Origin of the sequence: Acinetobacter legionensis (genome assembly GCF_048551735.1) — a bacterium.
Lineage (GTDB): Bacteria > Pseudomonadota > Gammaproteobacteria > Pseudomonadales > Moraxellaceae > Acinetobacter.
Map to the genome: position 1 here is coordinate 57,672 of NZ_JBIMBV010000010.1, position 57,671 is coordinate 115,342.

57 protein-coding genes, 1 other RNA gene and 2 pseudogenes (2 of these 60 cut by a window edge) are annotated in these 57,671 nt (G+C 36.3%); 30 read left to right on the forward strand and 30 right to left on the reverse strand.

Annotated elements, in window-relative coordinates; all coding sequences use genetic code 11:
* From ACG9ZL_RS10735 to ACG9ZL_RS10770, 8 genes are all read right to left on the reverse strand, one after another.
* Positions 1 to 253, reverse strand: the 5' portion of a protein-coding gene (locus tag ACG9ZL_RS10735; protein ID WP_336950768.1) for a cyd operon YbgE family protein. 44 nt of this gene lie to the left of the window's left edge; only the first 253 of its 297 coding nucleotides appear in the window; its start codon is at positions 251 to 253; its stop codon lies beyond the left edge, outside the window.
* 3 nt (positions 254 to 256) lie between these two features.
* On the reverse strand, positions 257 to 358 hold the full coding sequence (cydX, locus tag ACG9ZL_RS10740; RefSeq protein WP_002120988.1) for a cytochrome bd-I oxidase subunit CydX: 102 nt from the start codon (positions 356 to 358) through the stop codon (positions 257 to 259).
* A gap of 30 nt (positions 359 to 388) precedes the next feature.
* A complete protein-coding gene (gene cydB, locus ACG9ZL_RS10745) occupies positions 389 to 1,534 on the reverse strand; it encodes a cytochrome d ubiquinol oxidase subunit II (protein WP_004719675.1) in 1,146 nt (381 codons plus the stop codon).
* On the reverse strand, positions 1,531 to 3,117 hold the full coding sequence (locus ACG9ZL_RS10750) for a cytochrome ubiquinol oxidase subunit I (protein ID WP_004719676.1): 1,587 nt from the start codon (positions 3,115 to 3,117) through the stop codon (positions 1,531 to 1,533). The genes cydB and ACG9ZL_RS10750 overlap by 4 nt, the downstream gene beginning before the upstream one ends.
* Positions 3,117 to 3,308, reverse strand: coding sequence for a cytochrome oxidase putative small subunit CydP (gene cydP / locus ACG9ZL_RS10755; RefSeq protein WP_004719678.1), 192 nt, complete (start codon positions 3,306 to 3,308; stop codon positions 3,117 to 3,119). The genes ACG9ZL_RS10750 and cydP overlap by 1 nt, the downstream gene beginning before the upstream one ends.
* A gap of 796 nt (positions 3,309 to 4,104) precedes the next feature.
* Positions 4,105 to 4,719 (reverse strand): OB-fold-containig protein, encoded by a 615-nt coding sequence (locus ACG9ZL_RS10760; RefSeq protein ID WP_336950769.1) that lies wholly within the window; start codon positions 4,717 to 4,719, stop codon positions 4,105 to 4,107.
* A gap of 14 nt (positions 4,720 to 4,733) precedes the next feature.
* The gene (locus ACG9ZL_RS10765) at positions 4,734 to 5,045 is read right to left on the reverse strand and encodes a Rieske (2Fe-2S) protein (RefSeq protein WP_162242519.1); all 312 of its coding nucleotides are present in this window, start codon (positions 5,043 to 5,045) and stop codon (positions 4,734 to 4,736) included.
* Positions 5,046 to 5,063: 18 nt separating this feature from the next.
* Positions 5,064 to 6,068 carry an adenosine kinase gene (locus ACG9ZL_RS10770; RefSeq protein WP_336950770.1) on the reverse strand — a complete coding sequence of 335 codons (1,005 nt, stop codon included), beginning with the start codon at positions 6,066 to 6,068 and terminating at the stop codon, positions 5,064 to 5,066.
* 288 nt (positions 6,069 to 6,356) lie between these two features.
* Between ACG9ZL_RS10770 and ACG9ZL_RS10775 the strand changes: the two genes are divergently transcribed.
* The 4 genes from ACG9ZL_RS10775 (at position 6,357) to ACG9ZL_RS10790 (ending at position 12,287) form a co-directional block, all read left to right on the forward strand.
* Complete coding sequence (locus ACG9ZL_RS10775) at positions 6,357 to 6,824, forward strand: GNAT family N-acetyltransferase (protein ID WP_336950771.1); 468 nt, start codon at positions 6,357 to 6,359, stop codon at positions 6,822 to 6,824.
* A 360-nt stretch (positions 6,825 to 7,184) separates the two neighbouring features.
* Entirely contained in the window at positions 7,185 to 7,940 is a 756-nt protein-coding gene (locus ACG9ZL_RS10780) for a COG4705 family protein (protein WP_419359982.1), read from the forward strand.
* 231 nt (positions 7,941 to 8,171) lie between these two features.
* Positions 8,172 to 11,111, forward strand: a complete 2,940-nt coding sequence (locus tag ACG9ZL_RS10785; protein ID WP_419327337.1) for an insulinase family protein — start codon at positions 8,172 to 8,174, stop codon at positions 11,109 to 11,111.
* 27 nt (positions 11,112 to 11,138) lie between these two features.
* Positions 11,139 to 12,287, forward strand: coding sequence for a phospholipase A (locus ACG9ZL_RS10790; RefSeq protein WP_419359983.1), 1,149 nt, complete (start codon positions 11,139 to 11,141; stop codon positions 12,285 to 12,287).
* Positions 12,288 to 12,693: 406 nt separating this feature from the next.
* On the opposite strand, the gene ACG9ZL_RS10795 is transcribed toward ACG9ZL_RS10790, so the two are convergent.
* On the reverse strand, positions 12,694 to 14,565 hold the full coding sequence (locus ACG9ZL_RS10795; RefSeq protein ID WP_419327336.1) for an ABC transporter ATP-binding protein: 1,872 nt from the start codon (positions 14,563 to 14,565) through the stop codon (positions 12,694 to 12,696).
* Between the two features lie 182 nt (positions 14,566 to 14,747).
* On the opposite strand from ACG9ZL_RS10795, the gene ACG9ZL_RS10800 reads away from it, so the two are divergent.
* Positions 14,748 to 15,056, forward strand: a complete 309-nt coding sequence (locus ACG9ZL_RS10800) for a hypothetical protein (RefSeq protein WP_336950779.1) — start codon at positions 14,748 to 14,750, stop codon at positions 15,054 to 15,056.
* Positions 15,057 to 15,295: 239 nt separating this feature from the next.
* On the opposite strand, the gene ACG9ZL_RS10805 is transcribed toward ACG9ZL_RS10800, so the two are convergent.
* Entirely contained in the window at positions 15,296 to 15,535 is a 240-nt protein-coding gene (locus ACG9ZL_RS10805; RefSeq protein WP_336950780.1) for a DUF2171 domain-containing protein, read from the reverse strand.
* Between the two features lie 592 nt (positions 15,536 to 16,127).
* Here ACG9ZL_RS10805 and ACG9ZL_RS10810 point away from each other — a divergent pair.
* Positions 16,128 to 16,658, forward strand: a complete 531-nt coding sequence (locus tag ACG9ZL_RS10810; protein WP_336950781.1) for a hypothetical protein — start codon at positions 16,128 to 16,130, stop codon at positions 16,656 to 16,658.
* Positions 16,659 to 16,735: 77 nt separating this feature from the next.
* On the opposite strand, the pseudogene ACG9ZL_RS10815 reads toward ACG9ZL_RS10810, so the two are convergent.
* The 3 genes and pseudogenes from ACG9ZL_RS10815 to ACG9ZL_RS10825 all read right to left on the reverse strand — a co-directional run.
* Positions 16,736 to 17,314 (reverse strand): annotated as a pseudogene (locus tag ACG9ZL_RS10815) (Y-family DNA polymerase); the annotation flags it as partial.
* Positions 17,311 to 17,928, reverse strand: a complete 618-nt coding sequence (locus ACG9ZL_RS10820) for a LexA family protein (RefSeq protein WP_419359985.1) — start codon at positions 17,926 to 17,928, stop codon at positions 17,311 to 17,313. The pseudogene ACG9ZL_RS10815 and the gene ACG9ZL_RS10820, both read right to left, overlap by 4 nt.
* A gap of 93 nt (positions 17,929 to 18,021) precedes the next feature.
* A pseudogene (locus tag ACG9ZL_RS10825) lies at positions 18,022 to 18,656 on the reverse strand (SOS response-associated peptidase family protein).
* A 249-nt stretch (positions 18,657 to 18,905) separates the two neighbouring features.
* On the opposite strand from ACG9ZL_RS10825, the gene ACG9ZL_RS10830 reads away from it, so the two are divergent.
* Positions 18,906 to 19,166 (forward strand): hypothetical protein, encoded by a 261-nt coding sequence (locus ACG9ZL_RS10830; protein ID WP_336950783.1) that lies wholly within the window; start codon positions 18,906 to 18,908, stop codon positions 19,164 to 19,166.
* A gap of 175 nt (positions 19,167 to 19,341) precedes the next feature.
* The gene (locus tag ACG9ZL_RS10835; RefSeq protein WP_419359986.1) at positions 19,342 to 19,548 is read left to right on the forward strand and encodes a pyridoxamine 5'-phosphate oxidase family protein; all 207 of its coding nucleotides are present in this window, start codon (positions 19,342 to 19,344) and stop codon (positions 19,546 to 19,548) included.
* Positions 19,549 to 19,588: 40 nt separating this feature from the next.
* Here the strand turns inward: ACG9ZL_RS10835 and ACG9ZL_RS10840 are convergent, their stop codons facing one another.
* Positions 19,589 to 20,056 carry a BLUF domain-containing protein gene (locus tag ACG9ZL_RS10840; protein WP_419360036.1) on the reverse strand — a complete coding sequence of 156 codons (468 nt, stop codon included), beginning with the start codon at positions 20,054 to 20,056 and terminating at the stop codon, positions 19,589 to 19,591.
* A 39-nt stretch (positions 20,057 to 20,095) separates the two neighbouring features.
* Entirely contained in the window at positions 20,096 to 20,545 is a 450-nt protein-coding gene (locus tag ACG9ZL_RS10845; protein ID WP_419359988.1) for a BLUF domain-containing protein, read from the reverse strand.
* Between the two features lie 987 nt (positions 20,546 to 21,532).
* On the opposite strand from ACG9ZL_RS10845, the gene ACG9ZL_RS10850 reads away from it, so the two are divergent.
* Both ACG9ZL_RS10850 and ACG9ZL_RS10855 read left to right on the forward strand, forming a co-directional pair.
* A complete protein-coding gene (locus ACG9ZL_RS10850; RefSeq protein WP_336950787.1) occupies positions 21,533 to 21,691 on the forward strand; it encodes a DUF1328 domain-containing protein in 159 nt (52 codons plus the stop codon).
* Between the two features lie 96 nt (positions 21,692 to 21,787).
* Positions 21,788 to 22,057, forward strand: a complete 270-nt coding sequence (locus tag ACG9ZL_RS10855) for a hypothetical protein (RefSeq protein ID WP_336950788.1) — start codon at positions 21,788 to 21,790, stop codon at positions 22,055 to 22,057.
* Between the two features lie 790 nt (positions 22,058 to 22,847).
* Here the strand turns inward: ACG9ZL_RS10855 and ACG9ZL_RS10860 are convergent.
* From ACG9ZL_RS10860 to ACG9ZL_RS10875, 4 genes are all read right to left on the reverse strand, one after another.
* On the reverse strand, positions 22,848 to 23,135 hold the full coding sequence (locus ACG9ZL_RS10860) for a hypothetical protein (RefSeq protein WP_336950790.1): 288 nt from the start codon (positions 23,133 to 23,135) through the stop codon (positions 22,848 to 22,850).
* Positions 23,132 to 24,694 carry a PepSY-associated TM helix domain-containing protein gene (locus ACG9ZL_RS10865; protein WP_419359990.1) on the reverse strand — a complete coding sequence of 521 codons (1,563 nt, stop codon included), beginning with the start codon at positions 24,692 to 24,694 and terminating at the stop codon, positions 23,132 to 23,134. The genes ACG9ZL_RS10860 and ACG9ZL_RS10865 overlap by 4 nt, the downstream gene beginning before the upstream one ends.
* Before the next feature lie 3 nt (positions 24,695 to 24,697).
* A complete protein-coding gene (locus ACG9ZL_RS10870) occupies positions 24,698 to 24,976 on the reverse strand; it encodes a hypothetical protein (RefSeq protein WP_419327333.1) in 279 nt (92 codons plus the stop codon).
* A 61-nt stretch (positions 24,977 to 25,037) separates the two neighbouring features.
* Positions 25,038 to 27,173: a TonB-dependent siderophore receptor gene (locus ACG9ZL_RS10875; RefSeq protein WP_419359992.1), complete on the reverse strand. Its 2,136-nt coding sequence runs from the start codon at positions 27,171 to 27,173 to the stop codon at positions 25,038 to 25,040.
* A 228-nt stretch (positions 27,174 to 27,401) separates the two neighbouring features.
* On the opposite strand from ACG9ZL_RS10875, the gene lpxB reads away from it, so the two are divergent.
* Positions 27,402 to 28,577 (forward strand): lipid-A-disaccharide synthase, encoded by a 1,176-nt coding sequence (gene lpxB / locus ACG9ZL_RS10880; RefSeq protein WP_336950794.1) that lies wholly within the window; start codon positions 27,402 to 27,404, stop codon positions 28,575 to 28,577.
* A 373-nt stretch (positions 28,578 to 28,950) separates the two neighbouring features.
* Here the strand turns inward: lpxB and ACG9ZL_RS10885 are convergent, their stop codons facing one another.
* Complete coding sequence (locus ACG9ZL_RS10885; protein WP_336950795.1) at positions 28,951 to 29,823, reverse strand: DUF2797 domain-containing protein; 873 nt, start codon at positions 29,821 to 29,823, stop codon at positions 28,951 to 28,953.
* Positions 29,824 to 29,855: 32 nt separating this feature from the next.
* Between ACG9ZL_RS10885 and ACG9ZL_RS10890 the strand changes: the two genes are divergently transcribed.
* Complete coding sequence (locus ACG9ZL_RS10890; protein ID WP_336950796.1) at positions 29,856 to 30,326, forward strand: DUF6231 family protein; 471 nt, start codon at positions 29,856 to 29,858, stop codon at positions 30,324 to 30,326.
* A 124-nt stretch (positions 30,327 to 30,450) separates the two neighbouring features.
* Positions 30,451 to 31,050, forward strand: coding sequence for a YidB family protein (locus ACG9ZL_RS10895; protein ID WP_096734314.1), 600 nt, complete (start codon positions 30,451 to 30,453; stop codon positions 31,048 to 31,050).
* 56 nt (positions 31,051 to 31,106) lie between these two features.
* Here the strand turns inward: ACG9ZL_RS10895 and ACG9ZL_RS10900 are convergent, their stop codons facing one another.
* From ACG9ZL_RS10900 to glnL, 3 genes are all read right to left on the reverse strand, one after another.
* A complete protein-coding gene (locus tag ACG9ZL_RS10900; protein WP_419359994.1) occupies positions 31,107 to 31,823 on the reverse strand; it encodes a hypothetical protein in 717 nt (238 codons plus the stop codon).
* A gap of 120 nt (positions 31,824 to 31,943) precedes the next feature.
* Complete coding sequence (glnG, locus tag ACG9ZL_RS10905; protein ID WP_004822147.1) at positions 31,944 to 33,428, reverse strand: nitrogen regulation protein NR(I); 1,485 nt, start codon at positions 33,426 to 33,428, stop codon at positions 31,944 to 31,946.
* Positions 33,418 to 34,524, reverse strand: coding sequence for a nitrogen regulation protein NR(II) (gene glnL / locus ACG9ZL_RS10910; protein ID WP_336951463.1), 1,107 nt, complete (start codon positions 34,522 to 34,524; stop codon positions 33,418 to 33,420). The genes glnG and glnL overlap by 11 nt, the downstream gene beginning before the upstream one ends.
* Before the next feature lie 363 nt (positions 34,525 to 34,887).
* Here glnL and rimO point away from each other — a divergent pair, with 363 nt between their 5' ends.
* From rimO to lpxA, 12 genes are all read left to right on the forward strand, one after another.
* On the forward strand, positions 34,888 to 36,231 hold the full coding sequence (gene rimO / locus ACG9ZL_RS10915; protein WP_336950798.1) for a 30S ribosomal protein S12 methylthiotransferase RimO: 1,344 nt from the start codon (positions 34,888 to 34,890) through the stop codon (positions 36,229 to 36,231).
* Positions 36,232 to 36,296: 65 nt separating this feature from the next.
* Positions 36,297 to 37,025, forward strand: coding sequence for a UMP kinase (gene pyrH, locus ACG9ZL_RS10920; protein WP_004719725.1), 729 nt, complete (start codon positions 36,297 to 36,299; stop codon positions 37,023 to 37,025).
* Positions 37,026 to 37,150: 125 nt separating this feature from the next.
* Complete coding sequence (gene frr, locus ACG9ZL_RS10925; protein ID WP_004719727.1) at positions 37,151 to 37,705, forward strand: ribosome recycling factor; 555 nt, start codon at positions 37,151 to 37,153, stop codon at positions 37,703 to 37,705.
* Positions 37,706 to 37,712: 7 nt separating this feature from the next.
* Positions 37,713 to 38,465 carry a polyprenyl diphosphate synthase gene (uppS, locus tag ACG9ZL_RS10930; protein ID WP_336950799.1) on the forward strand — a complete coding sequence of 251 codons (753 nt, stop codon included), beginning with the start codon at positions 37,713 to 37,715 and terminating at the stop codon, positions 38,463 to 38,465.
* On the forward strand, positions 38,465 to 39,289 hold the full coding sequence (locus ACG9ZL_RS10935) for a phosphatidate cytidylyltransferase (protein ID WP_419327330.1): 825 nt from the start codon (positions 38,465 to 38,467) through the stop codon (positions 39,287 to 39,289). Before uppS ends, ACG9ZL_RS10935 begins: the two co-directional genes overlap by 1 nt.
* Positions 39,290 to 40,486 (forward strand): 1-deoxy-D-xylulose-5-phosphate reductoisomerase, encoded by a 1,197-nt coding sequence (gene ispC, locus ACG9ZL_RS10940; RefSeq protein ID WP_419359996.1) that lies wholly within the window; start codon positions 39,290 to 39,292, stop codon positions 40,484 to 40,486. It abuts the gene before it with no gap.
* A 2-nt stretch (positions 40,487 to 40,488) separates the two neighbouring features.
* Positions 40,489 to 41,844 carry an RIP metalloprotease RseP gene (rseP, locus tag ACG9ZL_RS10945; RefSeq protein ID WP_336950802.1) on the forward strand — a complete coding sequence of 452 codons (1,356 nt, stop codon included), beginning with the start codon at positions 40,489 to 40,491 and terminating at the stop codon, positions 41,842 to 41,844.
* A 36-nt stretch (positions 41,845 to 41,880) separates the two neighbouring features.
* A complete protein-coding gene (gene bamA / locus ACG9ZL_RS10950) occupies positions 41,881 to 44,418 on the forward strand; it encodes an outer membrane protein assembly factor BamA (RefSeq protein ID WP_419359998.1) in 2,538 nt (845 codons plus the stop codon).
* A 43-nt stretch (positions 44,419 to 44,461) separates the two neighbouring features.
* Complete coding sequence (locus tag ACG9ZL_RS10955) at positions 44,462 to 44,947, forward strand: OmpH/Skp family outer membrane protein (RefSeq protein ID WP_336950804.1); 486 nt, start codon at positions 44,462 to 44,464, stop codon at positions 44,945 to 44,947.
* A 3-nt stretch (positions 44,948 to 44,950) separates the two neighbouring features.
* Positions 44,951 to 46,021, forward strand: coding sequence for a UDP-3-O-(3-hydroxymyristoyl)glucosamine N-acyltransferase (lpxD, locus tag ACG9ZL_RS10960; RefSeq protein ID WP_419327327.1), 1,071 nt, complete (start codon positions 44,951 to 44,953; stop codon positions 46,019 to 46,021).
* 2 nt (positions 46,022 to 46,023) lie between these two features.
* Positions 46,024 to 46,509, forward strand: coding sequence for a 3-hydroxyacyl-ACP dehydratase FabZ (fabZ, locus tag ACG9ZL_RS10965; RefSeq protein WP_004719745.1), 486 nt, complete (start codon positions 46,024 to 46,026; stop codon positions 46,507 to 46,509).
* Positions 46,506 to 47,294 carry an acyl-ACP--UDP-N-acetylglucosamine O-acyltransferase gene (lpxA, locus tag ACG9ZL_RS10970; RefSeq protein ID WP_336950806.1) on the forward strand — a complete coding sequence of 263 codons (789 nt, stop codon included), beginning with the start codon at positions 46,506 to 46,508 and terminating at the stop codon, positions 47,292 to 47,294. The genes fabZ and lpxA overlap by 4 nt, the downstream gene beginning before the upstream one ends.
* Positions 47,295 to 47,362: 68 nt before the next feature.
* Here the strand turns inward: lpxA and ACG9ZL_RS10975 are convergent, their stop codons facing one another.
* Positions 47,363 to 48,220 carry a YbgF trimerization domain-containing protein gene (locus ACG9ZL_RS10975; protein ID WP_336950807.1) on the reverse strand — a complete coding sequence of 286 codons (858 nt, stop codon included), beginning with the start codon at positions 48,218 to 48,220 and terminating at the stop codon, positions 47,363 to 47,365.
* Positions 48,221 to 48,602: 382 nt separating this feature from the next.
* On the opposite strand from ACG9ZL_RS10975, the gene ffs reads away from it, so the two are divergent.
* Positions 48,603 to 48,699, forward strand: an RNA gene (ffs, locus tag ACG9ZL_RS10980) — signal recognition particle sRNA small type.
* 383 nt (positions 48,700 to 49,082) lie between these two features.
* On the opposite strand, the gene ACG9ZL_RS10985 is transcribed toward ffs, so the two are convergent.
* From ACG9ZL_RS10985 to ACG9ZL_RS11010, 6 genes are all read right to left on the reverse strand, one after another.
* Positions 49,083 to 49,709 (reverse strand): regulatory protein RecX, encoded by a 627-nt coding sequence (locus ACG9ZL_RS10985; protein ID WP_336950808.1) that lies wholly within the window; start codon positions 49,707 to 49,709, stop codon positions 49,083 to 49,085.
* Between the two features lie 203 nt (positions 49,710 to 49,912).
* Positions 49,913 to 51,343: a class I adenylate-forming enzyme family protein gene (locus tag ACG9ZL_RS10990; protein WP_419359999.1), complete on the reverse strand. Its 1,431-nt coding sequence runs from the start codon at positions 51,341 to 51,343 to the stop codon at positions 49,913 to 49,915.
* Position 51,344: 1 nt separating this feature from the next.
* On the reverse strand, positions 51,345 to 52,193 hold the full coding sequence (locus ACG9ZL_RS10995) for an SDR family NAD(P)-dependent oxidoreductase (RefSeq protein ID WP_419360001.1): 849 nt from the start codon (positions 52,191 to 52,193) through the stop codon (positions 51,345 to 51,347).
* Between the two features lie 145 nt (positions 52,194 to 52,338).
* Positions 52,339 to 53,382 carry a recombinase RecA gene (recA, locus tag ACG9ZL_RS11000; RefSeq protein ID WP_336950811.1) on the reverse strand — a complete coding sequence of 348 codons (1,044 nt, stop codon included), beginning with the start codon at positions 53,380 to 53,382 and terminating at the stop codon, positions 52,339 to 52,341.
* Between the two features lie 159 nt (positions 53,383 to 53,541).
* A complete protein-coding gene (locus tag ACG9ZL_RS11005; protein ID WP_336950812.1) occupies positions 53,542 to 53,982 on the reverse strand; it encodes an Hsp15 family ribosome-associated heat shock protein in 441 nt (146 codons plus the stop codon).
* Positions 53,966 to 54,685 carry an HAD-IA family hydrolase gene (locus ACG9ZL_RS11010; RefSeq protein ID WP_419360003.1) on the reverse strand — a complete coding sequence of 240 codons (720 nt, stop codon included), beginning with the start codon at positions 54,683 to 54,685 and terminating at the stop codon, positions 53,966 to 53,968. Before ACG9ZL_RS11010 ends, ACG9ZL_RS11005 begins: the two co-directional genes overlap by 17 nt.
* 277 nt (positions 54,686 to 54,962) lie before the next feature.
* On the opposite strand from ACG9ZL_RS11010, the gene ACG9ZL_RS11015 reads away from it, so the two are divergent.
* The 4 genes from ACG9ZL_RS11015 to ACG9ZL_RS11030 form a co-directional block, all read left to right on the forward strand.
* Positions 54,963 to 55,130, forward strand: coding sequence for a hypothetical protein (locus tag ACG9ZL_RS11015; RefSeq protein ID WP_419360005.1), 168 nt, complete (start codon positions 54,963 to 54,965; stop codon positions 55,128 to 55,130).
* A 304-nt stretch (positions 55,131 to 55,434) separates the two neighbouring features.
* A complete protein-coding gene (locus ACG9ZL_RS11020; protein WP_336950883.1) occupies positions 55,435 to 56,286 on the forward strand; it encodes a 3'(2'),5'-bisphosphate nucleotidase CysQ family protein in 852 nt (283 codons plus the stop codon).
* Positions 56,287 to 56,394: 108 nt separating this feature from the next.
* Positions 56,395 to 57,123: a histidine phosphatase family protein gene (locus ACG9ZL_RS11025; protein ID WP_336950884.1), complete on the forward strand. Its 729-nt coding sequence runs from the start codon at positions 56,395 to 56,397 to the stop codon at positions 57,121 to 57,123.
* Between the two features lie 369 nt (positions 57,124 to 57,492).
* Positions 57,493 to 57,671, forward strand: the 5' end (the start) of a protein-coding gene (locus ACG9ZL_RS11030; protein WP_419360007.1) for a M66 family metalloprotease. 2,791 nt of this gene lie beyond the right edge of the window; the window shows 179 of its 2,970 coding nt (coding positions 1-179); the start codon lies at positions 57,493 to 57,495; its stop codon lies off the right edge, out of view.

Below are 57,671 nucleotides of genomic sequence, written 5' to 3' on the forward strand. Positions count from 1 at the left end.
ATGCAACATAGGGGCTAAATAACCATTTCCATAACCAAAACTGTGGTAGAAATCCTACCCCATGTATAAAGCCACCTGAAATACCAATCATCACCATCATGAGCGCACTATGGTTATAATGACCATTGGCATCAAGCATTGCGCCAGGGTGAATCAATAATACCGCAGCAAGAGGCAATGCCATCAAAAACGAAATGGCCATTGCAAACTTATTCGGCTTTCTTTCTTTTGTTGTCATTGCGATCTCTGTCATGGTTTATTCCTCATCCAAATCTTGATGATGTTCAATATAGAGTGCGCTTAACACACCTGCAAAACACGCCATCAAGATCCCAAGAATCCAAGCGAAATACCACATAAATATTCTCCTATTTGCTTAGACACAGCCTTAGTACAGGCTGTGTGAGTTATCTTGAACATGTTTGTTGGTGATAACGCCCCACATCTTGTAATAACACCATGTGGTATAGATTAAAATAATTGGCACAAATATAGAAGCAACCACAGTCATTACTGTTAATGTATTCTTACTCGAAACCGCATCCCACATGGTTAAACTTACAGTTGGGTTGATACTCGATGGCATTAAGAATGGGAATAGTGCAAAACCAGCAGTTAAAATTGAACCAGTCACTGCTAAGGTAGAACCTGTAAAGCTCACGCCAGCTTTGTTTTTACCAGCACCAAAGATAATCAGGATTGCACCAAGGATTGCAGAAATAGGTGCAAGCATGGTGATCGGGTAAATTGAATAGTTATTCATCCAACCATGGTTACCCGTTGTTAATACTTCTTTCGCAAGCGGATTAGCAACAGCATTGGTATTAAATGGTTGTACCAAAGTATATCCTTCGATGCCACCAAAATATAACCAAGCACCAACGCCCAAGAAGGTAACTAAGAAGAGAATGCCCATCAATTGTGTGGCTTTAGCAGAACGTTGACGTAATACACCATCTGTACGCAGCATTAACCATGCGCCACCATGTGCACACAGCATCGACAAGCTTACTATACCGCAAACCAAGGCAAATGGATTGAGTAGGGCAAAGAAGCTACCTGTATAAGTTGAACGTACAGTCTCATCTAAAGTAAACGGTACGCCTAAGAACATATTACCAAATGCAACACCGAAAACCAGCGCAGGTACAGCTCCACCGATACATAAGCCCCAATCCCAAGAATTACGCCATTGAGTATTTTGAAGTTTAGAGCGATAGTCAAAGCCAACAGGTCTAAGGAAGAGTGCAAATAAGACCAGCAAGAGCGCCCAGTACATACCTGAGAAGGCCGTTGCATAAACCATAGGCCAAGCAGCAAATAGTGCACCACCCGCAGTCACGAACCAAACTTGGTTGCCTTCCCAATGCGGTGCAATGGTATTGATTGCTGCACGGCGTTCATCATCAGTTTTACCTACAAATGGCATGAGTGCCATTGAGCCCATATCGAAACCATCTGTCAGGGCAAAGCCAATCAGTAGAACACCGACTAAAACCCACCAGATAATTTTGAGAAGTTCATATTCGATCATGATTGATTCTCCCCAGTTTGAGCTTGCTGAGCTTCAAGTTTCTCGAAGTGATATTTGCCTGTATGTAAAGAACTTGGTCCTAAACGTGAGAATTTGATCATTAAATACATTTCAATAATCAATAACACCGTATAGAACGCGGCTAATGCAATGATTGATCCCCATACATCGCCAGTGCTTAAACTTGATGCAGACAGATGTGTAGGCAACACTTCACCAATGGTCCATGGTTGACGACCGCCTTCAGCCACATACCAACCTGTTTGTGCTGCAATCCAAGGTAATGGCAGTGCAAACAATGCAAATTTAAGTAACCACGGTTTATTTTCTGCATTACGTTTTGCCACAGCAAATGTTGCAAGAATAAACAGGAGTAGCATCAAGAAACCAGAAGCGACCATTGCACGGAAAGAGAAGAACAATGCGGTTACATTTGGAATCGTATCTTTTGTTGCTGCTTGAATATGTGCTTCAGAAGCATCCGTTACATTTTCAGTATACTTTTTGAGAAGTAAGCCATAACCTAAATCTTTTTGGTTTTCTTTGAACGATGCCATAAGTTCAGGCGAACGGTCACCAGCACGAAGTTTTTCGAGTTCGCTATATGCGACCATACCATTACGGATACGGGCCTCATGCTGAACCATCAAATCTTTAAGACCTGTGACTTCTTTATCGAGTGAACGTGTGGCAATAATACCCATTGCATACGGGATTTTTATAGCGTAGTCAGTACGTTGTTCTTCCTGATTTGGAATACCAAATAAAGTAAATGGCGCAGGCGCAGGATGTGTTTCCCACTCAGACTCAATTGCTGCCAACTTAGTTTTTTGAACGTCACCAAGCTCATAACCAGATTCGTCACCTAGTAAGATTACTGAAAGTGTAGATGCTAAACCAAAGATTGCAGCGATGGCGAAAGAGCGACGCGCAAATGGTAAATCACGTTTTTTTAATAAGTAATAACTCGAAATGGCAAGAACAAAGATTGCACCAGTCACATAACCTGCAGACACCGTATGAACAAATTTCACTTGAGCAACTGGGTTAAAAATCAAAGCACCAAAATCGACAAGTTCCATACGCATGGTTTCAAAATTAAATTCTGAACCGACAGGATTTTGCATCCAACCATTGGCAACTAAAATCCATAATGCGGATAAATTCGAACCCAGCGCAACTAGCCATGTCACACTTAAATGTTGAACTTTTGAAAGGCGATCCCAGCCAAAGAAGAATAAACCAATAAAAGTTGATTCTAGAAAGAATGCCATCAATCCTTCAATGGCAAGTGGCGCACCAAAAATATCACCCACATAGTGAGAGTAGTACGCCCAGTTTGTACCAAACTGGAATTCCATCGTCAGACCAGTGGTTACACCTAAAGCAAAGTTAATACCAAAAAGTTTGCCCCAGAATTTGGTCATGTCTTTATAAATTTCTTTACCAGAAATCACATAAGTGGTTTCCATAATGGCAAGAATAAAAGCCAGACCTAGAGTAAGTGGTACAAATATAAAGTGATACATCGCGGTCATTGCAAATTGGAACCGCGAAAGATCGACCACGCTTTCAGAAATCATCAACGTGTCTCCTTGATTTGGGAAGGACTGCCAGCAATACGCTCAGCAACTTGGTTATCAAAATCTTTAGGAATAGTCGGAGCATCAAACCAGATATGTTTGATCGTCATTAGAAGAGCAATCTTAATTATTAATATGACTGCAATTTCTCTGACAAGCCGACGGTTTAAATCGTTAGGTTTTAAGCTCATGCGTTAAGCCTATTATTTAAATATGCTTATATTATTAAACAAAACGCAACAAGAAATAAATAGATAAAACAGTTAAAATAAAAATATATTATTAAATTTATATTAAACAAGTAGTTAAAAATTTACTTTGTTAAAAAATATACTAAATTTTATTGATTTTAAAGTTGATCAAAACACTTAGAATTAATAAAAATAAAACCAACTAGAATGGTATTGTTTAGATTTTATTAAACCAACTAAATTAGTTTGATTTAGTTTTTTCTTTAAAAATTAATCTGATTAAAAGAGTTGGTTTTAAATTTTTATAATTGTGCTGTAAAATAAATCAACCACTTGAATTCTTACACAAGTACGATTTTATGTTTTAGTAAATAATAGACCTTTTACTAGAATTTTACTTAAAGTAAGAGCCCCATTGGCTCATGTAAAAGATGAAAGAGTAAAATATCGGATTGTGGTTTCATGTTTATTCTAAAGAGTAAATTCTAATTTTTGCGATGTCGTAAATTAGGGGGGATGTTATGCAATATTTAGTGGGTTATAAAGTGGAGCTATCAGTGTGAAGGGTGGTTTTCATCTCGTAGAACATGTTTAAATTTAGCTATAGATCTCTGAAATTATTGCTGATTAAGTTTAGTTTTCGCTTAGACTATTGCATTAAATTCTGCTTCATTTCTTGATGTAAAGTTATTATTTTATTAAAGTTTATGGGGGAGAACAAGATATAAAAATATAGTGAGTAATTGTACTAATACGTCGCACAAAAGAATGTTGACTTAAATGAACAAATTATGAATTAATATTGGTCTGAACTAAATAGATGATTTGAAATTGAAATCTTCTTCGCAATATAATGGGATTTTCTAAAACGTATTAAGATAATTTGAGATTGAAATTCTAATTCACCAAATTCTGGTTCGACTTGGATATAGTGAAGCTGTCCATTTTCATCACGTACTCGTGCTTGAGCTGAAAAACCTGGGCGTGCATTACCACTAGAAACAGTAGCTAATCGTCCAAGCAAGTCAACTTGATTCAATGCAACTTTAGGTTTTATCACCTGATCCAAACAATGAATCATAAACACGGTAAAGAAGATTGCAATCACCAATGCGGGTAAAACCACATAATACCAAGCGGCAAAAACTTGTTTGCTGGCAAAGATAGATAGCTGTAAAAAATAGCCTGCAAAACTAAAATTCAATAATAAAAAAACGAAAATAAGAACTTTGGAAAATTTAACTTGTAGTAAGGGGGATTCGATGAGCCAATCTGGTGAAATTTTTTTCAGAAAGGTACTTGGCCGTAAGCCGATATAGTAGCCAAAAGTTTCTGCCATACTCAGCAGAATTAAAGCCAAGACACTGAGGTGAAAGGGCATTAATTCATGTTCAAATAAAAATCCAAGCATGGCAGTTTCCAATCTTATTCGTCCTCGATGTAAATACCACCATCTGAATGGACTGAAATATTTACTTTTTCAAGTTTATCACCCAGACATGGTCCTGAAATACATTCACCTGTTTCAACTTCAAACAAAGCACCATGTGTAGAGCATTGAATATATTCGCCATCTTGGTCTAAAAACTGATTTTCAAGAAATTCTAACTCAGTTTGTAGGTGTGGGCAGACGTTTTGATAGGCATAAAATGCACCATCACGTTGAGTGATAAAAATTGTATCACCTGTCATTGTGTCAAACGCACGTGCCTTACGCTCTTCAATTTCATCGGTCATTGCAATTTTTTCAGACATTTATGCACATTCCTTTTTGAACGTTTCGAGTAGATTTGCGTATTCTGCAACGTCTAGACGTGGCCCAAATTTAGACACCACTTCACTAGAAATAAGAATAGCAAGTTGTGCCGCAGTTTGTAAATTTTCACCATTATTTAAAGCATATAAGAAAGCACCTGAGAATGCATCACCAGCGCCATTTGCATCGACTGCATTTACTTTACGACCTTGAACATAAAAATGTTGTTTTTGATCTGCGACCAATGCACCTTTTTCACTCAAGGTGATGACCACATCAGTACTTAGCATTTTTAACTTATTGAGCGCAGCTTCTACAGAGTCAGTTTCTGTATACATCATAGCTTCTTGTTCATTACAGAAAATTAGATCTACACCATCATCGATTAATTCATTTAAACCTTGACGTGCATATTGCACCATAGCTGGGTCTGATAGAGTTAATGCGATTTTAACCTTGTGATCACGTGCAATTTGACGTGCTTGATTTACTGCAGCTCGTGCTGAATCACTTGTAGACAAATAACCTTCGATATATAACCATTGTGCTGTCTTTAAAGGTTCAAAATCCATTTGTAGATCTGAAAGCTCAGCAGTAATACCGAGATAAGTCTGCATCGTGCGTTCTGAGTCCCCACTGACTAAAACCATACAGGTGCCCGTAACGCCTTCACTGATGGATTTTTTAGAAGTTTTGATGCCTGCTTCATTTAAACCATCGAGATAAATTGTGCCTAGATCATCATTTCCAACACGACAGGCATAAAATGCTGAAGAACCTAATGCACTAAATGCCACTGTTGTATTGGCAGCTGAACCACCAGATGCTTGACCTTTATAATTTTGGCTAGCTTTTAAATTATTGTATAGCTGAGTTTGGGACTCACCATCTGCGAGTTGCATGGTGCCTTTTTGCAAATTTTGTTCAGCTAAAAAGTGATCTGATACTTTAAATTCTTGGTCAATGAGCGCGTTACCAATTGCAAAAAGGTCAACTGTAGCCATGTTCTTCATCACATCAATGTTAAAAACATAAAGTTTACACGAATGCTCAGCTTTACAGTAGTTTGTTGAAAAAAATTCAATTACATTTGTCAAATATGGTTTGTTGGAGTTTTATAATCTGCTTGTGTGCTGAACAAAACTGTTTTTGAGATGATTTTTGCTTCATTTAAGCCATTGTTTTTATCAATGTGCGTGATTAAATTAGATTGCTAGGTTAGGTTTTGTTTGGAAATAAACATAGGCATAAAGTTAAAACTGTCTACAGACCCTAAACATATTGGAGGTTGAGTGAATATTTTAATTCAACAGGTAGATCAATTGCCTGCGCAAATTCAAGATTTAGCTATAGTTGCTGAGAAAGAAGGGTTTCATTTTATTCAACGGTTGGTTGATGAATTTCAGAAAGGAACCAATAAATTTAATCGACATGGTGAATTTTTATTGGTTGCGTTTGATGGAGATAAACTGGTTGCATGCGGTGGTTTAAATATTCAAATCAGTGAAGATGGTGATACAAAGCATAACCCTGAAACTCAGCATAAAATTGGTCGGGTACGTCGTTTTTATGTATTGCCTGAATACCGCAAAAATGGATTAGGTAAAAGTTTATTGCTTGAACTTGAAAAAAGAGCAAAACCCAATTTTTCTGCATTGTGCTTAAATAGTGAAAAAGATGCAGCGCCATTTTACCAAAAGCAAAATTATGTTTTTGTCTCAAATCACCCAAATTATAATTACTTTAAATATTTAATTTAGTGAATTTGGAAATCCTTTGGTCTCTAATCTGTAATGTTACGCAACAACATAATTTGAAAATGCTGCTGGATTACAAAGATAGGCTTTAAGGTCATCTTTATTTTTGGAGACGAATTTGTATTGATCTCCAAAAATAGTTTTCTTGGTAAACATACTAAAAATAGCCTAAGTAATTCTTTTCTACAAAAACCTAAACATAGATAAGCCATATTTAATCAGTTTTTGTAAAGTCATGATAAGTACTAAATACAAATCTTACTGAGTCTTTAAGAGGGTTAAGTTACTTTTTTCACATTTTAATTCTATTTTAAGTCGAAGTATAGACTATAGCTTTTAACGCATAATTGCTGAATATGTGAAATGAAGCAAAATGATTTAGATGTGCTGATTGCAAAAGTTCCGCAAGTCACATTACTATTTTGGATCACCAAAATCTTTGCAACCACTTTTGGTGAAACGGCCGGTGATGCTGTGTCAATGTCGCTTAATTTAGGGTATTTGCTAGGAACCTTTATCTTTGCTTTTATCTTTATCGCTTTTGTCTATTTTCAAATTCGGGCTAAGGCTTTTCACCCCTATTTATATTGGTTTACCATTATTGCAAGTACGACAGTGGGGACCACATTAGCAGACTTTGTCGATCGCTCACTGGGTATTGGCTATTTCGGTGGAAGTACGTTATTACTCAGTTTGGTATTGTTGACTTTATCTGCTTGGTATAAGGTTGAAGGAACAATTTCACCACATATTAATCAGCCCCGAGCAGAACTGTTCTATTGGTTAACCATTACCTTTTCGCAAACTTTAGGTACAGCATTGGGAGATTGGTCATCAGATACAGCAGGACTGGGTTATAGCGGTGGGATTGTGTTATATGTGGTATTGATTTTAATCGTCATCACTTTGTATTTATTTACAAAAATATCCAGAGTTATTTTGTTCTGGAGCGCATTTGTGCTTACTCGACCATTAGGGGCTGTGGTTGGTGATTTTCTAGATAAACCAATTGATCATGGTGGATTAGCCCTGAGTCGCTTCATAGCATCAGCTGTATTGTTGATTGTAATTTTGATCTGTATTTTTATTGCTCAGCGTTGGGATACAGAAAAAACATAAGCATCACTAATTTAAAAATATTGAGTAAAAAAAGTGAAGTTTTACAGTGATGATCGAATCTTTTGATCATCACTTTTTTTATTTATCCCATTGCTCATTCTTGATATTTTGACAGTAAGTCGCGATTAATTCTGATTGATTTACTAAGAATTAGTTTTAGGAATGAATCGCATTTATTTAAGTTTCGGTTATACTTAAACGTATAGATAAATATTTAATATTGGAGATCGCATGACTGTAGATGTCACTGAAACCTTATCTCAAACTGTTCATCCTGCGTTTCAGCTGGTACGTCAACACCATGTAGAAGCTTTAGACATTTTAGTGTCTGAATATAAACATAAAGTGACTGGTGCGATGCACTACCATTTAGCAACAGATCATGACGAAAATGTGTTTCTAGTTGCTTTTCGTACTCAACCGATGGATTCCAAAGGTGAGGCGCATATTCTTGAACATACAGCGTTATGTGGTTCAGAGAAATTTCCTGTACGTGATCCATTCTTTTTGATGATTCGTCGTTCATTAAACACATTTATGAACGCATTTACGGCAGCAGATTGGACGGCTTATCCATTTGCAACACAAAATAAAAAGGATTTCCAGAACTTATTGGAAGTCTATTTAGATGCTGCTTTTGCTGCCAATTTAAATCCATTGGACTTTGCTCAAGAAGGTATTCGTATTGAGCTTGAAAATGGTGAACCTGTTTATAAAGGCGTGGTATTTAATGAAATGAAGGGAGCGATGAGTTCGCCTTCAGACCAGCTTTATCATCAGCTTGCACATCATTTGTTCCCGAAAACAACTTATCATTATAATTCTGGTGGTGATCCAAAGGATATTCCAGACTTAACTTATGAAGAGTTAGTAGCGTTTTATAAATCACATTATCACCCAAGTAATGCTGTATTTATGACCTTTGGTGATGAGCCTGCTTATAAATTGCAAGAACAATTTGAAAAGTTGGCGCTGTCCAAATTCAGTAAAGGTGAAACGATTTACTCTAAAGAAGAGCAGCGCCTCACAGCACCAATTGAAGTACAAGAAACCTATGCTGTTGATGCAGAAGATTTAAAAGACAAGACGTACCATATTTTGTCTTGGTTATTGCCGAAGACCAGTGATGTTAAACTTCGCTTGGGTATGCGTTTAGTTGAAGGGATTCTTTTAGAAAATTCAGCTTCGCCATTGCGCCATTATTTAGAAACATGTGGTTATGCGCAGTCTACGGGTCCAATCATGGGTGTAGATGATTCAAACTATGAAATGACGTTCTATTGTGGTGTTCAAGGTTCAAACCCTGAGCATACTGAAGAATTTAAAAATGGTGTACTCAATATTCTTCAAGATGTTGCTTCAAAGCCTATTGATAAAGAAATGGTTGATGCAATTTTGCACCAAATTGAATTACATCAACGTGAAATCAGTGGTGATGGTACACCGTATGGTTTAACGCTGATCCTCAATGGTTTGGGTAATGCAATTCATCATAATGATCCAATCCATGCCTGGGATGTAGATACTGCCATTGCAGAAGTAAAAGAAGAACTCAAAGATCCGATGTGGTTATCTAATTTGATTCAAGTTCATTTATTGGATAATCCACATCGTGTACAAATGACTTTAGTTCCAGATGCAAATAAATCTGCTCAAGAAGCAGAAGATGAAAAATCACGTTTAGCGAAAATTGGTGAGGCTTTGTCTGAAGCAGATAAAGCTGAAATTATTGCTCAGACAGAAGCTTTAAAAATCCGTCAAGAAACACCAGATGATTTGAGCTTATTGCCTAAAGTCGGTTTGGAGGATATTCCTGCTGAATTGGCCATTGTTCAAGGTCAATTGCGTGAAGTGATTTGCAATGGGGTAGATACACCATTACATCTGTACCATGCAGGTACAAACGGAATTTACTACCAACAAGTATTGATTCAAATTCCAGATCAAATTGTAAAATCGCCTTATTTCAACTTACTGTCTGTTCTCATGGGAGAAGTGGGGGCGGGCGAATATGATTATCTTGAACTTCAACAGTTACAGACTGCTGTCAGTGGCGGCTTGGGAATGGGCGCTTCGCTTCGTTCTAAAACCGATGACAAAGGTCAAATCAGTGCATGGTTGACTTTAACAACTAAATCTTTAACTGATAAATTTGATGCCATTCAGTTGCTTAAACTGGCTTTTGAGCAGTTACGTTTTGATGAAAAAGATCGCATTATCGAACTTTTACAACAACGTAAAACCCGTTGGGCTTCTCGTTTATCTGGTTCTGGCCATAGTTATGCGATGCAAATTGCCTCACGTCATATGAGTGCGTTAGCAAAACGCGATTATGACAATACAGGCCTAGGCGCATTGAATTGGCTAGGTGATTTGATTGCAAAAATTGAAAAAGATGATGCGGCATATGATGCGTTTATAGATGAGTTAAAATCAATTCATAAAGGTTTAATGCTTGCACCAAAACAATTTTTATTGGTGTGTGAAGAGCATCATTCAGAGCGTTTAGTTGAAGAGGTTCAAACTGTTTGGGATAAGCTTACGGTTGATCAATCTCCTGTTTATTTAACTCAAGTGGCTATGGATGAGAGCGATGCAGATCAAGCATGGTTAATTCAAGCCAATGTTCAATTTTGTGCTTCTGCTTACCAAGCTGTAGATGTTGCACATCCAGATGCTGCGCCGTTAATGGTACTTGCAGGCTATTTACGGAATGGTTTCCTACATAGTGCCATTAGAGAAAAAGGCGGAGCATATGGTGGTGGTGCAAGCTATGACGGCAATGCTTGCTCGTTCAGATTCTATAGTTATCGAGATCCGCGCCTTGCAGAAACATTCCAAGACTTTGAGGCAAGTCTAGATTGGTTATTACATAAAGAGCAGCATGATTATCAACTTGAAGAAGCAATTCTTGGTCTAGTTTCGAGTATGGATAAACCTGGATCACCAGCAGGTGAGGCCATTACTGCATGTTATGCATTGCTTCATGGACGGACACCTGCGTTTAGAAAGCAATTACGCGAACGCTTATTAAACGTTACTATTGATGACCTTAAGCGTGTCACACAAACTTATTTACTTGAGCAAAAGCCTGTAAGAGCTGTAGTCGCTCCAGTTGTAAAAAAAGACGTGTTGGAACAATTAGGTTTTGAAATTAAGAAAGTAAATTAACCCTATAAATTCTTTCTGGAGAATTCTATGTCGTTCAAAAATTTTGAACGTACACCATTAAATCTGAGCATCTTAATGATGCTCAGTTTTGGTTTGGTGACCATTGTACACGCAGATGATACTGCACAAGTAAATCCTGCAAGTACACAAGCCTGTGTTGCACTCGAATCTAACGCTGACCGTTTGGCTTGTTACGATAAAATATTTAAAACGCCTGCGGTTGCTCCGCAAGTTTTGGTGTCAGAGCAACGTGCTGCCTTAGATATTCAAAAAGCCAATGTTGAACCTGAAACACTAAAAGACAAAATTACCCAGACAGCTGAAAATTTATTTGCAATTCATGGTGATAAAATTGATCCCAACACCTCATTACTTGATCGACGTTGGGAGCTTTCAGAAGATAGTAAGTTAGGTACATGGAATATTCGGGCGAATCAACCTGTATATTTACTTCCTGCATTTTGGACCAGTAAGAAAAATGAATTTCCACAGAGCCCAAACTCCCAAAATACAGTGGAAGAAGATCAAAATTTAAAGTCTATGGAAGCAAAATTCCAGATTTCTTTAAAAACCAAAGCTGCTGAAAACGTGTTTGGAAATAATGGTGATGTTTGGGTAGGATATACACAATCTTCTCGTTGGCAAGTTTACAACAGTGAAGAGTCCCGTCCATTTCGTGAAACAAATTACGAGCCTGAAGCAAGTTTAATTTTTCGAACCAATTATAATTTATTGGGTTTAAATGGACGTTTATTAGGTTTGACGTTGAATCATCAGTCAAATGGACGTTCTGATCCACTTTCACGTAGCTGGAATCGAGTAATTTTAAATCTTGGATTTGAAAAAGATAATTTTGCTTTGATGGTGCGTCCGTGGTATCGCATTGAAGAAGATTTTCAGGATGACAATAATCCTGATATTAAAAATTATATTGGTCGTGGTGATTTAACCGCATTCTATCGTTGGAATGACAATGATTTTTCTTTGATGCTACGTCATTCTTTAAAAGGTGGGGATGATTCACATGGTGCAGTGCAGTTTGATTGGGCGTTCCCTATTAAAGGGAAGTTACGTGGTCATTTTCAATTGTTTGATGGATATGGCGAAAGTTTGATTGATTATAATCACCGTGCGACCTATGTTGGTCTAGGTGTTTCATTAATGAACTGGTATTAATCATTTAAAATAGCGTTGATTGGCTAGATTTAAATAAGAAGCTGTCTTTATATAAGGCAGCTTTTTTGTTTTTGATTTATACGGAAAAGTTGTTGTTTTATCTGGATAAGTAAGCGGAAAGCTCAAGAGTACTGTTTTTATATACTAGTTTAAATATTGCAATAACATAAGTAATAATTTGAGTACAAATGATGGAGGGTACTTAATCATATCAAAATAATCAATTCTGTTGCCTCGTCAAGCCGATTAATTCTTGATTCTAAAAATATAATCATTGAACTGCATGTTGTAGCTAAAATATATCCAAATAAGGCTATGATGTATACTTAATCAATAGAATAGACGCAATAAAAAACCACGCAATTTTTAACGTGGTTTTTATAATTTGGCTATTTAAATGCTTTATTTATGAAGCGCTGACTGTTGAGTCTTCATCTTCAGTGGTTTTCTGTTCAGGTTCAACTAAAAAACCACCCGTCTGCCTATGCCATAAATGCGCATAAATACCATTTTGTGCAATAAGCTCTTCATGGGTGCCTTGTTCTGCAATTTGACCTTGATCTAGCACAATCAAACGATCCATTTGTGCAATGGTTGAAAGACGATGGGCAATCGCGATCACGGTTTTCTTTTGCATTAACTCATCTAAGCTTGATTGAATTGCAGCTTCAACTTCGGAGTCTAAGGCACTAGTTGCTTCATCTAAGATTAAAATTGGCGCATCTTTTAAAAATACACGTGCAATGGCAATACGCTGACGTTGACCACCCGACAGTTTTACTCCACGCTCACCAACATAAGCATCATAGCCAGTACGACCTCTTAAATCTGAAAGTTGTGGAATAAACTCATCTGCTTTGGCTTTTCTTACTGCTTCATACATTTCTTCATCAGTCGCATCAGGACGACCATATTTGATATTTTCCGCAACTGTACGATGTAGCAACGAGGTATCTTGGGTAACAAGCGCGATATTTTTTCTTAAACTGTCTTGAGTGACTTCCTCAATATTTTGACTATCAATGGTAATTTTTCCCTCATTAATGGTATAAAAATGTAGAAGTAATTGAATTAAGGTGGATTTTCCCGCACCAGAACGTCCAACAATACCAATTTTCTCACCGGGTTGAATGTTTAAGTTGAAGTGATCAATTACTTTTTTGCTATTATAGGCAAATGTGACATCACTAAATTTAATATTGCCTTCAGTCACAACAAGTGGTTTGGCATCTTCTTTGTCTTGGATATTGATCTGACGGCCTAAGGTTTGCATACCATCTTGAATTGTTCCGACATTTTCAAACAGGGCAGAGGTTTGCCACATCATAAATTCAGCCATACTATTGAGTTTAAGAATCATGGCTGTTGTTGCCGCAATGACACCAATCGCGGCTTGCCCCTGTAACCATAACCAAACAGCAGTACCTAGAACTCCAAAGAATAAAACGGCGGTCAGCAAATTGATGCAAAGTTCGTATGCAGTGCCTAAACGCATTTGTTTGAACACAGTACGCATAAATTCTTTCATTGATTCTTTTGCATATTGACTTTCACGGCCAGCATGGGCAAAAAGTTTCACTGTCTGAATATTCGTGTAGGCATCTGTTACTCGTCCGGTCATCACCGCACGCGCATCGGCTTGTTCTTTAGATATTCGTCCTAATCTGGGAATGTAAAATAATGCTGCACTCACAAACAGTGCCAACCACAATAAAAGTGGAATCAATAGAATAGGGGAAATTGAGCCCAATACTATACTGATGGTGATGAAGTAGATGACAACATAAGTCACCATATCGCCTAAAATCACCCAAAACTCACGTACTGCTAGCGCTGTCTGCATAACTTTTGCAGATAAACGACCTGCAAAGTCATTATGAAAGAAGTCTAAGCCTTGGCGTAACATAAGATTATGAAATCTCCAACGCAAACGCATTGGAAAACTACTGTATAAAATCTGATGTCTGATAATAGATTGCATACTGGCAAAAAAGATATTTGCCAATAAAATACAGCTTAAAAAGATCAAATTTTCACGATGATTCACTAAAAAGTCTTGAGGTTTTGACTGAGTCAACCAATCGACTAAATGTCCGATTTGTGAAAAGAATAAGGCTTCAAAAGATGCTGTTGCAGCAGTGAATAATATTAAAATCAATAAATAACGCTTAACACCAGTCGCAGCTTGCCAAACAAATGGAAAGAATTTAGTGGGTAATGGTTCGTTTAAACCTTTCGACGGATATGGATCTACTAACTTTTCAAACCATTGCAGCATAGTTTACCTAACTTTATGTGAATTACTTTAACAATTATGAGTTTGCAAAAATTTACTTTCTAAACAAGATCTTACATGAGATGCAAGTTTAGTTTTGAACATGTGAAAACCTATGTGAATAATAAGTTTATTACGCCAATATTTACGCCATAATTAATAAAGTAGGAATGGCGTAAATAATTATGGGTTCAATTAGACAAAGAAGTCTTACCGATGGCACTATTCGTTATCGAGCTGGAATTAGAACTAACAGAAAAGTCTATCTAGTTTTCATTGAAAGCAAAACATTTAACCCTCGTAGAATAGCAGAAAAATGGATTGAAGATCGTAAAAAAGCGATTAACCTTAATCCTAATATATTAAATGGTCATTCTGATCTGATAAAAATGAGTTTAGGAAATGTTATAAAAATATTTAGAAGAAGTAAAAGGTGTATATATTATCTCAAAAATAAATACTTTGAAGCAGATACAGAAATTTGCAATTGCTAAGTTAACTATTTCAAACTTAAGATCAATTGATATATCAAACCATGTTAATTTGCGAAAAAATGGTAATGTCGAATACATTTGATAACTGTTGCTTGAAGTACAATTCAAAATGAACTAATACTAATAAGGGGAAATCTGACTCATGCAATGATTATGTGGGAATCGGTAATATATTGATGATAAAAATGCCAATCAAATTGATTGGCATTTTTGAAATAGCAAATTAATTTAGGTAAAGCCTACAATGTTTGCCACTGATTTCTTACTTCTTCTGAATTTTTATTCAAAATTACATTTCCATCTTTAATTTCACTCACCCAACTTAATGGAATCAGGTGATGTTCATTATGTTCATCATCACTTCGTGTCAATTTAATGGAATCTTTTCCCTCAAGATGATCGACTTTACCGATCTGTGTACCACATGAAGCAATTACTGAAGCATGTTCTTTAATATCGTTAGCATTAACGTTACTCATAATGTTTGCCTATTTATTGTTCAAGTTGAGATACCAGTCTAAAACTTAAAAAAAGATAATGATGTAAGTATTTTTAAGCTTTAAGTTTTATTGAGTTAAGAATGTAAGGTTTAAAGAGTTATTTAATTTAAAAAATTATATTTGTAAACAGATATAAAACTAATGGTAATGTGATTTTTTTCTCACTTGCTTTGATATATTATGTTTGGTTCCTTTATTTTTTGTGATGCAATTATAATTTAAAAATTTTATTGAGAAGTATATGATTATTCGCTTTGATTTTAATGATGTTGTTGAGATATTTTATTTTAACTTTATGTTTTATAATTATTTATTTTTAATTTATCAAAGTGAGGTTTTAGTGTTTTATATTGTAATTTAATGTTTTTTATTTAAGAAGTTTTAAAAACGATAATATTCAACAGTGCTGTGGTTTTGAACATGTTTTATTTTAATTTACTTAATTCTGTTTTATACAAACTGTTCTTCAAACTATAACAAATAGTAATATTGAATGAAAATAATTAATCTAGGATGATTATCGTTGACTGAGTATCTGGATTAATAATTTTTATCAAATAGAGGATTAAATATGTCAAATTCTAATATAGATAATGAAGTTGTTCAAAATATGAGTAAGGAACAACGTAAGCAACTAAATGCTGACCCTATTTCAGGTGAGCCAGGAGCTCACCCAATTGGCACAGGTGTTGGTGCAGCAGGTGGCGCAGCAAGTGGTGTAGCTATTGGAGCCGTTGGCGGACCTGTAGGTGCTGCAGTCGGGGGAGTAGTAGGTGCAGTTGTTGGAGGATTAGCAGGGAAAAGTATTTCTGAAGCTGTAAATCCAACAGATGAGGATGTTTATTGGCGTGAAACTTATAATACGCGGCCTTACTTTAAAGACACGGTTAACTTATATGATAATGTAGATTACGATCGTGATTATCGTGATGCCTATCAACTAGGGTACACTTCTAGAAGCAATTATCCTTATGAAACAAAATTTGAAGAAGTTGAAGCTGATCTTAAGCTTCAATGGGAAAAGACTAAAAGAGAGTCGCGTTTAAAATGGGAAGAAGCAAAACATGCAGTTAAAGATGCTTGGGAAAGAGTAACACGTTAACAGATGCTCGAAAAAGTAGTCCTTCAATGTAAGGGCTATTTTTGTCAAGCATTTTTTTTCTAGCAACATTTCATATTTTCACCTACTTCTATAAACAAACACAAGTAATCAGGATGTTTCTGTGCCATGCTTGCTAAATCATAATCTCCATTAAATCGCTTTCCCTTTTTTGCTTTCTGATTAGCGATATTTGCTTCTGTTTTGTTGGAACCAATTCATACTGAGACAGGCAATCCGCTTCATTGTTGAATACGTTCGTGCATTCCTTGGCGATAATCAATCACCAAGATTATAATTATGCTTAAAACTTGATAGATCTAGAAAACACTCATCAATTCAATAAATCTCGAGTTCGGGTGGTGCGAAATAACTGGCAAAAAATGAATGAAATCGACGTGACATCTCAGCATATATCGCATAGTTACTTGAAGGAACTTGAAAACAATTTTTCTGGACAGCATCTTTGATTTGAAAAAATGGAGGCTCATTTTAATCCCCATAGCCTTGACTTAGTTACTTCGAGCTACTGCGCAACCATTGTTATTTAATAAAACTATCACCAAGACATTATTTAGCTTCGGGTTAAAGAAACGCTCACACCAGACATAGCAATTATTGATATCAATAAGAACAAATATCTTTTCTTCATGTATCATTTAAAGTTCTTAATAATTTTGGTGACAACACCCCAAATTACTAATTCTTGTTCATTGCGGGGGAGGATTGGTTTGTACTCAATATTCTCAGGTTTGAGCCACACTGCAGGCAAATTTCTAAGATCATTTTCATTATGAAAAATATTAAACAATTCATCATGTGACATCCGTTGTGTAATCATCATTCTTTTCACAGTGAAATCATTGTCAATGAATGCGATAACAATATCTTGGTGCTGTGATCGAATACTTCTATCGACAATCAAATAGTCAGTGATATCAATTCCAATGTCTTTCATCGAATACGACTCAACTTGAACAATGAATGTAGCTTCCTTATTTGAAATAAGCAGATCATCCATGTCAACAGTTTTGTCTATATAATTCTCAAATACTGAGGAGGAATCTGCAGTAATTTTATTTAAAACTAATGGAATAGAATACTTAGTGATTGCCTGAAATGACGATATTCTAGATAGGTCAGATGGACATTTTAATTTAGATGAATGTGCTCTGATATCAATAACTTTAGAGCTTTTCAAGTGATCTAGACTTGCATCTTTAAGCTTTTGAAGTTTAGCTTTCGATAATTTTGAATTTAATTCAATATTCATAAAAAATACCACTTGAATAAGTTACGTATTCAAAATATTAAATGTAATAGTTTTTAATTTCAAATTTAAACTATGTGGATAAACAGTCTTAATTTAAAAAAGGTCACTTTGTTTGGCTACTTCAGATGAGTGTTCACGAGGGAAAGCGGAAAATCATCACGCATTTCAAAGAAATTTTCGTGTGCATTTTCTTTATCAATATTCAAGCAGTCTTTTTGATATTCTCTTGATATGACTATGATTGATCTTTTTTCATCGGTAGGCGCATAAAATTGCTTCATGAAAGGATGATTGTCAGAATTGATTGTAATCATTGAAAAAATATTATTATTTTTTAATTAACTAATCATCGTGAGTTTCTGCAACAGCGAATGGTAGTCGTTCTTACGGTGAATTCTGTACAAATGGCTTTTACCATCGATGCACTTGAGATCATCAAATTCTTGAACCGGCACAAAGTAAAACTTGCTATAAGTCAAGCATGTCGAAAGTTAGGCTTCTCAACTATAGTTTCAGTTCAAGTATTATAGGTGTGTCCCTAACTTTGTATCCTCAGCCCATTTTGGAATTAGTGCAAATCTTCATAAATCTAGGTTAAACTCTTTCATAATAATTGGAGCAGGGTATAACGGATAAACGTTTGACTTTAAAGGATAATCCATTGCATTGAGTTCGATTCCTAATTGAACAAATGCTGTTATTTTTGGAGTTTGATAGTTTGAGCACATGAGTTAATCAATTTATTATAAATTTTAAATTTCGTTTTTAATTGTATTACAATAATTTATTGGTTAGTTATTTAATATATAAAAATTAACTGGATAAAATAATTTCATAAGAGTTAATTGATATTTAATATCAGTACATTGAACAAAATTAAGAAAAATTAGTTTACATATTTTATCTGAAACCATATTTAAAAAAAAATTAAAAATAGGTTATATTCCTAATCAATTAAGATCGACGGAAATCTTCTATTGGATATTCAAGAAATAGTACTTCAAGATGAAAATTTTCATTTACATAAATTGGTAAAAGTTAAAGATACCACTTATGACCCTATAAAAAAGGATAGGTCTATTTTATGGTTTTGGATTTACTCTGAAACTTCTGATTTTTTTCACTTTGAATTGTGGGATCAATTAGACCGTGCTGTGGTAAATCAAAATATTACTCATAAAGATTACCAGTTCAAAGTTGTAAGCATCAATGATAACAAAAAAATAAATTATTCATGAATAATAATTTTTTATCATATAATTAAAATATTTAATTAACACTAAGAAACTATTTAAATTTTTATATTGAGGAGATATTGGTATTTCAATTTACATGAGAATGTTAAAATTGGAAAATTTAAAAAATGATTATGTCTCAATTAATGGAATTGCAGAATGTGTCCAAGATTAAGAGGTGCTTGATCAATTGTGGTCCGCTTTGTATGGAACTTTTTTTGAACAAGGAAAGTCGGATCCAAATATTCAATTAGTACGTGTAATATGTAATGGTGCACAATACTGGAAAGGTGCAGGAAAATTTGTAACTCTTTTCAAAGTAGCAAAAGCGTCAATATCACGTGAAACAGAGCAGCTTGGAACAAGTCATTCTGTTAAGCTATAAATTTTTGTAAAAAAGACGAACTTACGTTCGTCTTTTTTTATTAAAGAAAATTAGATATTCCACGTTGGTTTAAACCAACTCGCTTTCGAAGCCGAGTCTGCTTTTCATTTAAGAGTTCATTTAAGAAGGCATCTAAATTGTCTTCGGTTAAAGCAGTAGGAGTGAACGAGTCGTAACCTAAACGATTAAAGAAGACCTCTGCTTTTGAGCACTTTTGAACATATTTCATTGACCAGTTTTTAAAACTAATTTGGTCAATTTCTACATTTTCGAATTCAATAATATCTTTATGCCTAGCGTCATTTCTAATGTTATGGAATAGCTCTAGTACAGTTGATCTTTCACCTTCAAGACACTGGAAAAAAAAGTTATTAGCATAGTAAAGCACACCAAAAACATTGTTCTTCGAATTAAAATCTCGAGCAGTATTCAAAATATCATTTAAATCTTCTATGAGGTCATTAGTTGATTCATTTCTTGTACTTGCGTAGCACAAACGAATCATGATTTATCATCTATATTAACGTTTTCAAAATAGACTAATGAATTACTCATCGATTTCAAAATTATATGGTTCATGAGCATACTCCGAAGCTAAAAGGTCTATGAATGAAGGAATAGTGTTACTTGAAAGAAGAAATGGGTTAAAATCATCAAGATGGTGTTCTTGAAAAAAGTCACCTAATCTTTTGTTAACAGGTGCAAATTTCATATTCCAATGTTTGAATAATCCAACATCGCATTTCTCATGATAGAGAATTTCACAATTTTGATGACGTGGATCTTTTAAAATGCGGTTATAAAAAAGATCATTAACTTTACTCTTGCTACCTTCAAGACATTGGACAAAATATCCATGTCCATAGTAAAGAACTCCTGTAATCTCATGACGAGAATTAAAATCAACAGCAGTGTTAAGAATATTAATTAGATCAGATTTAAGTTCAGGGTGCGCTTGTGTCGCTTTACTAGCGTATAAAACCCTTACAAATTCCATTATGAATTCATCCAGTTTGATTTGTTACTGATGGTGTGTGATAACTATTTAATTTTATTAGTAAACTTTATGTTTCCACATAGAAAGAATAGTAACTTTAAAAGTTTACAACATAGTTAGGATTGAAGCCAATTTAAAATAAAAACGATCAAAAAAAAATGTAATGTAAACTTTTTTTACTTTTACTTAAGCTAATTGTTAATATATTGTGTTGAAGTAATAGTTTATTAAAATTAACTTTATGAAAATAAATGAAATAATTCTAATTTTTTAAATATTAATAGGTTAAAAAATAAACAAATGTACGAAATTTCTCACAATCATGTAAGCCAGAGATTACAGCCTGAATTTTTGATTTATATATACTGCGTTCATACACCATACGTGTTCATTATTATTAATATACAACTGAATATTAGTTTAAGATGTGGTCGCTTACACTTAAATTAGAATAAGAAGTTATAAAATTAATGAGCATAATAATAGATGGTGTATTGGGGTAGTCTTCCCCCTTAGTTGCTCTACTAAGGGGGAAGCATTTTATTAAATCTAAAGTAGAGGAAATGAAATGTTAATTTTAAAAAATTTTTTTATATTTATTATCTCAGTTTTAATTATATGTTTAATAATCATAATTTTTGACAAGTTAGGAATACATAAAAAGTTTAATGTATTCTTTTCGGCAATGTTATATGGTCTTATTATGACCTTATATCTAAAAAAAGTATTTTTAAGTCTTTTATTTTTCTTTGGCTTTTATAGTCTATTATTCATGATTAGTTATTCAATTGAAGTTATAGGAATGCTTCTTATTTCCTGTTCAGTTCTTTTTTTAATTAAGATTGTTATGCCAAAACTAAAGAATCAAGAAATAAATAGGTTTTTTATTTCTGATAAGCTATATAAAGAATAGGTTTTTATATAGATTGATTTAGATAAATTTTATTTAAATCAAAAAAAAATTAAATATTTTAGGAGTAATAATGTATGTTTCGTTGGGCGATAATTTTTGCAGTTATAGCATTAATTGCTAGTTTATTAGGTTTTGGTGGAGTTGCTGGTCTATCGAAAGATTTTGCTGTAATTCTACTAGTTGTAGCTGTTATTTTAGCAATTATTGGTTTTATATCTCGTGGAAAATCATAGTATTTTATATAGCCAACTATCGAATATATTTGTTCTATAGTTGGCTAATTTCTTTACAGTAAATTATCTCATTAATAATCTATAATTAAGGTTTTTATGAAAAGTAGTAACTATATGTGTGTTTTAGAGCAGATCTATAATTTTTTACTTTTGACACCGGACTTCAAGAGTAAGACCAAGTCCGAGAAAATTGTTGCATATTTCAAAGCTTTAAATGAAGGAGATGAAACTGACTTTAAATTTAATAATTCTAATAAAGTATCCGGTAAGTTTGGAAATAAAAAAAATATTTTAATAATGAGTGCACCTGAAATAAGTAATAAATACAAATTCTTATCTTGGGTTGATGAGCAAGTAAATTCATAGTTTTTAAAGTAAGGTGTTTATATGCATCAAAGGCGCAAGCGTAAAAAAGTTACAATACTTCCTGAATGGTCTACAGATCAAGACTGTTTTTTAATTGAAAATAGTTCATTGCCTATAGAGTTATTGGTTGATTCATTGTCATTTACTGAAGATGAAATACTTGAGAGAAAGATACTTTTAGGGTTAGTAAGGAGGCACAGACAGATGATGAAAAGCTCTTAAATCAATTAATTCTGTCTATTTTAATTTTTAAAAATCTACTTCGATTTAAGCTGAGTGCAGAATTTCTAAGAAAGGGAATTTCATAGTTTGAGTACACTCACGGCTTCATTCATTGTTAAAATATAATTATTTTCAATATCATCAAAAAATTGAAATAAATAAAAATAATTTTACGCTATTTATTGCACTAAGATTTGTTTAAATTTTTTAAATCATTGATTGTAAATTAAAATTGAATCAAACCATTGCAGCAACATAAAATCCTCGGGGAAATTTTATAGATTGATTAAATTGTAAAATATTGAAATGCAGTTACAACCTGAACAGCTTAAATTATTTTAAGACAAATTCTGCAGAAATTGGGAGAATAGCGGTGTAATGTAGATTGTGTATTTTTCGTGGAAATACACCAGTTATTTATATCGAATAAAAACGATTTATATTGCGCCTAAACCTTGTTAAAAAAAATTATCGGTTCAATCAGGATTGCCCAATGAATTATAGCTTAGCCATTGAGCATCCTAAAAAACTAATCAAACTTAGCTAGCAGTATTAAAACGCTAGATGTCTACTTTTTAATTTTGGGTTTTAAGTCATTTACAAAGAGTATCAATCCAAACAGTATTGGGCTACTCAGTATACATAAGGCCACAAAAGAGATGCTATTGCCATAATTTACACTGAATAAAAATAAAGCCGAGATGATCAACGCAAACGCGATAACTTTTACCAGTTTCACATGTTGCGCTAAAACAGACAATTTACTTTTCTGAGTCTTGGTGATCTGCTTTGAACTGATCAAATATAAGCTATAACTGGCAATCAGGATCAGGAGAAATGCAAATGCCAATATCATGATACAGATTCCTGTGATTGTTTTTGTTCTAGCTTTTTCTTGATCTTCGCCACAGCTTTGTTTTGAATCGGTGTGATTCTTTGATGTAAAAAAATCGCTAAAATGGCAAATAACCAGATCATTAAGTCCACACGTAAAAATAACCAATAGTCCTGTAATGAATGAATATATTGATTAGAAATCAGATAATAGACATTTAAAATAGGCAAGGCTAATGTCATGGCAATTAGCAGCTTGAGCTGAGTTTTCCAGAGATATTGTTGTTTTGTGCAGAGCGCAATAATAAAACTGAATAACCACAAAGTAAAAAATGTATAGACTTCATAATTCGGTGTATCTGATTGAAGTTGTACAAAACGATTGGCATACAAATAACCCAACATCGCAATGGGTAAACCAATAATCATCGTGGTATTGAGTCGGTTTACCAGATAATGCCCAACGTGAAAATGATCATTTTTCTTTTGTAATTGTCGTTTTAAACTCCAGAGCAATAAGCCAGAAGCAATCATTGCACAACCTAAGAGGCCAGAGAAAAATAAGCCTAAACGCAATAAAGGTTGGGCAAAATTCGCCATATGCAGTCCGTACATACTGGCATTTAATGTTGCAATTGCACTGTTATTACGGGTATTCCCAATTAAACCACCTGTAGCGCCATTAAAGCTAAGTTGTGCTTGATTACGAGTAATCGAATGATCTTCTAAGGCAGTAATCGTGAGCTTAGCAAGCTGTGTATTGGGTTGATCTACGGTAAGGTTATCAATATTAGTTTTTCCCCATTGCTGTTGGGTTTGTTGCAGGAAATGTTGAATAGATAACATATTCTTCGGCTGTGCGTGTTGAGCCTTGTTTGCAGTTGAAACATGACGAATTTCATCAAAATACTGATATGGATTATCTGGATAGGCTTTTTTCATCCCTGCGGGGAAAAGCAGATAGAAAAAGATCGCTAAGCCGGTAAATGTAATGGTTAAGAAAAAGGGCAATGCTATTACCGAACTTACATTATGAAAATCTAAATATGAACGCTGACCTTTAAATACTCTTAAGGTAAAGAAATCTGTAAATATCTTTTTATGGGTAATAATGCCTGAAATCAAGGCTATAAACATAATTAACGCTGCAAAGGTGACAATCAAACGACCAATCGAGTAAGGCATTCCATAAAGCTGATAATGAAACCCATAGAAGAAATCACCGCCTTGTGTGGCAGAAAGACTCAATTCTTTACCTGTATTGGCATCTAAAGTTTTACTTTCATAACCACCATCGGCTTTTTGCCAATAAATTTTATTTGCAGGGGTATTCTGATTTGCAACGCCGATATACCAACTTTTTGCATCTGGGGCATTTTTTTGCAAATAAGCAAACGCAGACTGTATAGCGGATTCCTGTTTGATTTGCATACTTGCGAATTGTGGTTGCATCCACATACTAATTTCATGGCGATAATATGTTGCAGAACCTGTCAAAAAAATTGCAAATAACAGCCAGCCGAAGGTAAGCCCGATCCAAGAGTGTAACCATGCCATAGATTGACGAACAGATTTATGCATGAGTTAACCTATAAACTTGGAAAATAGGAAAAAAGTAGCGACCAGAGCTAGGCTGATCAGCGTAAGCTTCTTTAAAGAATGAATACAAAAGCTTAGAATCACAAAAAAAATGTAAAAAATAAGTGCGCTAAATGCTGCCAAATAAATAGATTCAGCCTTGGCAAAATAAGGATAAAACACGTCAATTAAAGTTAAGGATACTAAATAACTGCACAGATAGCCCATACCAAAAGCCAGTATAAAACGAAAGAGCACTGATAAAGGGTAGAGCACAATCTGCATAACGATCACTTTCTTGCAATTGAAAACGCCTTAATCATAAAAAGATTAAGGCGAGTTCAGATTAGTATTTAAATTTTACAGCAACACTATAGTTTGTAGATGGGCCATAAAAAGCCTGACCATCTGGAAAGCTATATAAATATTTTTTGTCTGTCACGTTGTTTACATTTGCCTGTAGCGAAATATGCTTATTCAAGTCATAGCTGCTCATCATATTCACTAAAGCATAAGCATCTTGGGTAATTGTACTCTTTACCGAAGAATCATACTGCTTAGTAGCATCTTGCCATTGTAAAGCTGCACCAATTTTCAGCTTAGGTATAGCAGGAATAGTATAAGTCGTTAAAAGATTAATGGTTTGGTTCGGGTTGTAAGTACGAGCCTCTCCACCATTTTTTAAATCTTTTAAGCTAAATTGGCTATAACCAAATGCAATATTTAAGTGATCTGTTAATTGCCCAGCCAAACCAACTTCTATCCCTTGAGAGCGTAAATCACTGGTTTCAACTTTTCGATTGAGAATATTTCCATCTGAATTGCGCAAAGGGTAATTACTTTGTTCTGTTCGAAACACCGCCAAAGTTCCAGTGAGTTTGTCATCTAGCCATGAACTTTTAATACCTGCCTCATAGCTTTCACCTTCAACTGGTTTGAGTGCTTTATTATCAGTACCCACTCCAGATTGTGGGCGGAAAATAGAGGTATAGCTTAGATAACCTGTGTATTCAGGGCTAAAGTTATAGGTAATGCCAGCATAAGGAGATACTTTGTTTTCATCATAGGCCATTGATGAACCGTAACTTTCACCTTCACTTTTAGCTTGAACATAATTTAAACCGAGTAAAAGTTTCAAATCATCGTTTAAGTGTAGTCGTGTTGCCGCATATACAGAATTGAGCTTTTGGGTATAGTTTGCCGCATCACTAAATGCTGACCAAGTGACTGATTGAGGTGTCCAGCTTGCCCAGTCTGTGGTTTGATTATTATTGATATTGCTGTCATTAATTGTGCCTGACGTCTGTTGATCATACTGTTTATTTTGTAGATAACTATAACCCAGTGTCGCTTCGTGTTCACGGCCAAATAATGAATATGAGCCTTGTAGATTTAAGTCGGCAAAATGACTTTTTAGACTTTCTTTTCCGCCCCAAGCGGTGAGGGCTACACCTGCTCCATTTTGATCAGGATAACCGAAATAATAGAGTAAGTTACTGTTATGGTCGGTTTGGGTGTAGTTATAACTCAGCTTAGCTGTCCACTTGTCATTAATTTTTTGCTTTAACTCAGCAAAAGCATTTTGTGACTTATTATCCCAATATGTCCAATCTGGATTGGGATTATAATTACGCTCATAGGAAAGTTGTTTCCCATCTGCACCGAGAAGTGGTAAAGCACCCCAATTATTTGCATTAGGTTTATTCTGTTGTTGGCTATAACCGACAGTTAATAACGTGCTATCACTTAAATCCGCATCAATGATGCCAGAAAATCCATTTTTCTCAGATGAATAACGGTCTAGATAAGAATCTCCAGTTTGCTCATAACCCATCAAACGTCCGCGGATGCTGCCTTCTTTATTTAATGCACCTGAAACATCTGCTTCATAGCGTTGGGTATTCCAAGAGCCATAACTTAGCCCAGCATTGGCTTGAAATTCTTGAGTAGGACGCTTACGGATATAATCGATTGTTGCGCTTGGATCACCAAAAGCATTGGTTAAGGCATCTGCACCTTTAATCACGTCAATACGATCATAAAAATATGTATCAGGATTGGTATTATTATAATTGTAGCTGCTAGAAGGGAAGCCAACGCCATCTGTTAAAATATTTGATATTTCAAAACCACGGGCAGTGTAGGTTGAACGTTCGGTTTCTTGACTGCTGACAGTAATACCTGGGGTATTACTTAAAGCTTCACGTGCACTATTGAGTGCAAAATCATTTAATTGCTGACGTGTAACAACATTCACTGTTTGTGGTGTTTCTTTGACAGGAATATTCAGCTTGGCAGCACTTGCAGATTTTTTAACGATATAAGATTTTGATTGTTCGGAGCTTAATTCAGTTTGATCAGCTGTGGCTTGAACTGAAATTGTGGGTAGATTTTCAATATCTTCAGCAAAACTCTGCTGGGCAATGAGTACCGCTAAACTAAGAATAGAGAACTTAAAACTGTGTGGGAGAGGATTTAGCATTGCTTATCTTAAATGATAATAATTATTGCTTAGTTTATTGTTAGTGAGGTGGGCTTACAATAGTCGTGCAATTGAAAATATAAATAGAAAATAAAATAACGATAGAAAATTAGATGAATTGTTATATAAATTTCCCCATTTTCCAAGCCAGCATCCAGTTTGAGTATTCACGATTAAATCCTATGAATATGCTATGATGCGCTTATAGTGCTGATCAGGAAGAATATCTTGCAAAATCGAAAGCTTAAAATTGGAATTGTCGTAGGTGAGGTATCAGGGGATACTTTAGGCGCAAAACTTATTCGCAGTTTTCGTGAACAGGGTATTGATGCTGAATTTGAAGGGATTGGTGGTCCTCAAATGATTGCAGAAGGATTTAACAGTTTTTATTCAATGGATATTTTATCTGTGATGGGGATTGTTGAAGTACTTAAGGATTTAAAAAAATTATTTGCTGTACGTGATGGTCTGGTCGAGAAATGGTCTGCCAATCCCGTAGATGTTTTTGTCGGTATTGATGCACCAGACTTTAATTTACGCCTTTCAAAAAGCATAAAACAGAAAAATTTGCCGATTAAAACGGTGCAATATGTCAGTCCATCTGTATGGGCTTGGCGACAAGGACGGGTACATGGCATCAAGGCCAGTATAGATTTGGTGCTTTGTCTATTTCCTTTTGAAAAAGGCTTTTATCAACGATATGACGTACCAGCAGCCTTTGTTGGACATCCACTGGCAGGTCAATTACCATTACAAAATCCAATTTTGGATGCAAAGCAAGAGCTTGGTTTAGATATCAGTCAAAAGCATATTGCCTTGTTACCAGGAAGTCGGCGTGGTGAGATTGAACGACTTGGGCCGTTGGTTTTGGATGCCGCAAAAATTCTTTATCAAAAATATCCAGATTATCAGTTTTTAATTCCTGCAATTAATGAGTTACGCAAACAGCAAATTCAGGAATTATTAAAGCATTATCCAAGTGACTTAGTCGCAAAAATTCATTTACTGGAAAATACCGATAAAGAATCAAAAATTGGTCGTCAGGTCATGAATGCTGCCAATATTGTGGCTTTGGCATCGGGGACAGCGACACTTGAAGCATTATTGTTACATCGTCCAATGGTGACTTTTTATAAGTTGAATTGGTTAACTTATGTAATTGCTAAATTTTTAGTGAAAATTCCGTATTATTCATTGCCGAATATTATTGCGGGCAAAAAAGTGATTCAAGAGCTTATTCAACAAGATGCCACATCAGAAAATTTGGCCAATCAAATTGAAAAATTAATGAATATTGAAACTGCACAAATTCAGGTAATGCAATTAATCACCATGCACAAACAACTTTTGGCTGGAAATAGTGAAGATCCGGCTCAGGCGATTTTAGCAATTTTAACAGCTTGATTTTTAATGCTAACAACTGATTAAGCAAATATCCGTTTGCTTATCGAGCTGCTGGAAATTTTTATTAATCGCCCTATTGTCAAAGCATCTAATTATTCAAGCCAGTGATTTTCATCAAGTTAGTGGGGGATCGCCTACGCAAAGGTATTTAAACTTTGAATGAAAGGTGTGGCATTGCAGTTTTTTTAATCAAACAATTTTTTTATTTCATCCAATTGATTTAATTAAAAATATTAATTAGGAGAAATTATATTCTTTTGTCTAAGTTTTTTGACAGATTGGATATAGAAAACCTTTAACCAATAAAAACTCCTCTAAATCTAGGATAAAGAGGAGTATGTATAAATCAATTTCTGGGTTTGGGTGTGAAAAATTATTCCGCCCGAACTTTAAGTTCATAACCTGTATATTTACGAATATTGATGACACCGGTATCCATAATCAAGTATTGGCCTTTAATTCCTTGTAGCTTGCCCCGAATGATTGGGGTTTTATCTAAATTGTGTGATTTAACTTTTTCAGGATAAATGTCGACAGGGTAGATGAATTCACGGGGTAATTCATTTTCTAACAATTCGACCGTTTCATTAAACTCAAGATTTTGCGCAAACTCATTGCGAATACTTTGAATCTTTGGGGAAAACTCTTGAATCAATTCATTACGAATTTCAATTAGATCAATCGGTTCAGCTTCACCTTTAAGCAGTTTACGCCAATCTGTTTTGTCCGCAACCTGCGTTCCAAACATGACTTCAAGCTGACCAGAAAGACGCCGCGAACCGACTTTTAAAATAGGTAATGCTTGGGTCGCACCTTGATCTAACCAGCGTGTTGGCATTTGACCTAAACGAGTTATTCCGACTTTTAAAGCGCTTGAATTTGCTAGATATACAATATGCGGTTGAAAGCAAACTTCATGAGCAAAATCATCTTCACGGCAAGTACCTAAATGATAATGACAAGTTTCAGGCTTCATGATACACATGTCGCAAGATGCCTTGGTTTTCATGCATTTAAAGCAGTGGCCTTGAGAGTAAGACTTTGGTGTTTTAGCTCCACAAGAAACGCAATAAATATTTCCTGTCGCTTCAATCTCGATTTCCTGGCCTAAACTAAATGGTAGCTCGGTTTCTGAGCGATCTAATATAAATTTATATTCAACATTTGCCTTATGTGTTTGTTGATCAGTTACACTAAGGTCTTTAAGACCTGCATGCATTTTATGACAAATGCCTTGTAGTTCCATGTTTAATTACTCGCTTCAAAAAAGGTGCAGTTATGGCTGAGCAAAATGTCATCACTTCAATGCTAGACGATTTATCGCAAGAACAGCCAATTCAAACTGCATTATGTATTGGGCAAAATTTGGCGCAATACCCAACAAATTATTCGATTCAATGGTCCTATTTTAACGTATCTGAGTTTTTAAGTCTGCCTTTTACGCAACGATATGATTTAGGATTTGTACTTTTAGATACAGATGAAATGTCTGGGATCACCGATTTACAGAAATCCCAGTTATTGGTCAAGTTACGTGATTTACTGGCAAAACGAATTGTTGTCGCATGTCAGCTAAAAGATGAACGGTTGCTCAGATCGCTTGGTTTTACCCAACTGATTGATAAAACATTACATCAAAATGATTTTGCACTTTGGCAATTTAATATTTTGACCTATAAACATGTACCAGATTGGTTTAACGCTAAGTTTTGGGCCAATCCAGAAAACTGGAATAAATTTCGTTGGTAGTGGGTTTATTTTGCCTATAAAACTAGCCTTAAGCTATTGCAAAATTTAACAATTCCAATTTTGGTGAATCTGATAAAGCCAAGTATGCTGTACTTGTCTCATAAAACTTAAAAAAGGAAAACTCATGACAGATTTAACCAATATTGTGGAAATTCTGGCAAAGCAAGCACTTGGCGGACAACAACAATCACAAGGCGGGCTAGGTGGTGGATTGGGCGGGGTACTTGGTTCAGTACTCGGTGGCTTGGGGGGACAGCAACAACAATCACAAGGTGGATTGGGTGGCGTACTTGGTTCAGTTTTAGGTGGTTTGACAGGTGGACAACAACAAGCACCACAAGCGGGTGGCTTTAATGCCTCTTCTTTATTGATTGCAGTTGTGCCATTGGTCTTAGGTTGGATTCAACAAAATGGTGGCCTACAAGGTGCTTTAGCTAAATTGCAAGGCGCAGGTTTAGGTGGGCAGGTTCAAAGCTGGGTCGATCCGTCACAAGGTAATGGAGCGGTAAATGTAGAGCAAATCCAGAGTTTATTTGGTGGTCAGCAAGTTGAACAAGTTGCCCAACAAGCCAATGTTCCGACCAATGAAGTGTATGGCGCAATATCTACTGTATTACCGCAAATTATTGATTCACTGACACCACAAGGTGATGCAACAGATCACACTGAAGCCAATGGTGATATTCAAAATGTTATGAATTTGGTATCAGGTTTTTTAAAGTAAAATCGAACATAAAAATGTTCAAAGCCAGTCAATAAATGTTGACTGGCTGATTTAAATTAAGGTTGTGGGTCATCACCAATTGCTTCGCTACTTTTTACGTCACCATTCTGTTTCTTTTTAACGTATTTAATTTGTCCATACCCTTCAGCATACCATTCATCCAATGTTTCATCTCCAATTTGAGAAATGAAATGACAGGCATTATCAAACTTTAATGTATTGTTATCGTTGTCAATTAAAGTCAGATCTTCAAATCCTACAAATACTAAGTCAATCGTCTTATTGTTTACAGACTTATCATTGTTATCCATTTGCGATTCAATAACCGCGTTATAAGTCATCTGGAATTTTTGCTGTGGTTTAAGATTAGATGGGAATGTTGGGAGCGGGGCTTGGTAAGTGGTTTTTACCAGCACATCATTTGGATTTGATCCGAGTGCGGCAATACCATAATCCAAGTTTGCAAGCATGGTACGCCCAGTTAAATCGTAGATATAATCTGTACGCACACCTGCACCTTGTCTAACGATTGATATCACATTTTGATTGTTGAAGGTTGTGGGAACAATTTGTATTTCTGTTTCTTCATTGTTGTTCAGGGTAAACTGTTTGTTGGGTTCTAATTTAAAACAATCATCTGAATTAGCTACTTTATGTGCTTTTTTAATCGCTGGTGCTTCTGCTTGATGTTCAGAACTGTCATGCGGTTTATTTTTAGAGCAAGCAACACTAAAAATAGAAAGTAAGCTAATTGCAACAACAGTTTTCTTCATTTTTACCCTAGACGATAAAGTTTAAATTTCACGAGGCTATTTTTCACTATGAGCCAATAAAAAACAACCATATTCTTACGAAATATGGTTGGAGTAAACTTTATATTTATGAGTCGCTTATTATTCTGCTAAGACGGTTTTATCTTCCTCTTCATCATCTTCAGCAGAATCCATACCTAATTCTTTGAGTTTGCGGGTTAAAGTATTACGCCCCCAGCCTAAAAGTTCAGCAGCATGACGTTTACGGCCACGGGTTTGTTGAAGCGCTGCTATGATCAAAGTGCGTTCAAACATTGGTGTGGCAATGTCTAAAATTTTCATTTCACCATTTTTAAGCTTTTGAATTGCCCATTGTGCCAGTAACTCATCCCAATGATGTAACGCAATGCGGTCAATACCAGCTTGCGCTTGTCCCTGATCATCAGATTTATTGATTGGAATTTGTTTTAATTCAGACGGCAAGTCTTCAGGATAAACTTCACGGCCTGTGATCATTACAGTTAACCAGCGGCAGGTATTCTCTAGCTGACGTACATTGCCGGGCCAAGGCAGTTTTTGAATATATTCTTGCGTTTCTGGGCGTAAAATTTTCGGACTAACCCCGAGTTCTTTACCCGCACGTGCCAAGAAGTGTTGCGCCAACATCGGAATGTCTTCAGAACGATGTGCAAGTTTAGGAATATGAATACGAATGACATTTAGTCGATGATATAAGTCTTCACGGAAACGCCCATCATTGACTAATTTTTCTAAATCTTGATGTGTTGCTGCCACGATACGAACATCAACACGAACTGGAATATGCCCACCCACACGGTAGAACTCACCATCAGCCAAAACACGGAGTAGACGTGTTTGGGTTTCAAAAGGCATATCACCGATTTCATCTAAGAATAAGGTACCGCCATTGGCTTGTTCAAAACGACCTTGGCGTTGAGTATTGGCACCGGTAAATGCACCTTTTTCATGGCCAAATAATTCAGTTTCAATTAAATCTTTTGGAATAGCAGCCATGTTTAAAGCAATAAATGGTTTGCTGCTTCTTGGTGAGTGTCGATGTAAAGCATGTGCAACTAACTCTTTACCTGTTCCAGATTCACCGTTGATCAATACGGTAATGTGCGATTGAGATAAACGTCCAATGGCACGAAAAACTTCCTGCATTGCAGGGGATTCACCAATAATTTCCGTAGATTGAATGGGGGTGACTTTGGCCGATTCTTGTTGTTGCAGTTTGTTGATGTGCAAAATGGCACGATTCACCAGTGCAAGTGCTTCGTCAATATCAAATGGTTTTGGAAGATATTCAAAAGCACCCGTTTGATAGCTCGATACCGCAGATTCTAAATCTGAGTGTGCTGTCATAATGATCACAGGCAGATCAGGATAACTTCCTTTGACTTTTCCTAGGAAGGTTAAACCATCAATGCCGGGCATACGAATATCAGTGAGAATGACGTCTGGGGCATTGCTTGGAAGTTGATCCAAAGCCGATTGTGCCTCTTCAAAACTGGTAACATCGAAGCCTTCCTCTTTAAAGGTTTTTTCTAAGACCCAGCGCATAGCACGGTCGTCATCGATCACCCAAATTTTATTATGCGACATTGTTAGACTCCCAAGGTAGATATAAGCTAAATACTGTTTTTCCAGGAATGGATTGGCATTCAATCATTCCATTGTGTTGATGCATGATATTTTGAGCGATGCTTAAGCCAAGACCTGTTCCTTTGGCACGGCCAGTCACAAGCGGATAAAACACGGATTCTAAAATTTCTTCAGGGACACCAGGACCATTGTCTTCAATATCAATACGAATGGCTGATTTATTTAGTACACCATTAATCGTAACCAAACGTTGAATGCGTGTACGCAACATCAGTTCAGGTTGATGATCAATAAAAAACTCACGATTCTCAGTCATCGCCTGTACCGCATTGACACTAATATTAAGCATCACTTGAATTAGTTGATCGCGATCTGCTTTGACATCAGGCAATGAAAGGTCATAGTCTCGTGTGATTTTAATTTTTTTCTTGGTCTGATTTACAATTAAAGAGCGAACACGTTCAAGCGGTTCATGTACGTTGACCAACTCGTAGCTGGGAAGTTGACGCGAACCCAGCATAGTATCAGCAAGGTTTCTTAAACGATCGACTTCACTGATAATAATATCGGTGAATTCTGCGTATTGTGGATCATTTAAACTACGAGCAAGCAGTTGAGTCGCACCACGAATTCCGCCCAAAGGATTTTTGATCTCATGTGCAACACCTCGAATAAGTTGACGTGCAACTTGATGTTGTTGAATTAAGTTTTCTTCTTTAGAGATTTTAAGCATCCGATCAATTGGATTTAACTCAATTAATAGTAATGGATGATAAGGTCTTCCTGTATTTAACTGCGACACTGAATAATCAACATGCATGTCTTTAAAGTTAACATTGATAATTGCTTCACGGCGTGTATAGGCTTGACCTGTTTTTATTGAGTTGTTTAATGCTTCCAATGTATTAAAGCTGTCATTTGGTGCGTGTAAAATATTAATCACTGGCTGACCTGCCGCACGAAGCAAGCTAATATCAAACAATGCTTCGCATGATGAATTAAGATAAAAAATATTTAAATTACAATCGACCAAAAGAATTGCAGTGGTTAAATTATCCACAAGCAATCTATAATCAATTGTTGGGTATTGATCCATTAGCAGAGCTTTCCTGTCTTTAAATAGCGCAATGGCATCTGCACCTCGTTTTCTATTTTCCCGAACAAGGGGATTGAATCGGTATAAATCGTGCTGATGTAAAGCAAGATGTACGCCAACTTTTATATGTTGCGCAGTTTTCTTACATGAATGATAAAAATTGCGCATTTACTGCGCTTTATTCAAGTGTAAAAACTAGCATTCATATTACGCTATCATCATATTGTTCCAAAATAGTGCATTGTAGTAATTTAATTATTTGATTGGATGTATTTTGGTGCATTATACAAAGAGTGCAGTTTCCACCTGTTTTTATCTCTTGAAAAGTCATACAATACGCGGATTATAGTGGAGCGCAGATTCATGAAGTCCCCCAAAGTCGGTTTTGTATCTTTAGGTTGTCCTAAGGCATTGGTAGATTCTGAACGTATTTTAACGCAGTTAAAGACTGAAGGTTATGATGTTGCATCAGATTATGAAGGTGCTGATTTAGTTGTTGTGAACACCTGTGGTTTTATTGAATCTGCAGTACAAGAGTCTTTAGACGCAATTGGTGAAGCCATGAGCGCCAATGGTCGTGTGATTGTCACAGGCTGTTTGGGTAAAGATGAAGATAAAATTCGCCAGATGCATCCAAATGTCTTAAAAGTGACAGGTGCGGCGGCGTATCAAGATGTGATGGAAGCTGTCCATCAATATGTTCCAGAACCACCTAAACACAATCCTTTTGTAGATCTTGTGCCTGAACAAGGTATTCGTTTAACACCTAAGCATTATGCTTATTTAAAAATATCAGAAGGCTGTAACCATCGTTGCACATTCTGCATTATTCCAAGCATGCGTGGTGATCTTGTGTCACGTCCTGTTGGCTCTGTATTAAATGAAGCACAGGCGTTAAAAAAGGCGGGTGTAAAAGAGGTCTTGGTGATTTCTCAAGACACTTCTGCTTATGGTGTAGATACCAAATATAAGCTTGATTTTTGGAATGGTCAGCCTGTTAAAACCAAATTCTATGACATGTGCGAAGCGCTCGGTCAGTTAGGAATTTGGGTGCGATTACATTATGTTTATCCCTATCCGCATGTGGATGCAGTTATCGATTTGATGGCACAAGGTAAAATTCTTCCGTATTTAGACATTCCTTTTCAACACGCCAGTCCGCGCATCTTGAAATTGATGAAGCGACCAGCTCATAGTGAAAATACCTTGGAACGTCTAAAATTATGGCGTGAAAAATGTCCTGAATTGGTCATTCGTTCGACATTTGTCGTTGGTTTCCCTGGTGAAACTGAAGAAGATTTTCAAATGTTATTGGATTGGTTGCAAGAGGCAAAACTTGATCGTGTGGGTTGTTTTACCTACTCACCTGTAGAAGGTGCAACAGCCAACGATTTGCCTGATCATGTTCCTGAAGAAATTAAGCAACAACGCTATGAACGTTTTATGGAAGTTCAACAAGCGATTTCTGCTGAAAAATTGCAAAGTCGTATTGGTCAAACCATGACGGTTTTAGTCGATGATCTTGAAGAAGAATTCCCGGTCGCAGTTGCACGCTCTTATGCAGATGCACCTGAGATTGATGGTAATGTTTTTGTTGAAGATATTGATAAGTCAGTGATTAAAGCTGGTGATTTACTTGAAGTCGAAATTACAGATGCAGATGAATACGATTTGTTTGCCAAGTTGATTAGCGTTAAATCAGCTTAAAAGTTGCCGATTTCGATTTGATTAAATACGAATAAAATTGTAGATATAAGTATTGGAGTTTCGTGATGTTAGATTCTAAAAAGCCACGCTATGAGCGAATTTTGCTGAAACTTTCGGGTGAAGCGCTTGCGGGTAATAAAGACATGGGGATTGATGCCCAAGTCTTAGATCAGATGTCTTTATCTATTGCTCACTTGGTTGGTTTAGGTGTGCAAGTGGGTATCGTGGTGGGTGGTGGTAACTTATACCGTGGTAGTCAATTACAAAAAGATGGTTTGGTTGGCCGTGTAACGGGTGATCAAATGGGTATGCTTGCTACAGTAATGAATGGTTTGGCATTACGTGATGCTTTGGTTCGCCGTAACATTAAAACCCGTTTAATGTCAGCACTTCCAATTGGTGCAGTAGTTGAAGCATATTCAAGTCGTGATGCAATTCGTCATTTAACCCAAGGTGAGGTGTGCGTATTTGTTGCTGGAACAGGAAATCCATTCTTTACAACGGATACAGCGGCTTGTTTACGTGGCATTGAAATTGAAGCAAACCTTATTTTAAAAGCAACTAAAGTTGATGGTGTCTATAATAAAGACCCAAGTAAATATGATGACGCTGTTAAATATGATCATTTAAGTTTCGATGAAGTTTTAGATGAGAAACTTGGTGTAATGGATTTAACTGCAATTTGCTTATGCCGTGATCACAATGTGCCACTTCAAGTATTTGATATGAACAAGTCTGGTGCTTTGCTTTCTGTAGTAATGGGCGAAAAAGAGGGCACTCACGTTACAAACTAATGTACGTGAGTAGTAAAGCTCTTTATACTACTGCAATTTTAGATTAGGGTGTATTGACACTTCGTCTGTTTATGAAATGTCACTAGACCTCATACACATTTAGATAAATAAGTAAGGAAGATCATATGATTAACGATCTTAAAAAAGACGCAGAAGACCGTATGAACAAGTCATTGGAGTCTTTGGAACATGGTTTTGCAAAGGTTCGTACAGGTCGTGCGCATCCATCTATTTTGAATGGGGTTATGGTTCCTTACTATGGGTCTGACGTGCCGTTAAATCAAGTAGCTAACGTGGGTGTTGAAGATTCGCGTACCTTATTGGTACAACCATTTGAACGTTCAATGGTTTCTGCAATTGATAAAGCTATCCGTGAATCGGATTTGGGTTTAAATCCAGTAACGGCTGACGCGATTCGCGTGCCAATGGCGGCTTTAACAGAAGAAACACGTAAAGATATGCAGAAAGTTGCGCGTAATGAAGCAGAAAATGCCAAAGTTGCGATTCGTAATATTCGTCGTGATGTTTTAGGCGATATCAAATCATTGTTAAAAGATAAAGAAATTTCTGAAGATGATGAGCGTCGTGCAGGTGATGATATTCAAAAAATTACGGATAAATTTGTTGCTGAAGTAGACAAACGTCTTGCTGCGAAAGAAGCTGAATTGATGAAGGTCTAAGATTTAAATGACCACATCTGAAGACAATCATCTTCCAAAACATGTTGCCATCATCATGGATGGCAACAATCGTTTTGCAAAAAAGAAACAACTGCAAAAAGGTGACGGACATCGTGAAGGTAAAAATGTCCTTGATCCGATTGTAGAGCATTGCCGTAAAGTGGGTGTTCAGGCGCTTACTGTATTTGCTTTTTCAAGTGAAAACTGGAATCGACCACAGTATGAGGTTGATTTGTTGATGAAATTGTTGGAAGACACAATTAATGAACAAATTCCACGAATGGAAAAATTTGAAATTTCGTTGAGATTTATTGGTGATCGTAGTCGGCTTTCTCCACAGCTACGTGAATTAATGTTGCATGCTGAACAAAGGACTGCTAAGTTCAGTAACATGACTTTAACGATTGCAATTAGTTATGGTGGTATGTGGGATATCGCAGATACTGCTCGACAACTTGCACAACAGGTTAAAGATCAACAAATTGATGTGAATCAAATCAATACTGAGTTATTTGCACAACAAATAAGTTTGGGGGATTTGCCACCCGTGGATTTATTGATTCGTACAGGCGGTGATTACCGATTGTCTAATTTCTTGCTGTGGCAGGCTGCATATGCTGAGTTATACTTTACTGAGACATTATGGCCAGAATTTACAGTACAAGAGTTGGATCATGCGTTCAATATTTTTTCAGGGCGTGAAAGACGTTTCGGAAAAACCTCTGAACAAATTCAACAAGAACATATAGAGAATTTATAATGTTAGAGCGGATTATAACCGCATTGGTCTTGGTTGCCGTTGTGCTGAGTTGTATGTTTGCAACTAAATCTCAATATCCAATGTTAGTGTTAATGATTATCGCAGCTGGGGCAGCAGGTTATGAGTGGTTTAAACTCATGCCACATGAGTCTGACCATGTGAAGAAAATTAAAGCTGCCGGATTTGGTTTATTGACCGCTTTTTTTTCGGGGTTAGCATTATATTTTAATGATTTGGCGCTTATTCTTTGGAGTGCCTCTATTCTCACTTGGTTGTGTAGTCTGTATTGGGTTAAACATTATCCTGAATACGATGGCTGGTATAATATTACTTTAAATATTGTTGGCTTGGTTTTAATCAGCGCAGCAGTTACTGCTATTTTTGAAGTTTGGAAAAGCTCGCCTTGGTGGTTAATGTATCTGTTCTTGTTGGTTTGGGGCGCAGATAGTGGTGCATATTTTGTTGGGCGAAAATTTGGTAAACGTAAACTTGCACCCGATGTGAGTCCAAACAAATCAATTGAAGGCTTGTTTGGTGGGATTCTCACTGTTGCGATTGTGATCATTGTTGTTCAATCAATTTACCTACATTTAACGCTTCCACAACATATTCTTTTCCTGGTTTTGTCTATTGTGACTGTGTTTAGTTCTGTGTTAGGTGACTTGTTTGAATCTATGATCAAACGTCGTGCAGGAATTAAAGACTCAGGCCGTATCCTTCCAGGGCATGGTGGGGTGCTTGATCGTATCGATTCATTGCTTGCTGCGGCTCCGTTCTTTGCAGCTGGTATGTATGTTTTAAAACTTATTGGTGTAGATTTATAGATGTCACAATCTGTTTGTATTTTAGGTGTTACAGGTTCTATTGGGCGCAGTACTTTAAAAATTTTACAACAGCATTCGGACCAGTATTCTGTTTTTGCGGTAACTGGATTTAGTCGAATAAAAGAACTTAGTGAAATATGCAAACAGTATCGACCGAAATGTGTTGTTGTACCATCAGATAAAGTAGATGAGTTACAACAACTACTAAATACACATAATATTTTTGATATCGAAATACTGACTGACGAGGCAGGGCTTATCACCGTATCGGAACATCCTGATGTGGATGTAGTGATGGCTGCAATTGTTGGTGCGGCAGGTTTATTGCCTACTTTAGCCGCAGTGAAAGCAGGTAAGCGCGTTTTACTTGCAAACAAAGAGGCTTTGGTGATGTCTGGTGACATCATGCTTCAAGCGGCTAAAGAGCATCATGCTTTATTGCTACCAGTGGACTCTGAACATAATGCTATTTTTCAATGCCTTCCTCAAAACTATTTACAGATTCAACCCAATGGTGAGCCTCAATTAGGGGTGAAGCAAGTATTGTTGACTGCTTCAGGCGGTCCATTTTTAAATTTTAGTTTAGAACAATTAAAAACTGTAACACCTGCACAAGCCTGTAAGCATCCAAATTGGTCTATGGGGCAAAAAATTTCGGTAGATTCTGCAACCCTGATGAATAAAGGTTTAGAATTGATCGAAGCATGTTATTTATTTTCAATTAAAGAACAATTTGTTACAGTTGTTGTTCATCCACAAAGTATTATTCATTCAATGGTTCAATATGTGGATGGTTCAACTTTGGCACAAATGGGTAATCCTGATATGTGTACGCCGATTGCGCATGCACTTGCATGGCCTGAGCGGATTCAAACTCATGTCCCGCCTCTGGATTTATTCGTCCATTCACAACTCGACTTTCAAGCGCCAGATATTATTCGTTTTCCATTGCTTAAGCTGGCTCGACATGCGATGCAGGCGGGCGGATTAGCACCCTCTATTCTCAATGCTGCAAATGAAATTGCTGTTAGTGCTTTTTTACAGCAAAAAATTGCATTCTTAGAAATTTCACAAGTGGTTGAACATACATTAAATCAAGTTCAAAATGGGTTAGCAGATTCGATTGAGACGATTTTGCAGACAGATCAACTTGCACGCCAAGTTGCTTCACAACGCATTACACAATTGGGAAGCTGATCATGAATGTTTTATTTATCATTGTTGCTGCCATATTTTTACTTGGTCCACTGATTGCGATTCATGAGTTTGGGCATTATTGGGTTGCGCGTAAGCTTGGTGTAAAAGTACTGGTCTATTCTATTGGTTTTGGTCCAACTTTGTTGAAATGGACATCGAAAAAATCAGGTATCCAATATCAACTTTCGGCATTACCACTGGGTGGCTATGTCAAAATGTTAGATGAGCGTGAGGGTAATGTTAGTGCGGAAGATTTACCGTTAGCATTTAACCGTCAAGCACCATGGAAACGTATAGCGATTGTTGCTGCAGGACCATTGATCAATTTAATTTTTGCAATTTTCTTGTTTTGGATTTTATTTCTTCCTGCGCAAGAGCAATTAAATACTCGTGTTGGTGCTATTTTGCCCAATACCCCTGCTGCAACAGCTCAAATGCAGATTGGTGATAAAATTGTTGCTGTAGATGGAACAGATACCACGACTTGGGAAAAACTTAATTATGCAATCGTTGATCGTGTTGGTGAAACTGGTCATATCGATGTTCAAGTTGAGCGTAATGGTCAGCCTCAAAGTTTTGCTCTACCCATCAAAAATTTCTTAAAAGATCAAAGTCAGTCACCTTTTGATGTACTGGGTTTTACCCCATATCGTCCGCAAATCCCTGCAACTGTTTATAAGTTAAGTAGCGATGGCGCTGCGTTTCGTCAAGGAATGAAAGAGGGTGATCAAATCATTTCAATCAATCAAGTGAAAATGAAAGATTGGTTTGATGTGGTAGATGTGGTACAAAAATCACCTGAAAAGTTACTTAAAGTTGATGTGTTGCGCCAAGGACAGATTGTACATTTACAAGTAATGCCACAAGGTAAACGTGACAATATGGGAAATGTAACAGGTATGTTGGGTGTACAAGCGCAGACTGATAAACTGACAATTCCTACTGAATATAAACAAACAATTCAATATAATCCTGCTGAAGCATTTGTTGTTGCTGTTGAAAAGACCGGGCAACTTTCTGCAATGATTTTGAATTCTATGGTGAAGATGGTTCGTGGTTTAATTGGCTTAGATAATTTATCAGGTCCAATTACAATTGCCAAAGTCGCTGGTCAAAGCGCTGAAATGGGATGGCAGACATTTATTTCGTTTATGGCTTTGATGAGTGTGAGTTTGGGGATCTTGAATTTACTACCTATTCCAATGCTAGATGGTGGTCATTTGGTTTATTACATTATTGAATTAATTCGTGGTAAGCCTGTTTCTGAACAAATACAATTGGTTGGGTTAAAAATTGGTATGGTACTGCTAGGTAGCATGATGCTTCTAGCAATATTTAATGATTTTATGCGTTTATAACGCAATTGTGGATTAACTTACTGGAAAATAATAGGCATGCAGCACTCACATTTATTTATGCCATTAGCGCTCGTTAGTGCGATGGCAGCTGTACAGCAAGTACAAGCGGCAGATGAGTTCATTGCACGTGATATTCGTGTGGATGGCTTGGTTCGTTTAACGCAACAAAATGTTCTTGCACTTTTACCAATAAATAGTGGTGACCGTGTCAATGATCCTGCAATTGCGGATTCAATTCGTGCTTTGTATGCTTCAAATCTTTTTGATGATATACAAGCATCTAACCAAGACGGTATCTTGGTGTTTAAAGTGATTGAACGTCCAGTAATTTCAAAAATTAATTTTAAAGGCAATAAACTGATTCCCAAAGAAGCTTTGGCGGATGGTTTAAAGAAGATGGGCTTGGCTGAAGGCGAAGTGCTTAAAAAGTCTGCATTACAAACCTTAGAAACTGAGTTAGAGCAACAATATGCTCAACAAGGTCGTTATGATGCAGATATTAAAGTTGAACAAGTTGCTCAGCCAAATAACCGCGTCGAATTGAATATTAATTTTAATGAAGGGAAACCTGCAAAAGTTTTTGATATCAATATTATTGGTAATACCGTATTTAAAGAAGACGAAATTAAACAAGCGTTTGCGGTAAAAGAAAGTGGCTGGTTATCGGTAATTTCTCGAAATGATCGTTATGCACGCGAAAAAATGTCAGCCAGTCTAGAGTCATTACGTGCGTTATATCTCAATAAAGGTTATATCAATTTTGATATTAACAGTTCAAATTTGAATCTTAGTGAAGATAAAAAACATATCTTTATTGAAGTTTCAGTGAATGAAGGCGAGCAGTTTAAATTTGGTGAATCTAAATTTTTAGGTGATGCACTTTATAAAACTGAAGATTTGAAAGCGTTGCAAATCTATAAAGATGGGACAACTTATTCTCAAGAAAAAGTGAATGCTGTAAAACAGTTACTTTTACGTAAATATGGTAATGCAGGTTACTATTATGCAGAAGTAAATGTAGTTCCTGAAATTAATAATGAAACGCATGTAGTTGATTTAAATTATTATATTAATCCTGGTCAACAAGTAACTGTACGTCGTATTAACTTTACTGGTAATACCAAAACTGCGGATGAAGTATTACGTCGTGAAATGCGTCAAATGGAAGGTGCTTTAGCGAGTAATGAAAAAATTGACTTGTCTAAAGTTCGTTTAGAACGTACTGGTTTCTTTAGTAAAGTTGATGTTAAGCCTGTTCGCGTACCGAACTTGCCAGATCAAATGGACTTGAATATTGATGTTGAAGAACAGCATTCTGGTACCAGTACATTGGCAGTGGGTTACTCTCAGAATGGTGGTATCACATTCCAAGCAGGTTTAAGCCAAACTAACTTTATGGGAACAGGTAATCGTGTTGCTATCGATTTATCTCGTTCAGAAACTCAAGATTATTATAACTTAAGTGTGACAGATCCATACTTTACCATAGATGGTGTTAGTCGTGGTTATAATATGTACTATCGTAAAACCAAGTTAAATGATGACTATAACGTTAACAACTATGTGACGGATAGTATTGGTGGTGGTATTACTTTTGGTTATCCAATTGACGAGAACCAAAATATTAGTGCGGGTCTAAACATTGACCAAACTAAAGTAACTACCGGTGCTTATGTTTCAACTTATGTACGTGATTATTTGCTAGCAAATGGTGGCAAGCAAACCCATACTTCAACATATTGTACAGTTGATTTAGAACCACTTTATGAGGACCCAAAAGATCCTAGTAAAATAACTGGTTATAAAGACTGTCCTGCTGATAAGTTATCTCCATATGGTGATGCATTTGAAGGTAAATATCTAACTTATAATTTAAATTTAGGTTGGTCATATAATACATTGAATCGTCCAATTTTCCCTACCAATGGTACAGCACATCGTATCAATGCTGAAATTGCATTACCAGGTAGTGATGTTGAATATCAAAAAGTCACATATGATGCGCAAACTTATTTCCAATTAGGTCGTGATTTTGTATTACGTGGCTATGGTAAGTTAGGTTATGGTAATGATTTACCCTTCTATAAAAACTTTTATGCAGGTGGTTTTGGCTCGGTTCGTGGTTATGACAATAGTACATTGGGACCCAAATATCCTGGTGTAACGTATAATGAAAGAAAAACCAAAGATTACGATCCTGAAGAAGTCGGTGGTAATGCTTTAGTACAATTTGGTACAGAGTTGGCTTTACCAGTGCCATTTAAAGGTGATTGGGCACGTCAGATTCGCCCTGTGATTTTTGCTGAAGGTGCGCAAGTTTTTGATACAAATTGTAGTACTGCTACAGGTAAATTATATTGGCAAGGTGGTGACACTGATCAAGGTGTTGATGCTAAAAAGTACTGTAAAGATAACTATGATTTTGACTTTGGTAACATGCGTTATAGCGTGGGTGTAGGCTTTACTTGGATTACCATGATTGGCCCGCTTTCGTTGAGTTATGCATTCCCACTGAATGACAAACCGGGCGATGAAACTAAAAATATTCAATTCGAGATTGGTCGTACTTTCTAAGTGTGATCTTTTTACGAGATTTAACTTAATATAAGGAACAATGATGAAAACAATGAAAATGGCCATTATGGGCTTGGGTTTAGGTTTTGCTGGATTGGTTCAAGCAGCTGGTTTTGGTGTAGTTGATCTGGAAAAAGTTGTAGAAAGTAGTAGCTACTTAAAGCAACAGAATGCAAGTTTAGAACAATCGGTTAAACCGCAAACCACGAAGCTTGAACAAATCACCAAAGATATTGAAGCATTGAAACAAAAAGCACAGGCTCAAGGTGCAAATGTTCAGCAAATTAATGCGCAGTATCAAGCAAAAGTGAATGAATTCCAAACGATTCAGCAAGGTGTTCAGGCTAAAGTACAAAGTACAATTCAAAATACTAATGCGACTTTTGAGGCTCGTGTAAAGCAAGTTGCTGAACAATTGCGCCAAGAAGGTGGATTAGACTTTGTTTTGAATAAAAATTCAGCACTAGCTTATGACGCAAAGAGTGATTTAACTGCTAAAATGATCCAAAAGGTTAATGCAATTAAATAATCAATGAAATCAAATCGTTTTCATCTCGATGAATTAGCTCAGCTTGTACAAGGTGAGCTAATTGGTCAAGCCAATTTTGTTTTAGATGGGCTTGCAAGTTTAGAACATGCGCAATCCAATCATATTTCTTTTGTAAATAACGACAAATATTTGAATGAAGCTCAAAACTCTAAAGCCGGTGCTTTGATTGTCACGGCTGAGTTAAAAGAACAGCTCACAAATTGCCAGAATTTTATTGTTGTTGCCAATCCCTATCTCGCTTTTGCAATTTTAACCCATCAATTTGAAGTTAAAATAAGTAAACGGGGGATCGAAAGTACTGCACAAATCTCTCCTTCAGCAATTATTGCAGATGATGCGTATATTGGTCATTATGTTGTGATTGGTAATGATTGTGTGGTGGGTGCAAATACAATTATCCAATCGCAAAGCAAAATTGACGATGGTGTTGAAATTGGCAAAGACAGTTTCATTGACTCTCATGTGCTGATCACAGGTCAAACAAAAATCGCAGATCGTGTTCGAATTCATTCTAATACCGCTATTGGTGGAGAGGGCTTCGGTTTTGCTCCCTATCAAGGAAAGTGGAATCGTATTGCTCAATTGGGTTCTGTACGTATTGGAAATGATGTCCGTATAGGTTCAAATTGTAGTATTGATCGTGGTGCTTTGGACGATACAATCATTCATGATGGTGTCATTATTGATAACCTTGTGCAAATCGCCCATAACGTGCAGATTGGCGAGAATACTGCCATCGCAGCTAAGTGTGGTATTGCGGGAAGTACCATTATTGGCAAAAACTGTGTTCTTGCGGGTGCTGTTGGTATCGTAGGGCATATAAAAATCACGGATAATGTTACGATTACTGGAATGTCAATAGTCACAAAAAGTATTTCTGAAGCGGGTTCTTATTCTTCAGGTACTGGACAGTTTGAAACAAATCATTGGAAAAGAACGGTTGTTCGCTTAAGACAATTAGCAGATGTGCCATTGACCAAACTGGTGAAACAAATAGATCATATGCAGGCTCAAATTGAGTCCATTGAATCAACTTTAAAGTCGCGTAAATAATTATGACTGAGTCTAAATCTCTACCTTTTACGGTTCCTGAATTACCAATGCAAACCCAAACGATTCGCGAATATTTGCCACATCGTTATCCATTTTTGCTTGTCGATCGTGTAACTGAAGTTACAGAGAATGGGATTGTAGGATACAAAAACGTTTCAATTAATGAAGAATTTATGCAGGGTCATTTCCCAGGCTATCCAATTATGCCGGGTGTTTTGATCGTTGAGGCGATGGCACAAGTTTCTGGTGTGCTCGGTTTTATCATGAATAATGAAAAGCCAAGACCAGGTTCCTTGTTCTTATTCGCTGGTGCTGAAAAAATACGATTTAAAAAACAAGTCGTACCAGGTGACCAACTCGTGCTAAAATCTGAATTACTCATGCAAAAACGTGGCATTTACAAGTATTTATGTACTGCCAGTGTTGACGGCGTGGTAGCAGCAACAGCTGAAATTATCATTTCTCATCAGAAATTAGAGCAGGCATGAGCAGTAACGACTTAATCCACCCAACCGCTATTATTGACTCTTCTGCAGTGATAGCACCAGATGTCCAAATTGGACCATATTGTATTATTGGTCCGCAAGTGACGATTGGTGCTGGTACCAAACTTCACTCACATGTTGTGATTGGAGGTTATACACGTATTGGTGAAAATAACGATATTTTCCAATTCGCAAGTGTAGGTGAAATTTGTCAAGATTTAAAATACCAGGGTGAAGAAACTTGGTTAGAAATTGGCGACAATAACAAAATCCGTGAACATTGCAGCTTACATCGTGGCACTGTTCAAGATCGAGGTCTAACCAAAATAGGGAACAATAACCTATTGATGGTGAATACACACATTGCACATGATTGTTTGATTGGAAATAACAATATTTTTGCAAATAATGTAGGCATCGCTGGTCATGTGCACATTGGCGATTTCGTCATTGTGGGCGGGAACTCAGGTATCCATCAATTCTGTAAGATTGATTCTTATAGTATGATTGGTGGCGCATCATTGATTCTTAAAGATGTTCCCGCTTATGTCATGGTTTCAGGCAATCCTGCGCATGCCTATGGTATGAACGTAGAAGGGATGCGCCGTAAAGGCTGGTCTAAGAATGTGATTCAAGGCTTAAGAGAGTCGTTTAAATTGATCTATAAAGAGAGTTTAACCACTGAGCAAGCCATTGAAAAAATTCGTCAAGAGATCCTTCCAGAAGTTGAAGAAGTCCAGTTATTGATTGATTCAGTATTAGAATCTAAGCGCGGTATCGTGCGTTAATTGTTAATGATTCCAAAAAATGCCTCATAGTTGAGGCATTTTTTTTGTTTAAGCTATAAATAAGATTGTTAGCCTTTTTTGAAAAAACCAGCTTCTTCTGATTTAGGGTAAGTGCTTAACAGTTTATTTTTATAGACATTCGCAGTTTGGGTATTCTTGTTGACATCTTTGGCAATACTATAAAGTTGGTATAAGGCACGTGGTGCTTTAGATGAGTTTGGAAATTTAGCTGCCACAATTTCATAGTTTTTCTTGGCGTCATTATAGTTTGGCGGATCAATTGCCAATTGAAACTCAGCTAACCAGAAATAAGCATTTCCAGTATAAATACTGTTTGGATAGTTTTTAATAAAGTTTTGCATAGGAGCAATGGCTTGTTTTGCACCGCCTTTTTTATACGCATCTAAAGCGATAGTATAGGCAGCTTTTTCGAGTGCAACAGGATCGCTGGTATTATTGCCACTATCGGTGGTTGGTGTTGCTGAATTTTGTGCCGTTGTCGGTACTGGGCTATTTGTCGTAGCTTTCTTTGTCGAAGTTGTTTGATCAGTTGTGTTTGAACTATCGACAGGCGCATTTTCAGCGGGGGCTTGTTCTGGTTGATTGCTCTCAGGTTCAAGCTTTTGATTGAGAAGTTCAAGACGCTGGTCTAAATCGGTATAGCGGTTGGTGAGTTCTTTGTTTAATTGATCGATGGCATGATCTTGTTCTTCAATCTTGCCACGTAATTCACGAATTTGATTTTCTAATTGTTGATTCTTTTGTATTAAATCCCAATTCATATTTCCAGCAATGGGTGCTGGTGAATTTGCTACATCATTTCGCGATGATGCAGTATCACTTAATCCACGAGATTCTATAGGAATTGCATATAAAGATGCTGAACTGAGTAAAGCAATAGAAAACAGAGCATGCTTTTTTAGCATAATTTAAAATCCATCAAAGTCAAAATTTTTCAAATAGGTTGATATGGGCTATTTGAAAATCAATAATTGTTATCATTAAAAACGGCTAGGGGCGGAATTGCAAGATGCTTTTACAATCTTCAGCTAATTCTAATGCAATATGAAGCTTTTTTGTATTTTAACGCTTGTAATTTATGAAGTAGTGCTGAGAAAAAAATCAGTAAAATATTAACGGATGCTTGATAAGTTTAATGGGCTATTGAAAAGAAAGTTAGAATTACTGTTAAAAATTAACTATATTGATGATGAAATAAGCAAACGAATGAATAACTTGAGAAAATCACAATGTTAGGCTTGAAAGAAAATTAAAAATCTCTATACTCTGTTCTTGCAATGGTAGCCCTGCTGGTGGTTTCGCAATTGTACTCTGAAAACCCCGCCAGGACCGGAAGGTAGCAACGGTATCAGAAATACGATGTGCCGAGATTTTGCTAGTAGGGCTGCCACCAGATTTCTAAATTTACCAATAATAATAACTCAATATATCCATTCAATTTATATGCTACATTTTAAAATTATCTCTGTTATTTAATCCCTGAAAATTTATATTTTCAATCTTTAGACCCTCTTATTTAATTCAACCATCATTTTTTAGTCGTGATTAAAGATCTATCATCCTTATTGAGCTTGTATTGAAAATACGCATATAGTTTTATGGATGAATGAAATGCTAGCTTGTGCAGGGCTAAAAGATATTGCATCTGCTTAGAATTTATAAGAAAACAAAAGTGAGAAGGGAATTCTATCAATAGATTTTCAGTCTAAGATTTTCAACCTACCTTTAAATGAAAAGTTTATTTGGAATTGTATCGACTGACCATCATCAATCATCACTTGGTTTTTTTGAAATTGCTTTCATAATCGCATCCATTTCAAACCCACGATATTGTAAAAAGCGAATTTGTTTGGCTTTAATTTTTGGATCCTTGCTGACCTCCGTACCATATTTCTTAACTTTCAATTGATAGGCTTGTTCATACCAATCAATTTCTGCAATATCCTCTTGAACCAAGGCTTTATCCAGTTGTTTGGCACGTAAAGCCAGTTTGATTCGATTCGGGCCTTTACCTCTACGGACTTGGCTACGTACAGTCATTTCCGCTACGCGTTGGTCACTTTGGTAGTTATTTGCTGACAACTCATCAACCAAAGTTAAAACCTCTTCACGGCTTTGTGCATAGGTCATCAGCTTTTCAATCAGATCAGCTTTAGAATATTCTTTTCGAGTCAACACAGCAAAAGCATAAGAACGCAAACGAGTACCGGTCAAGCCCTGTGGTTTGGGTGCAAGATCCTGTGCGGCATTAAAAGCGTGTTCATCATTTGCAATATTAGATTCAGGTTCTGCAGGTCGAGATGTAGAATGCTGATACTCTGTTGCTTCCTGTTCACCAAATTGCTGTTTGAGTTTTTGGTAATCTAACAATTTGGGAAATTTTGCTCGGCTCATAGCTATTGATAACAATCTATTTATTTCAGAGATAAATGCTAGTTTAGCTTTAATTCATTTTTTTAACAGTGCAAATGCTATACAGATGAATTTTACTCCTCCTAAATATCAAAGAGTCTAAGCAAGTATTAGAGGGGGAAGATAAACAGATATGAGGATTTAAATTTTTATTTAAAACGCTTCATGTCGAAGCTTAATAACGCCTAAACTGGCTTACCGATACTATCCGTTTCTATTCGGTCAATGATTCGAATTGATTTAGGGCGAAGGTAGCGAGGCGTTTGGCCACTAATCCATAATTGTAATTCTTCAATATTCAGTACCTGATAGAGAATAATGTCTACTGCCAAGCATTGTCCAAGATCAGTATCATCTATAGCATAAGCGCGTGCATAGCTAATTGCGCTATGGGTATATAAAATATTTTCCAAGTCAATCGGGTAAACATTGACTCCACCGCAAATTAACATATCATCAGAGCGACCTTTTAAATAATAATAACCTTCAGCATCTTGTACGGCTAAATCTCCGCACTGTAGCCATTGATTCGGTGTAATTGACCAAGCACATTTGCTCCATAAGATACCGATATTGCCATTTTCTAAAGGCTGACCCGTAGAGTCGGCAATTTTAATTTGTACACCTTGAATAGCTTTTCCTATACTTTCTGGATTTCGTTTTAAATCAGTTGTTTTTGCCAAGAGGTTAATACCACTTTCAGAGCTGCCATAGAGATTGAACAGTTGTAGCTGAGGATAGTGTAGTAGCGCGTGTTTGACCAATTTCGCGCTTAAAGGCGCGCTACCTGTAATGATGTATTGTACTGAGCACAGAGGAGCATTCAGTTCAATTAAACGGTATAAAATAGTGGGCACTAAGTTTAAACAATCAATTTGATGGTGTTTAATCAGTTGCTTGGCAGATTGTGGATCAAAACGTTTTTGCAAAATCACAGTTTTATGAAAGCTCAGTGCCATCAAACTGGCAGTTAAACCTGCCGCATGGCAGAGCGGTGTCATCACAAAAATTTGCTTAATTTTAAAAAATTTTAATTTTCTGAGCATGAGGTCTAACAAGGGTAAACTTTGTAGTGGCTTAGATTGCCTTGTGGCAACTTTGGGAATCCCTGTTGAACCAGCAGAGCAGACACTTATTTTATTAAAATAAGTCGGTTTTATACGAAATTTCTGCTGGGTACTTGGTGCAGGAATAAGCGTAAAATTTTGGATATTGACTGGAGTAAATACTTCTAAACTGCCAACAAGATGTAGTTGTCTCTGGTCAATTAAAGCCTGAAGTTTATGCTGTACGAGGTTGGGGTTAACGATAATGATATCTTTACCTAAACGGCTCAGTGCAAACAAGGCCGCTAAGCTATCTAGGTCTTGCTGCATCATTAAACCAATTTGTTGTGGAAGTTGCTTCGGACTATGTGGGTTTTGCCATGCACAAATAAGTTGGTCAGTTCTGTATTTTAATTCTAAAAAGCTAATTTGTTGATCATCAATAATAAATGCTGTTTTATTTTTTTGAATACGTGTTTGAACATCTAAAATACTATATAAATGAATACCATGTTGAATAGTGCTATAGCATAAACTTATGCACCATCTTAACCAAAAGAACCATTTCATCTTATAACTTTCGCTTGAGTAAATTTTTATAGAAATAATAAATCGGTGTGATCAACAATATTGAAGCAATCTGTGCAATTCCTAGCCACCATGGTTGCCATTGTCGTTTACGATAAATTAGGCACGCAAGAATTGCTTGAGCGGCGTCTTTTGCTTGCATCGCTGGCATTTGCTGATATTGTTTAGTGGGTAAAATCATTCGTGTACGGACTAAGGGTAAGTAGACTAAGCCTGCGTGTACTTCATAAACCGCCAATTCTGGTTGAATGGCAAGAATCCACTGTTGCATTGCTGTTTTCGAGGCTTGATAGGTTGACCAAAATGGCGGGGCAAATAGTTTGGTGTTGATGGTTGAAACCACAATAATTTGCCCTTGCTTGAGTTTTAAATCAGTTAACAATAAACGGGTAAGTTGGGCAGGGTTGATGTAATTAATTGCAATGGTTCGATCGATATCCTGTGGGCGATCTAAGCTATCCCAAATAGAGCGCTGAATTGATTTTCCTGCATTATGGATCAATACATCAATCTGAATATTGCGCGCTGTTAGGCTTTGAAAAATATGTTCTGCGGCATCGGATTGATATAAATCTGCACAGATGATTTCAATATGGCACTGATTAGATTCTAATTCACTTTTGAGTTGTACAAGCTTATCTGTACTACGTGCAATCAGCACAAGCGTGCATTGTGTATTGGATAACAGCCTTGCACATGCTTCACCAATCCCAAAACTTGCACCTGTAATTAAAATCGTTTTATTGCAGAAATGTTGATCCAGTATATTTTCTTGAATTTGTGGGGCTCGAAAAAATAAAAATTCAGTGATTGTTCTGATTTTTTTATACATGATAATGATTAAGTCTGATTTATAGGGCTTTCGTTTAGTTATAACTGAAATTTATCTTAAATCAAAATGACTGTTGTTTAATTTGGTTTTTAGCATAAAAAAGCGCCTCGAAAGGCGCTTGATATACTTAAAATAAAGTTTTAATTTAAACATCTAAAAGATCAGGTTCTTCTTCTTTATCTTCTGCAGGTGCAGCATTGGCAGTGGTTAAAAGTTTTTCACGAATCATACGATCAAGATCTTGAGCCAATTGAGGATTTTCCTCTAAATGTCGAATGACATTGTTTTTACCTTGACCGATTTTGTCACCTTGATATGAATACCAAGCACCCGCTTTTTGTACGAGTTCTTGTGCAACAGCCAGATCAACTAATTCACCTAAATGGTTCACACCTTTACCATACATAATTTGGAAAAGTGCTTCACGGAAAGGAGGCGCCATTTTGTTTTTAACAACTTTGACTTTGGTTTCAGAACCTACAATTTCATCGCCTTCTTTAACTTGTCCAATACGACGAATATCTAAACGTACAGAAGCATAGAACTTCAATGCGTTACCACCAGTTGTGGTTTCAGGGCTACCAAACATAACCCCAATTTTCATACGAATCTGGTTAATGAAGATAACCATACAGTTTGAACGTTTGGCATTACCTGTGATTTTACGTAAAGCTTGGCTCATCAAACGTGCTTGTAGACCCATGTGAGAGTCACCCATTTCGCCTTCAATTTCGGCTTTAGGGGTTAACGCTGCTACAGAATCGACAACGATCATATCGACTGCACCCGAACGAACCAACATATCTGCGATTTCAAGTGCTTGTTCACCATTATCTGGTTGTGAAACTAAAAGGTTGTCTATATCTACCCCAAGTTTACGTGCATATTGTGGATCTAAAGCATGTTCCGCATCAATAAAGGCACATGTTCCACCTGCTTTTTGGCATTGCGCAATGGCTTGTAGCGTCATTGTCGTTTTACCAGAAGATTCAGGACCGTAAATTTCAACGATACGACCTTTTGGTAAGCCCCCAATACCCAATGCAATATCAAGTGTTAAAGAGCCTGTAGAAACTGCTTCAACCGCTTGAACAGTGTTATCACCTAAGCGCATCACTGTGTTTTTACCAAATTGTTTCTCAATTTGGCTCAGTGCCGCATTCAGTGCCTTGCTTTTGTTATCATCCATCTCGTAAACCTCAAACGATGTAATATCACTAATATCTTAAGTGGATGTCATTAAATTTGATCTTTCGTCCACGGCAGTAATAGTGACAGAAAATAAAAAATGGTTCTATATTAAAAAACATTAGTACGACATAAGATGTCGTACCCAACCTAAACGAATTCAGTCATCATCATAGGACCAAGATTGGTCAAATTGTTGATCATTTTCTTGTTTAAATTTGCTAATTTGTCGTCGATCTTTTTTACTTGGTCGATGATCAGGGCGTGCTAGATTATGCAATTTTCTTTGGGATGAAATCAACTCTCTACGTGCCACACTCACCTCAGTTTCTTCATAAAGTTGTTGGGCGATCGGTGCGCCGCCACGAACAAAGGAGAGTGCTTTAATCACTACCGTTTTACGATCAAAACCTTGTTGTATGGTGAGCTCCATTCCAACACGAATCTCTTTTGAGACTTTAACACGTTCATTATTATGATGAACTTTACCACCCTCGATTGCATCTTTGGCAATAGAGCGTGTTTTAAAAAAACGTGCAGCCCAAAGCCATTTGTCTACACGCATTGTTTCAAGTTGTTGTTTCTCAGGCTGTTTTGACATCGACATCCTTATGTTCTAAATCTGTTGACTGTAAATTTGCTAACACTACGTTTTTCAGTAAAGGTAAAAGCTCAGTTAAATGATTGATTGCAGGATATTCCAATTCTAATTGATGACGCGCAGTACGACCACTGGAAGGTTGGGTAATCGTGATTAAGTGTGCTATACCAAACTTTTCAGCACCTTTTAATACTGGGATAGTGTCATCCACAAAACATGCATTTTGTGGGTCAAATGGATGCTTTTGCTGTAGGATTTGCCAAAACTCAATAAACTCTTTGGAATAGCCAATTTCTTCACTACTGATCATTACTTCAAAATAAGGGCTGAGATCAACATTTTCAAGTTTAAGTTTTAAGCCAGCACAATCTGCATTGGTCAGTAACCAACAACGATAACCTTGTATTTTTAATTGTTTTAATAAGTCAAAACAGCCCGTTCTTGGGGTGATTTTATCTTTAAAATCATATTGTAACTGGAGGACATCAACCCCAACTTTTTCAGACCAATATTTTGAAGAATACCAGCAGAGGGTATGATTATGTTGTTGATAAAATGCATTTAGAATATTTTGACTGTGCTCTAAACTACATTGATGGGTTTCTGCATGACGTTCGGGGAGTTTGGTATTCCAGATCAGATCATCGAAAGCTAAATCAAGGAGTGTGCCGTCCATATCAAAAAAGATGATCGGTTTTTGCATTCAAGAAACTCCTAAGTTTTTTAAAGTTTAGCAAAGACACGATGAGTGTGTAAATTTTAATAAAATAAATGTGGGATGATGAACTGGATAGCTTACTATTTTCGAATTTTTTTATTGGTCACTAATCGCTAGCGATGGTTTCAAAATTTGAGCCAACTACATATATTGCAATCTAAAGCATTAGATCTAAATGCTATAACACTTAGATCCAAACGATATAAATGAGAATTAAATGAACATATTAGATATTATAAATTCTGAATTACATTAAGCAGCGATGCTATTAGATAATATTTCAGGAAAAATCCAAGAAGCACCAGAATTGGAAAATAGGGAAAATATTTTGCTTATCGGCAAAGTGCTCAGTCATATTTTTGAACTGCAAAAAAATATATATGAACATAGACCCGATTTAAAAAATATTCATGAACAAAACAACGATTAAAATTCAACGCATCTGAAGCCTGAATTTTAAAGTTGTGAGGAATTATATAAATACAATTAATAAAAACAATATGTTATTGGTTAATTTATCCATATTAAAATGGATTTCATTGGATAAAATTTTAAATAGGTTGAATAGACTTGGAGTAATCTAAATCAAATGAAAATTTAGAAGTCTATATAGTGTTCGAAAAGCACATCTAAGCTCAAGATATTTATTACTTAAAAGTTATTGTTTTCATGCACTCAACATAAAAAAATGGTAGGCTTGTGGACAAAAATCAGACATCCTACAGGTCGGATCAATGTTTATTACCACTCAAGCACCACAAGATGAACAAATTTTAAAATTAGTTCCAGTTTTGGCATCTGCAAGTCAGATCTTGCTCGAGGAATACCAAAATTATTGTGCTGGAAATGCGTTTAATATTGATAAAAAGGATGATCAGTCACCAGTTACCCAAGCTGACTTAAAAGTAAATGCCTATTTAATTGAACAATTAGCTAAAATTACCCCTGAAATTCCAGTTCTATCAGAAGAGAGTGATTATTCTCAACGACATACATGGAATATTTGCTGGATGCTGGATCCTTTGGATGGAACAAAAGAATTTATTCATGAACGTGATGAATTCACCATTAATTTAAGTCTAATTCACAATCACCAAACCATATTCTCAATCATTGCTGTACCTACTGAACAAGTGATGTATTTAGGTTATTTAACAGAATTGCCTTATAAATATTGCTTTATTCATAATACTTGGGAACGTTATTGCAAATTTAAAGCGGTAGAGGAAGATGCAATTCAAATTGGGCTCAGCCATAGCAGTAAAAACCCAAAGTATCAGCAATATATTGATTATATTGAGCAAGAGTCACCTGTAATTAGACGCGAGGCTGGCAGTGCCTATAAGTTTTGTATGATGCTTGAAGGTGAAATCGATATTTATCCAAGATTCCATCCTACCTCTGAGTGGGATACCAGTGCAGGACAAGGATTATTGGAAAGTATTGGTGGCGGATTACTGAGTTTAGCTGCGGTACCATTTACCTATAATCAACGTGATACCGTTTTAAATGATGGATTTATCGCATTTCGGAACATCGAAAATAAAGAAATTGCTTTAGAAGCATTAAGCAATGTGAGCTTTTAATCTGATATACATATGCATTTTATAGATAATTTAACACTTTGAGATTAGATTGAGCGTTTGGCTGCATATGTTATAGTAAGCTTGTATAAAAATGAGTTTTAAGTTGATATGGCCTTAGATTTATTGCCGAACAGTATGCTAAAAGCAATAGATTTATTGCCCGATGCGAAAACACCTGTAACCTTATTCACGCGTCATTCAATTCGTGAGGTTGTGAATGGGCAGGGGCTGGCAGGTTATGATCTGCAATTAACTTCCCAAGGTCGTGATCTAGCCCAAGCTTGGGGCTGTTATTTGATTGAAAATACGGATCGAGTGATCCAACATTGTATTTCAAGCCCCATTCAGCGTTGTGTCGATACCGCGGCTTTGATGATTCAAGGCGCTGACGGAATTTCTCCTTATCCGAATACCCATCATATCGAAATTGTAGAAAAGGGCTTATTGGTTGAGCCGGGAAGCTTTGTGCTGGATATTAAACAGGCTGCTCCCTATTTTAGAGCACAAGGTGCTTTAGGTTTTATCAACAGTTTTGTCAATAATGCCTTACCTGGTATGAAGCATCCGATTACGGGTGTGGTGGATGTGCTTGAATTAATCTATGAAACACATCCTACGCTAAACAACGGTATTAGTTTGGCTGTGAGCCACGATACGATTCTTGCTGCGATTATTGCGGTGATTTCAAAACGTACCTATATCAGTCAAAGTGATTGGCCTGAGATGATGGAAGGGCTATTTGTTTGGTTTGAAGGTGAACGTTTTGCAGATAGTCGTTTAAAATGGATTTGGCGAGGCGAACGTGGTGAATTGTCGATACGAGATTTTCAGCAATAGTTGTTTTTAAATCCAAAAATAATTATGTTGAGTGAATCATATTGATCTTGAAAGTTCCTTCTCTCTTTGTGTAGGTGATGCCTCATCTTGCACTACTCAATCTGTATCCCCGCATACCCACACACAATGGGCGATACCCCCAATCGCCACGCGATAGCGCCACGGTGCCGATAAATAACAACCTAAGACTCAATAAATCCATAAAAGTAAAATTTAGGGCAATCTGTCCTTTTTATATTTTTTAAATAAAAAAACACATGATTATAATCTGTGTGATATATTTAAACTATTGAAATATATAATTATTTTAATTTAATCTCAAAAACCAAGGATAGAGATAAGTCGTTATAAATATGGGGAAGATATGTGATGCAATTACGGTTTAAATATTTAACAATTTGTACGCTTTCAGCAATGCTTATCGCATGTGGGGGTGGTAGTGATAGCCATGCAACAAATGATCAGCCATCGAATATACCGCAAAACCCTGGCGATGGTACAAATGAGTTACCTGGAGATGGTACACCAGAAACCCCAGACAACGGTTC

Excerpts from the sequence above, each read along its gene's own strand:
- cydX (WP_002120988.1), bottom strand. The coding sequence starts at position 358 with ATGTGGTATTTCGCTTGGATTCTTGGGATCTTGATGGCGTGTTTTGCA.
- cydB (WP_004719675.1), bottom strand. The coding sequence starts at position 1,534 with ATGATCGAATATGAACTTCTCAAAATTATCTGGTGGGTTTTAGTCGGT.
- ACG9ZL_RS10750 (WP_004719676.1), bottom strand. The coding sequence starts at position 3,117 with ATGATTTCTGAAAGCGTGGTCGATCTTTCGCGGTTCCAATTTGCAATG.
- cydP (WP_004719678.1), bottom strand. The coding sequence starts at position 3,308 with ATGAGCTTAAAACCTAACGATTTAAACCGTCGGCTTGTCAGAGAAATT.
- ACG9ZL_RS10760 (WP_336950769.1), bottom strand. The coding sequence starts at position 4,719 with ATGCTTGGATTTTTATTTGAACATGAATTAATGCCCTTTCACCTCAGT.
- ACG9ZL_RS10765 (WP_162242519.1), bottom strand. The coding sequence starts at position 5,045 with ATGACCGATGAAATTGAAGAGCGTAAGGCACGTGCGTTTGACACAATG.
- ACG9ZL_RS10770 (WP_336950770.1), bottom strand. The coding sequence starts at position 6,068 with ATGGCTACAGTTGACCTTTTTGCAATTGGTAACGCGCTCATTGACCAA.
- ACG9ZL_RS10780 (WP_419359982.1), top strand. The coding sequence starts at position 7,185 with ATGAAGCAAAATGATTTAGATGTGCTGATTGCAAAAGTTCCGCAAGTC.
- ACG9ZL_RS10785 (WP_419327337.1), top strand. The coding sequence starts at position 8,172 with ATGACTGTAGATGTCACTGAAACCTTATCTCAAACTGTTCATCCTGCG.
- ACG9ZL_RS10790 (WP_419359983.1), top strand. The coding sequence starts at position 11,139 with ATGTCGTTCAAAAATTTTGAACGTACACCATTAAATCTGAGCATCTTA.
- ACG9ZL_RS10795 (WP_419327336.1), bottom strand. The coding sequence starts at position 14,565 with ATGCTGCAATGGTTTGAAAAGTTAGTAGATCCATATCCGTCGAAAGGT.
- ACG9ZL_RS10800 (WP_336950779.1), top strand. The coding sequence starts at position 14,748 with ATGGGTTCAATTAGACAAAGAAGTCTTACCGATGGCACTATTCGTTAT.
- ACG9ZL_RS10805 (WP_336950780.1), bottom strand. The coding sequence starts at position 15,535 with ATGAGTAACGTTAATGCTAACGATATTAAAGAACATGCTTCAGTAATT.
- ACG9ZL_RS10810 (WP_336950781.1), top strand. The coding sequence starts at position 16,128 with ATGTCAAATTCTAATATAGATAATGAAGTTGTTCAAAATATGAGTAAG.
- ACG9ZL_RS10820 (WP_419359985.1), bottom strand. The coding sequence starts at position 17,928 with ATGAATATTGAATTAAATTCAAAATTATCGAAAGCTAAACTTCAAAAG.
- ACG9ZL_RS10845 (WP_419359988.1), bottom strand. The coding sequence starts at position 20,545 with ATGGAATTTGTAAGGGTTTTATACGCTAGTAAAGCGACACAAGCGCAC.
- ACG9ZL_RS10850 (WP_336950787.1), top strand. The coding sequence starts at position 21,533 with ATGTTTCGTTGGGCGATAATTTTTGCAGTTATAGCATTAATTGCTAGT.
- ACG9ZL_RS10855 (WP_336950788.1), top strand. The coding sequence starts at position 21,788 with ATGAAAAGTAGTAACTATATGTGTGTTTTAGAGCAGATCTATAATTTT.
- ACG9ZL_RS10860 (WP_336950790.1), bottom strand. The coding sequence starts at position 23,135 with ATGATATTGGCATTTGCATTTCTCCTGATCCTGATTGCCAGTTATAGC.
- ACG9ZL_RS10865 (WP_419359990.1), bottom strand. The coding sequence starts at position 24,694 with ATGCATAAATCTGTTCGTCAATCTATGGCATGGTTACACTCTTGGATC.
- ACG9ZL_RS10870 (WP_419327333.1), bottom strand. The coding sequence starts at position 24,976 with ATGCAGATTGTGCTCTACCCTTTATCAGTGCTCTTTCGTTTTATACTG.
- ACG9ZL_RS10875 (WP_419359992.1), bottom strand. The coding sequence starts at position 27,173 with ATGCTAAATCCTCTCCCACACAGTTTTAAGTTCTCTATTCTTAGTTTA.
- ACG9ZL_RS10885 (WP_336950795.1), bottom strand. The coding sequence starts at position 29,823 with ATGGAACTACAAGGCATTTGTCATAAAATGCATGCAGGTCTTAAAGAC.
- ACG9ZL_RS10890 (WP_336950796.1), top strand. The coding sequence starts at position 29,856 with ATGGCTGAGCAAAATGTCATCACTTCAATGCTAGACGATTTATCGCAA.
- ACG9ZL_RS10895 (WP_096734314.1), top strand. The coding sequence starts at position 30,451 with ATGACAGATTTAACCAATATTGTGGAAATTCTGGCAAAGCAAGCACTT.
- ACG9ZL_RS10900 (WP_419359994.1), bottom strand. The coding sequence starts at position 31,823 with ATGAAGAAAACTGTTGTTGCAATTAGCTTACTTTCTATTTTTAGTGTT.
- glnG (WP_004822147.1), bottom strand. The coding sequence starts at position 33,428 with ATGTCGCATAATAAAATTTGGGTGATCGATGACGACCGTGCTATGCGC.
- glnL (WP_336951463.1), bottom strand. The coding sequence starts at position 34,524 with ATGGATCAATACCCAACAATTGATTATAGATTGCTTGTGGATAATTTA.
- rimO (WP_336950798.1), top strand. The coding sequence starts at position 34,888 with ATGAAGTCCCCCAAAGTCGGTTTTGTATCTTTAGGTTGTCCTAAGGCA.
- pyrH (WP_004719725.1), top strand. The coding sequence starts at position 36,297 with ATGTTAGATTCTAAAAAGCCACGCTATGAGCGAATTTTGCTGAAACTT.
- frr (WP_004719727.1), top strand. The coding sequence starts at position 37,151 with ATGATTAACGATCTTAAAAAAGACGCAGAAGACCGTATGAACAAGTCA.
- uppS (WP_336950799.1), top strand. The coding sequence starts at position 37,713 with ATGACCACATCTGAAGACAATCATCTTCCAAAACATGTTGCCATCATC.
- ACG9ZL_RS10935 (WP_419327330.1), top strand. The coding sequence starts at position 38,465 with ATGTTAGAGCGGATTATAACCGCATTGGTCTTGGTTGCCGTTGTGCTG.
- ispC (WP_419359996.1), top strand. The coding sequence starts at position 39,290 with ATGTCACAATCTGTTTGTATTTTAGGTGTTACAGGTTCTATTGGGCGC.
- rseP (WP_336950802.1), top strand. The coding sequence starts at position 40,489 with ATGAATGTTTTATTTATCATTGTTGCTGCCATATTTTTACTTGGTCCA.
- bamA (WP_419359998.1), top strand. The coding sequence starts at position 41,881 with ATGCAGCACTCACATTTATTTATGCCATTAGCGCTCGTTAGTGCGATG.
- ACG9ZL_RS10955 (WP_336950804.1), top strand. The coding sequence starts at position 44,462 with ATGAAAACAATGAAAATGGCCATTATGGGCTTGGGTTTAGGTTTTGCT.
- lpxD (WP_419327327.1), top strand. The coding sequence starts at position 44,951 with ATGAAATCAAATCGTTTTCATCTCGATGAATTAGCTCAGCTTGTACAA.
- fabZ (WP_004719745.1), top strand. The coding sequence starts at position 46,024 with ATGACTGAGTCTAAATCTCTACCTTTTACGGTTCCTGAATTACCAATG.
- lpxA (WP_336950806.1), top strand. The coding sequence starts at position 46,506 with ATGAGCAGTAACGACTTAATCCACCCAACCGCTATTATTGACTCTTCT.
- ACG9ZL_RS10975 (WP_336950807.1), bottom strand. The coding sequence starts at position 48,220 with ATGCTAAAAAAGCATGCTCTGTTTTCTATTGCTTTACTCAGTTCAGCA.
- ACG9ZL_RS10985 (WP_336950808.1), bottom strand. The coding sequence starts at position 49,709 with ATGAGCCGAGCAAAATTTCCCAAATTGTTAGATTACCAAAAACTCAAA.
- ACG9ZL_RS10990 (WP_419359999.1), bottom strand. The coding sequence starts at position 51,343 with ATGAAATGGTTCTTTTGGTTAAGATGGTGCATAAGTTTATGCTATAGC.
- ACG9ZL_RS10995 (WP_419360001.1), bottom strand. The coding sequence starts at position 52,193 with ATGTATAAAAAAATCAGAACAATCACTGAATTTTTATTTTTTCGAGCC.
- recA (WP_336950811.1), bottom strand. The coding sequence starts at position 53,382 with ATGGATGATAACAAAAGCAAGGCACTGAATGCGGCACTGAGCCAAATT.
- ACG9ZL_RS11005 (WP_336950812.1), bottom strand. The coding sequence starts at position 53,982 with ATGTCAAAACAGCCTGAGAAACAACAACTTGAAACAATGCGTGTAGAC.
- ACG9ZL_RS11010 (WP_419360003.1), bottom strand. The coding sequence starts at position 54,685 with ATGCAAAAACCGATCATCTTTTTTGATATGGACGGCACACTCCTTGAT.
- ACG9ZL_RS11015 (WP_419360005.1), top strand. The coding sequence starts at position 54,963 with ATGCTATTAGATAATATTTCAGGAAAAATCCAAGAAGCACCAGAATTG.
- ACG9ZL_RS11020 (WP_336950883.1), top strand. The coding sequence starts at position 55,435 with ATGTTTATTACCACTCAAGCACCACAAGATGAACAAATTTTAAAATTA.
- ACG9ZL_RS11025 (WP_336950884.1), top strand. The coding sequence starts at position 56,395 with ATGGCCTTAGATTTATTGCCGAACAGTATGCTAAAAGCAATAGATTTA.